This is a genomic window from Halobacterium litoreum (assembly GCF_021233415.1).
Lineage (GTDB): Archaea > Halobacteriota > Halobacteria > Halobacteriales > Halobacteriaceae > Halobacterium > Halobacterium litoreum.
This window is the reverse complement of record NZ_CP089466.1, coordinates 980,968-1,033,951: the sequence shown is the minus strand read 5'-3', so window position 1 is coordinate 1,033,951 and position 52,984 is coordinate 980,968. Positions and strand designations below refer to the sequence as shown.

Below are 52,984 nucleotides of genomic sequence, written 5' to 3'. Positions count from 1 at the left end.
ACAGTCGCGGCCGACTCGCTGCCGGACGGCTGGCGAGACGCGGTCGGTGGGGCCTACCTCCCCGACCGCTTGCTGTCGGTTCGCCCGCCGACCACGGAGGGACTGGACGCGTGGCTCGCAGACCTCGAACTCCCGGAGGCACCGCCGATTTGGGCGGGCCGCGAGAGCGACGGCGAACCCACCGCGTACGTCTGCCGGCGCGCGTGCTCGCCGCCCCTGACGACCGCCGGAGAAATCGAGTCGTGGCTCGCGGAGTTCAGTCGCTGAGTTCGTCCGCGAGGTAGACCGCCGCCTCACGGGTCTCGCGCTCCTCGAAGCGCGCGAGTTCCTCGCCGTCGCGCTCCACGACGACCGTCGGAATCAGCGTCACGTCGTACTCCGCTACCTTCTCGCCGACCTTCTCGCCGTCCTCTCGGTCCACGGGATACTGTTCGACGTTCTCCACGCCCGCCGCGTCCATCGCCGCCGCGAAGTCCGGCAGTTGGGAGCGGCAGTCGCCACACCAATCGCCGCCCCACACGCGCACGACGGCGTCGTCGCCGAGATTTCCGAACGTCTCCACGACCTCCGGGTAGGAGTCCGCGTCCCACGCCGGGTTCGGTTCCATCGTCTTCAGACTCATTGCCGGTGTTTGGCGCGTCCCCGGCAAAAGGCTCGCGCTCGCCGCGGCGGTTGCCACGGGAGAGACCCGGCAGTGCCTGCCACCGCCCGGCATATGTTTACTCCCCCAGTGCGTACACCCGCGCAATGAAGGACAGCATCCTGGACGCCATCGGGACGCCGCTCGTGCGAGTACCGGCGCCCGAGGGCGCCACCGTCGCGGCCAAACTCGAGGGGTTCAACCCCGGCGGGTCCGCGAAGGACCGGCCCGCCCGCGAGATGGTGCTGGCCGCCGAGCGCGACGGCGAAATCGCGCCGGGCGACCGCCTCGTCGAGGCGACCAGCGGCAACACCGGTATCGGGCTCGCGGTCGTCGCGGCGGCCCGCGACTACGACCTCACCATCGTGATGCCCGCGGCCATGTCCGAGGAACGCAAGCAACTGCTCCGGGCGTACGGCGCCGACCTCGAACTCGTGGACGGCGGCATGGAGACCGCCAACGAGCGCGCCGACCGCATCGCCGACGAGGACGGCGGCTTCCGGGTCTCCCAGTTCGAGAACCCCGCGAACCCGCGGGCGCACTACCGGACGACCGCCGAGGAGATTCTCGAACAAGTCGAGGGCCGCGAAATCGACGCGTTCGTCGCGGGCGTCGGCACCGGCGGCACCATCACCGGAACCGCCACGCGACTCAAGGAGGAGTTCCCGGAGATGGATGTCGTCGCGGTCGAACCCGAGGACAACGCCGTCCTCTCGACCGGCGAACCCGGCGACGACGACTTCCAGGGGATGGGCCCGGGCTTCGTCAGCGACCTGCTCGACCGAGACCTCGTCGACAGCGTCGAGACGGTCGCAGTCGGCGACGCGGAGCGTACGGTCAGAGAACTCGCGCGCGAAGAGGGCATCCTCGTCGGGCAGTCCAGCGGCGCCGCGTACCTCGCCGCTCGGCGCGTCGCCGAACGCATCGCCGAACCGGAGTTGAACTGCCCGGAGGTCTCCTTCGACGCCGACGACCTCGCGGACGCAGGGCTCGACGAGGACGCGCTCGCGGACGGCGGCGACACCTACGACGACTGCCCGCTCGTCGTCACCGTCTTCCCCGACTCCGGGGAGCGGTATCTCTCCGCGGGCGTCTTCGACTAGTTCTGGAACTCCGACTCGGTGACGCGCACGACGAACGTGTCGTCGACGTCCCGGAGGTCGTACTCGGGGCGCTCGCCCTGCACGCGCGTGACGTACATCGGCTCGACCAGTTCGCCGCCCTCGACGCCGTACACCTTCAGGCGGGCGTCCGTCTCGTTCGCGCGCTCGTCGCCGTCCCTGACCTCGGCGGCGAGGTCGCGAGACAGCCACTCGGTCTCGGAGACCGACGGTTCGCGCACGAACGCGGCGTCCGCGAGGCGGACGAGATACCAGTTCAGGTCGTTCAACAGGGAGACGGCGGCGCCGAGGCTCACCGTGTCGACGGCGACCGTGTTCTCGTAGGGCGACTCCACGTCGTAGGTCGCGAGCGCACGGCGGGCCGTCTCGTACCCGAATAGGTCGATGCGGAGGTCAACGTCGTCGCTCCCGAGGATGCAGACGCGCGTCACGCGACCACCTCCGGGCTCTCGACGTCCTCGGCGACCTCGCGGGCCCACTCGTAGAGCGCGTCGGGTTCGTCCTTCCGCACGCTCTCGATGGGCGCCGCGGTCAGCGGCTGGCTCGGCGCGAGGCGGTTGCAGCCGACCTCGATGGTCGAATCGCGGTAGGTGTCGATGTCGCGGGCGCGCCGGATTATCTCCTGTTTGTCGAGCGCGAACAGCGGCCGGTGAATCGGGAGGTCGGTCGCGCGGTCGACGACGGCGAAGTTCGCGGCGGTCTGACTCGACTTCTGGCCGAGCGCCTCTCCGGAGACGATGCCCGCGGCGCCGACCGACTCGGCGACGTGCTCGGCGACGCGGTACATGAACCGCCGGTAGGACAGCATGCGCGTCCGGCCGGTGTTCGCGGCGAGTCGTTCGACTGCGTCGCCCGCCGGCGCGACCAAAAGCGAGAGGTCTTCACCGGGCGCGTATCTGGCGAGTGCCCGGACCGTCTCCTCCGCTCGCGCGACGTGGTCGGGGCCGCCGTACTCGCCGAGGTCGAGGTACAGCGGCACTATCGGTGACCCGCGTTTCATCGCCTCCCACGCCGCCACGGGCGAGTCGATGCCGCCGGAGACGAGCGCAATCAAGGGGTCTTGGGTTCCGAGTGGCATCCCGCCGGGGCCGTCGCGGTGTTCGAGGAAGACGAACGCCTCCTCCTGTCGGACCTCGACGGAGAACGTCAGGTCGGGGTAGTCGAGGTCCACTTCGGGGTCGAAGTCGTCTTCGACGGCGTCCCAGACGGCGTCGCCGCCCGCGCGGTTCACGTCGTGGCTGTCGAAGTCGTGGTCGCCGGCGCGCCGGGCGTCCACCGCGAACGCGCCGCCGTCGTACTGTTCGCGCGCCGCGTCGGCGAGCGCGTCGCAGATGGCGTCTAGGTCCGGCGGGACGGAGACGGCGGGGCTGGCGGACACGACGCCGAAGGTGTCGGCGGCGGCGTCGGCCGCCCGGTCGGGGTCGGTGGTGCGAACGAGCAGTCGACCCCACTCGCGGTCGACCGTCCCCGGAACGTCGCGGTCGGCGAGCATCGCGTCGAGGTTCTCGCGGAGCGTTCGCTCCATGTTCGCCTGCACCGAACTCGACTTCACGCCCACGTCGCCGTGCCGGACGACCACGGAGTCCGCACCGGGCGGTAGCATACCCGATGCGAGAGGACGCGACAGTAAACACCTATCGCTCGCGCTCGGAACACTCGAAGAGCGGGGTGTGCGGACTGGTGGCAGTCGCCGTCGCGAGTCGGGTGCCACGCTGGCGCCTCGCCCGAACTCGCGCGAACCGTCAGGTCACGCGCAGGGTTGGTCCCGGTCTGGTACTTGAGATCGAGCATCCGCGAGCGCCGCGAGGCGGCGAAGCCGCCTCGGAATGCGCGAGCGGTTCACTGCGCGAGCGTAGCGAGCGCAGGCGGCGAACCCCACCGGAGGTGGGGTGACGCCGCTTTTTCCCCAAGTTTTTGCCGAGTCGGGGTGCGCTCTGCGCACCCCGACGCAGAGCAAAAAGTGGGTTCTAGAACGTCGTGAGTTCGCCGTCGATGACGCGCTGGGTGATGGCGGTGACGTCGGCGAGTTCCTCGTCGACGATGGCCTGAATCTCGGGTTCGACGTCGGGGATGGTGACACCGTCGTCGGTGACGACGTGGACGTCTGCGACGTGCGGTTCGTCGATGGGGCGACCGATTTGGGAGAGCAGGCGGACGCGGAGGTCGCGGATGCCCTCGACTTCGGCGACGACGCTCTCGGCGATTTGGGTGGAGAGGAGGTTGTAGATTTTCCCGATGTGGTTGACCGGGTTCTTCCCGGAGGTGGCTTCCATGCTCATCGAGCGGTTCGGCGTGATGAGGCCGTTCGCGCGGTTGCCGCGGCCGACGGAGCCGTCGTCGCCCTGTTCGGCGCTGGTGCCGGTGGTGGTGAGGTAGATGGAGCCGTCCTCGTAGTCGTCGGCGGTGTTGACGTGGACGGTGACGTCGCGGTCGGTGTACTCGTCGGCGAGGTCGTGGACGTGCTCGCGGATGGACTCGATTTCGGCCTCGTAGGCGTCCATGTTCGGGACGTAGGTGTCGACGAGCGCGGCGGCGACGGTGACGTCGATGTGGTCGCCCTCGCGTTTGCCCATGACTTTGACGTCCTCGCCGACGGCGGGGTTGTCCTCGCCGTAGGGGCCGTTGAGGGAGCGTTCGGTCTCCCGAACGAGGCGTTCGGTCTCCGTGAGGGGGGCGTGGCCGACGCCGAAGGAGGTGTCGTTGGCCATCGGGACGGCGGGGCCGTCGTCGCTGAAGACCTCCTGGAGGTCGCCGGAGCCTTCGCCGAGTTTCACGTCGACGATGACGTCGGTTTCGAGGTCGAGGTTCGGGAGCGTCTCGCGGAGGTAGTCGCGGGCGGCTTCGAGCGCGATGGCGTCGACGGGGATGTCGTACTCGGTGCCGTCGTCGTCGACGTAGTGGCTGGTGGCGCGGCCGACGACGAGAATGTAGATGGGTTCGATGACTTCGCCGCCGCCGAACGCGGGCGCGGCGGTGCCGGCGACGAGTTGGGTCTCGTCGGTGTTGAAGTGGAGGACTTTGCCGACGCGGTCGAGGTACTCGCGGGCGAGGGCTTCACAGACGTGCTCGGCGATGCCGTCGCAGATGGAGTCGGGGTGGCCGAGGCCTTTTCGTTCGACGATTTCGACGGTTTCGTCCTCGACCGCGCCCCGGTCGAGAGACTGCACCTGAATGTTCCGCTCGGTCATTGGCCGAATCTACCGCGTCTCGCTTTCTATAACTTGCGAAAAAGGATACCGACCGAAGTATGCGCGCTACGCATCTTCGAGGCGGAGGCCGAGGTACGAGGTCCGAATCTGGTCCGCGGGGTCGAGACCGAGGTCGCGGAGAACCGCGTACGCCGCCTCGCGCGCCGCCTCGACGTCGCCTTCCGTCTCGACCTCGGTCTCGATTTCGACGTACTCGCCGACGCCCTCGACGGCGTCCAGCAGAACCGTGAAGCCGTCGAGCCGGTAGCGTTCGCGGACCTTCCGGACGACGGCGGCCGGTTCGAACCCGAGGCGTTCCAGAATCTCGCGCATCTCGTCGCCGCCCTCGACGCCCGTCTCGAACTCCTCGCGGGTCTTCGACGCGGCCTCCACGAGCGGCCCCTTGTACGTCACTCGGGACTCGGCGTCGTGTCCGACGTCACCGTCCAGAATCGCGTCCACGAGGGCGGAGACGTCACCCGCGTCCCGGTCGAGGGCGTCAGTCGCCGTCGCCACGCGACGCACGCGCAACGCCTCGTCGGTCTCCGCGAACGTCCGATGTGGCGCGTCGAAGTACGTGTCCGATTGGGCCACCGTCCCGTCCGGCGTCGCACCCGCGTCCGCGAGCGCTTCGCGCACCGCGTCGTGGCTCGCCGGCACCTTGACCTCCACTTCGTACATGGGCGAGGCGACGAGACGCCCCGAGAAAAGGCCGGCGCTTCCCCGCGCTCTATAGTCCTACGTTCGCCTCTTAGCAGCCGTTAAACACCCGAGTACCCTCTACCCAGGTAGGATGTCAGCCGACTCCCGCCGCAGTTCCGGAGACGCCGACGACCCCGCTGACCAGCCCGCGCTGTCCGCGACCGTCGTCCCGTACACCGACGCCCCAGACCGCTGTACGGTCAGTCCGGCGGACGCAGACGACAGGCGGCGGCTGACAGAGTGGCTGTCCGTCGACGCGGACGCGGTCGTCCCGCTTTCCGACGCGCGCTGACGGCGGCGCCGACGGGCGAGAAACGTGATTCTTAAGGGTGAAACGAGAGTCCATAGGGGTATGAGCGACGAATCCGAGGCCGACACGGCCGATGAATCCGACGCACAACAGGGACTTCAGGAGGGCGACTTCGTCGAAATCGCCTACACCGCGTACACCGTCGACAGCGGCGAACTCGTCGACACCACCGACAAGGAAGTCGCCGAGGAGGAAGGCGTCGAGACCGAGGACCGTGACTTCTCCCCGCGCACCATCGTGCTCGGTGAGGGCCACCTCTTCGAGGCCGTCGAGGACGACATCGTCGGCAAGGAGGTCGGCGACTCCGGCACCGTCGTCGTCGAGCAGGCGTTCGGCGAGTACGACGACGACGAGGTCCGCACGGTGAGCGCGCAGAAGCTCCCCGAGGACGACCGGTACCCCGGCGCCCATGTCGACATCGACGGCGAGCACGGCCACGTCGAAGCCGTCATCGGCGGCCGCGCACGCGTCGACTTCAACCACCCGCTCGCCGGCGAGGACGTCGAGTACGAGTACGAGATCGTCGGTGAGGTCGAGGACCGCGTCGAGCAGGCGAAGGGCCTCCTCCAGATGTACTTCGACGTCGAACTCGACATGGACATCGAGACCGACGAGGTCGAGGAGGAAGTCGAGAACGACGAGGGCGAGACCGAGACGGAGACCGTCGAGAAGGAGACGCTGTACATCGAGCAGTCGCCCCAGCTCCAGTTCAACCAGCAGTGGATGATGGGCAAACAGCAGATTCTCAATCAGGTCATCGACATGCTCGACCTCGACCGCGTCATCGTCCAGGAGGTCATCGACGGCCAGCCGGCCGGCATGGGCGGCATGGGCGGCATGATGGGCGGCATGGGCGGCGGCGAGGACCTCGGCGACGTCGAGGAAGCCCTCGAAGACGCCGACGTGGACGCCGACGAAATCGTCGACGAACTCGACGAAGAGCTCGACGAAGAGTAACGACCCACCAGTCTTCTCCGTTTTTCCCGTCGAGAAGTGGCGACGCTACCGCGGTGGCGAGAGGGGTAGGTGATGCCTCGACTGGAACGGTCAGGCGATGTCGCGGCTGGTGTCGACCTGCACGCGCTCGCGGAGATTGAGTTTGATGGGGGAGTCGAGAGAGGCGCCGCCGCGGAACTTCGGCACCGAGAGTTTGGACTCGATTTCGCCGCCGGCCTCCTCGACTTCGAGGCGGAACACCACGTCGACCATGTGCTGGGTGGTGCCCCGGAGGTCGGTGGTGTGGTCGGTGTCGAGACAGTGGAGGACGGCGACGCCGCCGACGTTGCGCATGTGGTTGCCGAGTTCGTTGAGGAAGTTCTCGTAGCGGCTGCGGTCGGCGCGCTCCAGGGAGTCCACGGGGTCGATGACGACGGTGGACTCCTCGGGGACGCTCCGGAACGCGCGCCGGGCGTTCTCCAGGGAGTCCGCGCCGGGGATGTAACCGACCTGCGGGTCGCCGGTAGGGGCGGTGGTCTCCTCGAAGGCGTCGCGGACCGCCTGCTCGGTGCGGTCCGTGGTGAGATAGAGCGTGGGGCGGGGGCGCGTGAGTTCGTAGAGCAGTAGCTCTCCTTGGCTCGCCGGTGGCGCCTCGTAGGCCACCACCGTCCCGGCGGGTACCCCGCCGCCGAGCTCTCGGTCGAGCACGTCGATGCCCGTGGAGAGCCGCCCTGCCATGACTTACCGGTAGTGGCCCGCGGCACGTTAACTGTTTGGCCGCGCGGCGTCGGCGAGCGCGCGGTAGGCCGACCGGGCGGTCGCCGCTCTGAGCGGCGCGTCGGCGGCCGGGACGGGGACGACGCGAGGGGCGTCGAGGGCGTCGCCGAGGCCGCGGGGGACGGCTGGTTCGCGGGAGACGGCGACAGCGCGGACGGGCGTACCGACGGCGCGCGCCATCGCGGCGGTCTTCACGGCGTCCTCGACGCTCTCGCGACCGCGCGTGGCGACGACGAGACAGCCGTCGGCGGCACGCAGGGGGCGGGCGGCGGCCTCGCTCGCGCCGGCGGGACAGTCCAAGACGACAGGCCGGTCGTCAGAGAGCGAAGCGATGGCAGCCGCGAGCGCGTCGCCGTCCGCGTCGCCCGCGGGGAGAACGTCCACGCCGGGAACGGCGGGCGACTCGTGAGCGAGCGCCGCGGGGTCGCCAGCGGCGTCGATACCAGCGTCGCTGACGGTACCCACGCCGGGGTCGCGGGGCACGTCGGCGCGCAGGTGGAGGTTCGGCGCGTCCAAGTCACAATCCACGACGAGTGGCCGGCGCCGCCGCTCGGCGAGGGCGCTGGCGACGCCGAGTGCCGTGGTCGTCTTCCCGCTCCCGCCCTTGCCGCCGGCGACTGCGAGCACGCCGCGAGGTGGTGGCGGTCTGGTACTTGAACCTCGGGGTGGGTCGTCGGCGCTCCGGGAGATTTACACCGACCGAGCGCGCCGAGTCGAACGATGCGTCACGACCACCTCCTGACCGCCAAACAACTCTCGCGAGAGGACGTAGAGACCGTCCTCGATCGGGCCGCGGAGTTCGATCGGGACCCCTCGGCGGCGCGCGAGCGACACGCGGGCGAACTGCTCGGGTTGTGTTTCTTCGAGCCGAGCACGCGCACGAAGATGAGTTTCGAGACTGCCGCCAAGCGCCTCGGCGCGGACGTCGTGGACATGGGGTCCGTGGAGTCCTCGTCCGTGAAAAAGGGCGAGTCCCTCGCGGACACGGTGCGGGTCGTCGAGGGGTACGCGGACGCGCTCGTGCTCCGACACCCGAAGCAGGGCGCCGCGAAGATGGCCAGCGAGTACGTCGACGTGCCCGTGGTGAACGCGGGCGACGGCGCCGGCCACCACCCGAGTCAGACCCTCCTCGACCTCTACACGATTCGGGAGCACGCGGGCCTGGACGACATCTCGGTCGGCATCATGGGGGACCTGAAGTACGGGCGGACGGTCCACTCGCTGGCCCACGCGCTCACGAACTTCGACGTGCGCCAGCACTTCGTCAGCCCCGAGAGCCTGCGTCTGCCTCGGTCGGTTCGCTACGACCTCCACGAGTCGGGCGCGCAGGTCCGCGAGCACGAGGACCTCGAAGACGTGCTGCCGAACCTCGACGTGCTGTACGTCACGCGCATTCAGCGCGAGCGCTTCCCGGACGAGGACGAGTACGAGGCCGTGGCGGGCGAGTACTCGATTACGCCCGACGTCCTGGAGCGCGCGAAAGACGACCTGTCGGTGATGCATCCGCTGCCGCGCGTGGACGAGATCGCGCCCGAGGTGGACGACACCGACTACGCGACGTACTTCGAACAGGCACACAACGGCGTCCCGGTACGGATGGCTCTGCTGGACCTCCTGCTATGACAGACACCGAACTCCGCGTCTCGAAGATTCAGAGCGGCACCGTCATCGACCACGTCACCGCGGGCGAAGCGCTGCACGTCCTCACGCTGCTGGGCATCGACGGCTCCGGCGGCGAGACGGTGAGCCTCGGCATGAACGTCCCCTCCGAGCGCCTCGGAAAGAAAGACGTGGTGAAAGTCGAGGGCCGCGAGCTGAGCGAGTCCGAGTTGGAGGTGCTGTCACTCATCGCGCCGGAGGCCACCATCAACATCGTGCGGGAGTACGACGTGGTGGACAAGCGCCGCGTCGAACCGCCCGAGGAAGTCTCTGGCGTGTTGACGTGTCCGAACCGCGACTGCATCACGAACGCGGGCGAACCCGTGGCGACGCGGTTCGCGGTGCTGGACGACGGCCTGCGCTGTGAGTACTGCGGCGACATCGTGCGAGACGACATCACGGCCCACCTCGCGGACTGACCCCGCAAAGCGTTTACCCCCGGCGCGAGTAGTGTCAGGCATGGCACGGAAACTGGTGAAGGTCGCCGTCGCGTTGCTCCTGATTGCGCTCGTCTGGAAGGTCGTCCTCGGCGGCGACGAGGCCGACCACGAGGAAATCGACCGCATCGACTGACGTCCCCCAGTGCGGTACCGAGAGCGAACGACTTAGGCCGCCCCGCGGTCAACCCCTTCTCATGTACGGCGTCGTCACGCGTAACGCCGAGGAACTCGACTGGCCGGAGTTCGACCGCGCGTTCTACGAGGTCAAGGACGTCACCGGCCGCCACACCGACCCCGTGGAGAACGCCGTCAACATGGTGTCGTGTTTCGGGGACAACGCCACCGCCGGCACCGACCCCGAACTCGTCCCCGTCGACGACGAGGGCAACAAGGCGACGCGGGACCGCCCGTACTTCGACTGGGCGTACGTCTGTCCGAACGCCGAGGACTACCGGAACGGCGTGCTGACGGTCGTGGAGACCTGCGCCGAACTGAACGAGGACGTGCGCCTCGACGACGTGGGGTTCCCGCGCGCCGAGTACTGCCACTGCGAGCGCTGCGAGACGGCGTTCGCCGAATCGGAGTACGACGACTGGCAGGACTGGCGCGCGAGCGTCGTCACGGAGTTCGTCGCCGACGCCGTCGACCGCATCCCGGGGAAGACGTACCTCACGCTCTACCCCGACCCCTACCCGGGCCACCTCTACGAGCGCGCCGGCCTCGACTTGGACGCGCTCTCGGAGTTGGTCGACGAGTTCGTCGTCCCCCTCTACGACACCGCGTACGGGACGACGTACTGGCTGGAGACCATCGCGTCGGGCTTCGAGGACGCGCTCGACGCGCCGTTCAGCGTCGAACTGTACGCCGTCGACGTGGACGTGGAGAACCTCGTCCACGCCGCGGAGGTCGCCGACGAGTACGCCGAGGACGTGTTCTTCGGCTACCAGGCGAGCAACGCGCGCGCCGCGCTCCGCCGGATGGACGCCGAGGAGCGCGACGGAAAGTCCTTCGGCCCTGAGTAGTCGTCGCGCGCCACGGAACGGCGCCGGGCGGGCGTGCTCCGCGTTCCGGTGCGTGTCCCGCGCGCTGCGGACGCGGAATCGGGGTGTTTTTGGGCGGGCCGGCGGTACGCCGTGGTATGAGCTTCGAGGAAGACGACGAAGTCGTCCTGCACGACAAGCACAGCGAGTTCGACGGCGAGACCGGGACGGTCACGCAGGTCGTCGAGACGATGTTCGGCGAACCGAACTACACCGTGAGTTTCGAGGACGGACAGGAGGCCGGCGTCCCCGCCGACAACCTCGAAGCCGCCGAGGGCGACGCGGACGACGAAGCCGACGAGGAGTAACGACCGACAGTAGCGGTCCTTTTACGCGCCGAGCGACTACGCAGTCCCAATGAGCGAGGTTCCGTTCCACTACGTCGACCTCCGGACGTTCTGTTACGACACGGAGGACGAGAACCGCGTCGCGGACGCGCTCCGGCACTTCCTCCCCGAGGACGTCGAACTGGAGCGCGCAGAGTCCACGGGGCATCTCGGCGACCGCATCGTCGTGTTGTCCGCGCGCGTCGAGCGCGCCGACGAGATGCGTCACGTCCTCTCCGTGCTCCGGGACGGCGCGGACATCGAGAAGATTCGCACCGAACTCGGCGAGCGCGTCGACGACAACTGCTCGTTTTTCGTCCACCTCGACAAGCAGGCCGCGTTCCAGGGCGACGCCGAACTCGGCGGCGGCATCTCCTTGCGCGCGAAGGTCGAAGCGTACCCCGCGAAGAAGGACGCCGCGGTGGAGAACGCACGCGACGCGCTATCCTAACCACTCCGGCCCGACGTCGCCCGCGACGTTCTCCCGCCACTCCTCGAAGCGGCGGCGACACGCGGGGTTCTCCTCGACGTGTTCGATGAACCCGGCGCCGCCGTCGCGGAGCGACGCGCCACAAAAGGGGCAGGCGTCCGGGTCGTCCCAGTCCACGTCCTCCGGGTCGCGCTCGTAGTCGCCCATACGTAGAGTATCGCCGGCCATCGACCTAAATCGGTCGTCGGGAACGCACGCGTTTTTACCGACGGCCGAGTTACGTGGGGTCGTGTACGAGGCCGTTTTCGCCCACCCGGACGGCGACAGCACCGTCGCGCGGTTCGCCGCGACGGCCGCGAGCGACGGCTACGACGGCGTCGTGGTGCGGAGCCGGCACGGCTCGCGGCCGGACGTCGACTACGCCGCGGTCGCCGAGGAGTACGACATCGACGTCGTGGAGGGCGTCGAGGTGGTCGCCGAGGACCGGTCGCAGGCCAGCGGTACCGTCGGGAGCATTCGCGAATCGGTGCCCCTGCTCGCGGTGCGCGGCGGCACCCCGGACATGAACCGGTTCGTCGCCGAGTCGCCGAAAGTGGACGTGCTCGCCGCCCCGATGCAGGGCCGGGGTGACGTGAACCACGTAATCGTGAAGGCCGCAAAGCGCAACGGCGTGCGACTGGAGTTCGACCTCTCGGGCGTCCTGCGGAAGGACGGCGGCGCGCGAGTCCAAGCCCTGCGCGGCCTCCGGAAACTCCGCGAGCTCGTGGCGTACTACGACGCGCCGTTCGTCGTGAGCGCGCGCGCCGCGTCCCACCTCGAACTTCGCGCGCCCCGCGAACTGCTAGCGGTCGGCGAGACAATCGGGTTCGACCGCGGCCAGATTCGCTCGGGCCTCGAAGAGTGGGGCGCGTTGGCAGCCCGCAACCGCGAGTTGTTGTCCGGGGAGTTCATTGCGCCGGGCGTCGAAACCGGCGAGCATGAAGAAGACGCTTGACGAGCACGCCGCTCGCTTCGACGACGTGGCCGCGGAGTACGACGACGACCAGACGCCGGAGTACAACGAGTGCGTCGCGCTCGTGCTCGAACACGCCAGCCCTGACGGCGGGGACACCGTCCTCGACTTGGGGTGTGGCACGGGCGCCATCGCGCTCGCGCTCGCCGAGGACGCCGGCCGCGTCGTCGGCCGCGACATCAGTGACGGGATGATGGAACAGGCCCGCGAGAAGGCCGACGAGCGCGGCCTCGACAACGTCGAATTCGGCGAGGGGCGGTTCCGCGAGCCCAACTTCGACGGCGACGTGGATGTCGTGACCTCGAACTTCGCGATGCACCACCTCAGCGACGCCGAGAAGCGCGACGCGATTGCGACCATCGCGGACCTCGCGCCCGACAGAATCGTGCTCGGGGACGTGATGTTCTTCGGCGAGCCGAACCCCGAGGAGCCGTTCTACAGCCCCGAGGTCGACGACCCCGCGACAGTCGGCGTGCTCGCGGACGCGTTCACTGACGCCGGGTACGCGCTGACCGCCGTCGAGATGGTCCACGAACAGGTCGGCGTGCTGGTGGCCGAGCGAGCGTGAAACACCTCCCGAAGCACCTCCGGCCGCGGTGGCGCTACCTCGCCGTGGAACTGGAGGCGTGGCCCGACGCGGACGTGAGCAGGGACGACTTCCAGCGGAGTCTCTGGTTCGCCGCGCAGAACCTCCTCGGGGACGTGGGGAGCGCGGACGCCGACCTGCGCGTCGTCGACTTCTCGTTCGCGGACGGCGCCGGCGAGGTCATCGTGCGCGTCCGCCGCGGCGAAGTCGAGCGCGGTCGGGCGGCGCTCGCGTGCGTGAGCGCGGTGCGCGACGACCCGGTTCGCGTGTCGGTCCGCGGCGTCTCGGGGACGATGCGGGCGGCCGAAGAAAAGTATTTAGGACGGACGGCTGAAGTTTCAGCGGACGAACGAGTCGCGTTCGGCGGCGACTCCCGACCGGCGTTCGCGCGCGGCGACCGCGTCGACGTGGACGTCGAGGGGTCGTTCGTCGGAGCAACCCGACTCGACTGCGAGTAACCATGCAGGGCCAGAACCAACAGCAGGCGTACGACCGGGGTATCACCATCTTCTCCCCGGACGGTCGCCTCTATCAGGTCGAGTACGCGCGAGAAGCGGTCAAGCGAGGCACGCCGAGCATCGGCGTTCGCACCGAGGGCGGCGTCGTCCTCCTCGTCGACAAGCGCATCAACTCGCCGCTGATGGAGGAGTCCTCCGTCGAGAAGATTCACAAGGCAGACGACCACGTCGGCATCGCGAGCGCGGGCCACGTCGCGGACGCCCGCCAACTCATCGACTACGCGCGACGGGACGCCCAAATCAACCGCGTGCGCTACGACGAACCCATCGCGGTGGAGACGCTGACGAAGGACATCACCGACCACATCCAGCAGTACACGCAGGTCGGCGGCGCGCGCCCGTTCGGCGTTGCGCTCCTCATCGGCGGCGTCGACGACGGCGAACCCCGCCTCTTCGAGACCGACCCCTCGGGGACGCCCTACGAGTGGAAGGCCATCGCCATCGGCGAGAAGCGCGCGGACGTCCAGGACTACCTCGAAGAGCACTACCGCGAGGACCTCACGCTCGACGAGGGCGTGGAGCTGGCGCTGCGCGCGCTCGGCGAGATTCGGGACGAACTCACGCCGGCGGGCGTCGGCGTCGGCACCATCGACGCGGAGACGGGGACGTTCCTCGAACTGTCCGACGACGAGATTCGCGAGTACCTCGGCGAGCACGAACTCCTCCCCGAGGCGGACGAAGGCGAGGAAAGCGACGAGACGAGTGCGGAGGACGAGGAGACCGAGGAGTAGCCGACGGCCCGACAGCGGCGGCGCGCGGGAAAAGGGCTTTTTAGCGGACCACCCAATGGTGGGGTATGATTTCACTCGACGAGGCCGTGACGGCGCGCCTCGAGACACACGGCGAGCGCTTCGAGGTGCTCGTGGACCCGGACGCGGCACTCGAAATCAAACGCGGCGAGTTCGAGGGCGAACTGGAGGACGTCATCGCCGCCCGCGACGTGTTCGAGAACGCGTCGCGGGGCGACCGACCCGCCGAGGAGGACCTAGAGGAGGTGTTCGGGACGACCGACCCGATGGAGATCATTCCGGAGGTCATCGAGCGCGGGGAGATTCAGATTACGGCCGAGCAACGCGAGGAGATGCAAGAGCGCAAGAAGCGCAAACTCATCAACACCATCTCGCGGAACGCCATCAACCCCCAGATGGACGACGCGCCCCACCCGCCCGAGCGCATCGAGAGCGCGCTCGAGGAGGCCGGCTTCACGGTCGACCCGATGGAGCCCGCCGAACAGCAGGTCGACGACGCGCTCGACGCGCTCCGGCCCGTGATTCCGATTCGCTTCGAGGAGGTCACCGTCGCCGTCTCGCTGCCGGCGGACTACGCGGGCAGCGGACAGGCGAAACTCCGCGAGTTCGGCGAGTTAGAGCGCGAGGAGTGGCAGGCCGACGGCTCGTGGGTGGGCGTGTTGACGTTCCCCGCGGGGATGCAAAACGACTTCTACGAGCGCGTGAACGAGGTGTCCTCCGGCGAGGGCGAGACGCAGATAATCAAGGACAAGGACGACCTGAAGACGCGCTAACTATCCGCGCCGGAAGCCGAGCAGGAACCCGCCCGTGAAGCCGGCGCTCACGGAGAGCGTCGAGAGGAGCGTGTTCACCCACGACGGCGGTGCGCCGTTCGCGCCCATCTGAGTGGCGTCGACCATCCCGGCGGTGAGTCGCTCCCAGTCGACGGTGATGATGCCCCGGGATTCGAGGAACTTGAACAGCGCGAGCTCGAGGCCGACCAGCACCGCGATGAGTTTCGCGACCTTCTTCGCCGCGAACCCGATGATGGCTCCGATGCCGGCGCCACCACCGAACTCGAGGCCGAGAGAGGTCAGATTGACGTCTACCATAGCTACCACTCCGCAACCAACTGGTAAGTCTCTTTTGCCCGTCGACGGGTGACTGCGCGGCGGTCGCGGGCCGCCGTGGGATTAAGTAGCGCCGGACCGTATCACCGGACAAGTGACGGGAACAGCCACGGAGACGGCGGTCGTCGCGAAGCGCGTGGACGACGGCACACCGGAGACCGAGGAGATTCGCGACCTCGTGCGAGCGGCGGGCTACGAGGTCGCCGCGGAGGTGACCCAATCGCGGACGGCGGACCCCGCGCTCCAACTCGGCGAGGGAAAGGTCGAGGAACTCGCGGTCGTCGTCGACGAGACGGACGCGGACCGCGTGGTGTTCGACAACCGACTCGGGCCGTACCAGACGTACAACCTCGGCCAGAACCTCCCCGAGGACACGGAGGTCGTCGACCGGTTCCGGCTGATTCTGGACATCTTCGGGCAGCGAGCGCACACGCGGAAGGCACAACTGCAGGTCGAACTCGCCGAACTCCGGTACGAACTGCCGCGCGCGGAGGCGAAGACGAGCCTCGCGCAGCGCGACGAGCGCCCCGGGTTCATGGGACTCGGGGAGTACGACGAGAGCCGGGAGCAGGACATCAAGGCCCGCATCTCCCGGATTCGGGACGAACTGGAGAACATCGAGAAGACCGAACAGCAGCGCCGCGAGACGCGCCGCGAGTCCGGCTTCGACCTGGTGGCGCTGGCGGGCTACACGAACGCCGGGAAGTCGACGCTCCTGCGCCGCCTCGCCGAGGACGTGGACGTCGACGAGAACGAAGACCTCCACCCGGACCTCGACACGACGGCGGAGTCCCAGGACAAACTGTTCACGACACTCGGGACGACGACGCGCCGACTGGAGATGGAGCGCCGGAACGTCCTGCTGACGGACACGGTGGGATTCATCAGCGACCTCCCGCACTGGCTCGTGGAGTCGTTCAAGTCCACGCTGGAGTCCGTCTATCAGGCCGACCTCGTGCTCCTCGTGGTGGACGCCAGCGAGTCCATCGACGAGATCCGGGAGAAACTGACGACGTGTCACGACACCCTCTACGAGCGCAACGAGGCGCCCATCGTCACCGTGTTCAACAAGCGCGATGCGGTCGACGACGACGAACTCGACGAGAAGATGGCGGCGCTGTCCGCCCTCGCGCCGAACCCCGTCGCGGTGAGCGGACTGGAGGCCATCAACCTCGACGAACTCGTCGAGCGCATCGACGCCCGCCTCCCGGAGCGCGAGCGCGAGCGCCTCGTCCTCCCGATGACCGACGACACGATGAGCGTCGTGTCGTGGGTCCACGACCACGCCTACGTGCGGGACGTGAACTACGGCGACGAGGAGGTCGTCATCGACTTCGAGGCGCGCCCGACGATTGTCGAGCGCTCCCACGCGAAAGCGAGTGAACTGGTCGCGGAAGCGTAGCCGCGAACGCAGCCCCGGTCGCGTGTCCGAGTCCTCTCGAAGTTACGGCAGTTCGACGGTCACGGACGCGTCCTCGGTCAGGATGACCTCGAACGGCGTGTCTGCGGGCGCATCGTCGGGCGACGCGTATCCGACCGCCCACGCGGTGTAGGCTTCTTCGTCGTCTAGCGAGACGTCCACGGTCGCGACCACGGGCCCGTCGGCGTTCGGGGTGTCCGCGCGGATCTCGACCTCGTAGTCGCCGGCGGGCACCGTCACGTACGCCGAGGCGTTCCCGAAGCTGACGTTCTCGGCGAGCACCACGTCGCCGTCCTCGGCGGTCACGTCGACCGTGGGGGCGTCGGGCGAGAGGTGGGCGACGCGGACGGCCGCGTAGTCGTTGTCTGGCGTCAGCGCGTCGTTCGGGAAGACACGCGGCGCGAACGCGGTCGTGCCGTTCTCGCTCACCTCGCCGGCGGCCGCGACGGTGGTGGCGGTGCCGCGTTCGAGCGTCAGGTTCCCCTCGAAGACGACTGCGCTGCGGTCGTCGGCGACGGTGATGGCGACGGTGTGCGCACCGGCGTCCAGTTCGAGGTAGTCGCTGACGTCGCCGAACGCGAAGTCCTCGAGTGCGGTCTCGTTGTCGACGTACACGTCGACGGCCGGTGCGTCGGGCGACGCGTGCGCGACGTTGAGGTAGGCTACGTTCTGTGGGTTTTCGGCGGTTTCGGCGGCGCTCGCGGCGAGCGCTCCCGTCGTGGCGACTGCTCCCGCGACGAGTGCGGCGAGTAGCACCGCCGTTAGTGTCCGTGACAGTTCGAGTTGCATACGAATCGACAGACGACGCCTGTGCTCTTCGTTATTTGTTGTAGAATAGACTGGTCGGTTGGCTTACCACGGGGCGCGAATCAGTAAGGGCGGGCACGCTTCCCGGAACGGTGAGCGTACCGGACTCCCGTCGTGGGGCGCGTCGCGCCACGGCCGGGAAAGACGACCCTTCGAGCAGCAGTCTGGCGATTCGCGACGCGGGCCCGACCGAGCGCGGCTCAGTCCAGTCGGCGCTTCTCCTTCGCCACGACCTCGACGCCCTCGATTCGCGTCCCCGGGTACTGCCCCTCGTCGTCTTTCTCCGCCGCCTTCACCATGTCCCAGACGACGTTCAGCCCAGTAGTGACGCCCTCTAAGGCCTCCATCTCGCAGCCGGTCTTCCCGGTCGTCTCGACGGCGACCTCCAGCACCACGCGGTCCTCGCGCACGTCGAAGTCAGTCGCGACGTTCGTGATTGGAATCTGGTGGCACATCGGAATCGTCTCCCACGTGTGCTTGACGGCCTGCACCGCGCCGACGCGCGCCGTCGCGAGCACGTCGCCCTTCCCGATTTCGTCGCCGCGAATCGCGTCCACGGTCGGCTCGGCGAGGTGAATCTCGCCCCGTGCGACCGCCCGGCGGGCCGTGTCGGGCTTGTCGCCCACGTCCACCATCTGCACGTCGCCGTCGTCGGTCGTGTGCGTGAGGTCGTCGGCCGCACCCGACTCGCCGTCAGTCACTTTCCTCACCCCACAGCGCCCGCGGGAGCGCGTCCAGCAGGTCCGTCGCGAGCAGGCCGTACCTCTGTTCGTCGACCACGCGGTCGCCCGCCGCGCCGTTCGCGTAGGCGCCGACGCCCGCCGCGTCCACCGCGTCGAGCGTCGAGAACAGCGCGCCCGTCGCGCCGGCGAGCACGTCGCCGGTGCCGCCGACCGTCATTCCGGGGTTCCCCGTTCGGTTCGCGCGCGTCGTCTCGCCGTCCGAAACCACGTCGTACGCGCCCTTCACGAGCAAGGTGTGGCCGAGTTCGGCGGCGAACGATTCGACGGCGTCGGCGCGCTCCTCCCAATCGTCGGCCTTCGGGCCGCCCATGTCCGCGAGTTCGCCCTGGTGGGGCGTGCAGACGAGGTCGGCGTCCGTCTCCACGCCGGGGACGACCTGCAGGGCGTCGGCGTCCACGACCGCCTTCCCGTCGTAGTCGGCGAGGAACTCGCGGACCGCGGTGAGCGTGCCGTCGGCGTCGCCGAGACCCGGGCCGAGCACGACAACGTCAACGTCCTCGGCGCGCGCGAGCAGTTCCGGGACGTGCTCGGGGACGAGTCTAGTGCCGACCAGCGAGTCCACGATGAGGTTCTCGCTGTACCCGCGAATCGGGTCGGCGACCTCGTCGGGCACCGCGAGGTACGCGAGGTCGGCGCCCGCCCGGAGCGCGGCCTGCGCAGAGAGCGCTGGGGCGCCGGTGTAGGGGCCGCCGCCGACCACGAGCACGCGCCCGAAGTCGCCCTTGTGGGCGTGCGGGTCGCGCTCCAACTGGAGCAGGTCGCCGGGGCCGACGAACAGTTCGGCGGCCTCGGGGATGCCGATGTCCGCGACGGTCACGTCGTCGCGGTCGGCGAGCGCGGGCTTGGTGTCGTGGAACGTCACGACGCGGTCGGCGTCCACCGCGACGCCCGGCGTCTCGCCGGTGTCGGCGTCCATCCCGGAGGGCACGTCGACGGCGACGACCGCCGCGTCCGCGTCGTTGACGGCCTCGATTGCCGTCGCCTCGGGTTCCCGGGGCGCGCCCGAGACGCCCGTGCCGAGCACGGCGTCCACGATGACGTCCGGGTCGCCGAGGTCGAGGCTCTGTGAATCCGTTACAGCGCGCGCGTCGTACTCGCCGGCTTCGAGCGCGTCCCAGTTCTCGCGGCTGATGTCGGTCGCGATGGACTCGGGGCGCCCGAGCAGGTGGACGGTCGCGTCGTAGTCGTCGAGGAAGCGCGCGGCGACGAACGCGTCCCCGCCGTTGTTCCCGCGCCCGGCGACGATTGCGACGCTCGCGCCAGCGTCCGCCACCTCGCGCACCTCGCGGGCGACGGCGTTCCCGCTGGACTCCATCAACTGCTTCCGGGGGACGCCGACCGCCTCGGCGTTCCGGTCGACGGCGGCCATCCGGTCGCTCGTAATCATGCCCGGACGTTCGACGCCGCCCACCCTAAATCCGTGGGCGACTCACCGCCGAACCTCGAAGCCCTCGACGCCCTCCGGGTCGCCGTACTCCACGTCGACGCCCTCGACGCGCGCCGCAGGACTGCCCTCGTGGCACCACTCCACCATCGACTCGACGGCGTCCTCGGCCCCCTCGAAGACGGCCTCGACGCGGCCGTCCCGGAGATTCCGAACCCACCCCTCGACGCCGTGCTCTTCGGCGGCGTCGCGGGTGTTCGCGCGGTAATAGACGCCCTGGACCTTCCCGGAAACGAAGACGTGAGCGCGCGTGTCGTCGGCCATGCGAGGCGCTACGGCGGACACCGCGAAAAAACTACGGCGCGCTCGCTACTCGCCGCCCGACCGGAGGTAGTGGAAGAGGTAGGTTTGTGTATAGCCGGCGTACGGCCCCAGTCGCTCGCGGAACGCCCGCGAGGTGTCGGCGTAGTTCCCGCGGTCGCAGTCCGGGTAGTGGTCCTCGATGGCGGTCTGCATCCACGTGTCGAGGGGGACGGCTTCGAGGTAGCCCAGCGAGAACAGGAGCACGCAGTCCGCGACTTTGTCGCCGACGCCGACGAACCCCGTGAGTTTCTCGCGCGCGAGTTCGTACGCTCGACCCCGGACGTCCTCCTCGGTGAGTTCGCCCGACGCGACCATCTCGGCGGTGCGCTGGACGTAGGGCGCGCGGTAGCCGAGTTTCAGGTCGCGGAGGTCGTCCTCGGTGGCCTCGGCGAGCGTCTCCGGTCGCGGGAAGCCGTAGACCGTCTCGCCGTCGAAGTCGATGGGGTCGCCGTACTCGGCGCGCAGGGACTCCTGCATCGCGAAGATGCGTTCGACGCGCATCTGGGCCGAGCAGATGAACGAAATCAGGCAACCGAAGAAGGGGTCGCGGACGATTCGGAGGCCGTCGTAGGCGTCCCACGCGGCCTGCGCGAGGTCGTCCTCGGTGGCGGCGCGCCGAATCTCGCGGAGGTCGTCGCGGAGGCCGAGCAGGTCGCGAACGAGGTCGGCGGCGTCCGTCGTGGCACGCCACTCGATTGCGTCCTCGGTCTGTCGGGCTTCGACCACGTCGTCGCCGACGACGGTGCGGTACCAGGCGTCGCCGCCGTACGCGCCGTCGGTCTCGTAGGTGGCGCCGTCGGGCCGCCACCAGAGGTACGTCTGGCCGCTCTCCAGCGTGGACTGGAGGTCGACCGCGCCCGGCACGTCGTCGACGGGAATCGCGCCGCGTTCCATCGAGACGAGGTTCGTCGCCGGCGGGGAAGTCGGCGTCGGTTCCGGGCCAAATTTCTTCTACGTTGCCTGCGAACACGTCACGTAGTCATGGATTGTCGGGTGGTCGTCGAGGCTGCAGTCCCCGTGTACGACGTGCAGTCCGCAGACGAGGCCGTTCGCATCGCCATCTCGAAGACCGGGGAGATGTTGAACCCGGACCTGAACTACGTCGAGATAGACATGGGCGAGCGGTCCTGCCCGCACTGCGGCGACGACCTCCAGCCGGCGTTCGTCGCGGCCGACGAGAGTCTGGTCGCGCTCGAACTGGAGATGACGGTGTTCAACGTCGAGCGCGAGGAACACGCCTCGCGCATCGCGCGAAAGGAGATCGGGAAGCGACTGGAGAACATCCCACTGGAGGTGCTGTCGGTCGAGGTCGTCGAGGAGGAGTCGGGAGGAGACGAGGACGGCGAGGCGGTCGGGGACGGCGGTTTCGACGACGGCGCGTCCGCGTGACGGCGCCGCCGCTGGGCGGTGTTGTGTCGTGAGGGGTCGTCGCGTCGGACTGCTTAGTCGGCGGAGGCGGGGACGGCGTCTTCCGTCTCTTCGCCGTGCATCGTAGAGGTGATGCCGCCTGCCAGTGCGAACACTGCTGCTTTGTGGTCGGTCTTGGATTTGTGGATGGATGTCGGGCGTACGCCGAGTTCCTCGTACTCGTCGAGCGGGATGTCCTCGTTCTCTCGCTGTTCGTAGTAGTTCCCGACCTCCGCGAGAAGGCCGTGAAGATGGATGAGCTCCTGCTTCTTCATGACACCCGATTCTAACGGGCACGGGGTTATAGTATTATCCTGAGAACCGTTGACACGGCCGTTCGTAAACCCTAGGGAGGTTGTAACGCGTATCCGACGCTGGCGATGAAAGGCTTTTGTGCGGGCCGCTACTCCGCTCGGGTATGGACTACGAAGAGCAACTCGACCGCGCGATGGACCAGAAGCCGGACATCGCGGGCAGCGAGAGCCGATTCGAGGTACCGGAGCCGAACGTCCGCAAGGAGGGGAACGTCACGGTGTACGAGAACTTCCAGTCGACGCTCGACCGCCTCGGGCGCGAACAGGACCACGTCCTGAAGTTCATCCAGAACGAACTCGGGACGAGCGCGCAGATCGACGAGAGCGGGCGCGCCCGCCTCACCGGCGAGTTCGACGGGGACCGCGTCGAGGCGGTGCTCGACGAGTACGTCGAAACGTACGTCACGTGTCCCGAGTGCGGGCTCCCGGACACGAACCTCGTCACCGAGGACGACACCGAACGCCTCCACTGCGAGGCGTGTGGCGCGCGGTCGGCGGTCTGATTACTGGAGGTTCTTGAGGTTCTCGAGGTCGCGGTCCGTCCGCATGAACTCCGCCGTGCGGCGGGTCGCGTGACAGTTCGGACAGGAGAAGTTCTGGTCGTGTTTCGGGAGGTCGCTGGGCGTACTCTCCCAGTGTTTCTGGCATTCCGGACAGGTGAGTTGCACGTACGCCTCGTGAGCCATACGTAGCGCGTCGTCGGGCGGTCAGAAAAACTTTGTCGCCCCTCGAACCCGCGGCGGTCACTCGCCGTCGTCGAGGTACGCCATCGCGTCGGCGTCCGAGACCTGTGAGAAGTCCCGGTAGGCCTGCCCGACGGCGCCGAACCACCCCGGCGTCTCGACGCAGACCACGCTGTCGGCGACGCCGGCGAGTTCGTCGAGCGTGTCCTGGGGACCGACGGGTACACCGAGCACGACGCGGGCGGCGCCCATCGCGCGCACCGACTCGATGCAGGCCCGGGTCGTCGCGCCGGTCGCCACGCCGTCGTCCACGACGGCGACCGTCAGGCCGACGAGGTCGAGCGGCGGACGGTCGGCGCGGTACGCGTCGACCTTCTCGCGGGCGGTTTCGGCGGCTCGCTCGCGTTCGGCCGCGAGGTAGTCGCTGTCGACGCCGAGGCGCGCGACGAGGTCGTCGTTCACCCAGACGGTGCCGTCGCTGGCGGCGGCGCCGATGGCGAGTTCGGGGTTGCCGGGCGCGCCGAGTTTCTTCGCCGCGACCACGTCGAGCGGGACGTCGAAGCGGTCGGCGACCATCCGCCCGACCGGCAGGCCGCCCCGGGGCACGGCGAGCACGACGTCTGGGGCGACGCCGCGCTCGGCGAGCAGGGCGGCGAGTTCGCGGCCGGCGGCTTCGCGGTCGTCGAACACGCGTCGGTGTACGGGGCCGGCGGAAAAGAAGGGGTGCGATAGTTCGCGGGTCGAAACGCGGGTAGTCGGTGCTTACTCGCGGAGCGCGAGCAGCGCCGCGCCGAGGACTGCGACGAGCGCGACGGCGACGCCGAAGCCGGGCGTGTCGCCGCCGGATTCGTCGTCGTCAGCCGTCGTCTCGTCCATCATCTCGGTGGTCTCCGTCATCTCGGTGGTGTCCATCGAGCCGACCGAGACGGTGCCGGCGTCGACGACGGCGCTCCCGTCCATCGTGTACGGACCGTCGGCGTCCGGGAACTCGTAGGTCCGGTCGCCGTCGGAGTCGACGTGCGCCATCGCGATGAGTTCGGTCTCGCCGGAAATCTCGCTCATCAGTTGGATGTCGAGGTCCTCGTGCGTGCCCGCTTCGAGGTAGGCGGTGTGCCCGAGGACTTCGCCGGGCGCGCCGTCGTCGCTGGCGTGGATGACGACGAAGCCGCCCTCGCTGAGCGTGGCTTCCTGCACGGTGACGCGGTCACTCATCGACGACTGGTCGTCGAAGGTCACGGACGCGGTGGCGGGCAGGTCGAGCATCGCGGTGGTGACGACCGGGCTGCCGGCGGCCGTGTACGGGCCGTCGTCGGCGCCGTCACTGCTCACGAAGTCGTAGGTCTGGTCGCCGTCGGTGTCCATGTGGGCCATCGGGACGACCGTCGCGTCGCCGCTCAGCGCGCTGTCGAGTTCGATGGTGACGTTCTCGTGCGTGCCGGGCGCGAGGTAGTCGCTCGTGCCGCGCACGCTCTCGAAGACTTCGCCCTCCGTCACGCTCGCGTCGTGAATCGTGACGAAGCCGCCGTCCGCGAGCGTCACCGAGTCGACGGTGACCGTCGTGCCGTCGCTGTCCTGATTCGACGCGACGACGTTCGCGGTGACGATGGTGTTGCCGGCGTCGACGACGGCGCCGCCGTTCGCGGTGAACGGCCCGTCGGCGCCGCCCTCGCTCTCGACGAACGTGTAGTTGCCGTCGCCGTCAGTGTCCATGTGCGGCATCGCGACGAGCGTCTGGGACTCGTTCGCTGCCTCGTCGAGCGTCACGGTCACGTCGGTGTGGACGCCCGCTTCGAGGTACGCGCTGTGCCCGAGCACGCTGTCGAACACCTCGCCGGCGCCGACGCTCGGGTCGTGAATCGCGACGAAGCCGGGTTCGGAGAGGTCGACGCGGTCGATGGTGACGGTGTTGCCGTCGGACTCCTGCGTGTCGTAGGCGACCGACGCGGAGACGGTCACCTCGCCGCTGTCGACGACCGCGCCGCCGTCAGCCGTGTACGGGCCGTCGTCGCCGCCTTCGCTACTCACGAAGTCGTAGGTCTGGTCGCCGTCAGTGTCCATGTGGGGCATCGCGACGAGCGCGCCGGTCTCGTTGAGAGGGCTGTCGAGGCGCACCACGACGTTCCGGTGGAGGCCGGGTTCGAGGTAGTCGCTCGTGCCGCGGACGCTGTCGAAGACGGCGCCCTCGGTGACGGTGGCGTCGTGCATCGTGACGAACCCGCCTTCCGGCACGAACACGGAGTCCACGACGACCGCGTTCCCGCCGCTGGTCTGGGCGTCGAACGTCGCGGACGCCTCCTGTGCGGCGGTCACGGACGCGGTGGTGACGACGGCGTCACCGGCCATGTTCGTGAACGGTCCGTCGTTCGCGCCGTCGCTCTCCACGAACGAGTACGACTGGTCGTCGTTCGTGTCCATGTGCGACATCGGAATCAGCGTCTCGTTGCCGACTTCCTCGTCGAGCGTGACGCGGACGTTCTCGTGGACGCCCGCTTCGAGGTACTCGCTGTGGCCGACGACGCTGTCGAAGACGGCGCCGTCGAGCACCGTCGAGTCGTGGACGGCGACGAACCCGGATTCGGAGAGTTCGACGCGGTCGAGGACGATGGTGTTGCCGTCAGTCGGCTGGTCGCTCATCGAGACGGACGCCGAGACGGTGACGTCCGCCGTGTCCACGACGGCGCTCCCGTCGGCGGTGTACGGGCCGTCCGCGCCGCCGCTGGTGGAGACGAACTCGTAGACGCGGTCGCCGTCGGTGTCCTTGTGAGGCATCGCGACGAGCGTCGCGTCCTCGCTCACGGGCTGGTCGAGGCGCACGGTGACGTTCTCGTGCGTGCCCGCTTCGAGGTAGTCGGAGGACCCGACGACGCTCGCGAGTACGTCGCCCTCAGTGACGGAGGCGTCGTGTATCGTGACGAAACCGCCGTCTTCGAGTGTCACCGAGTCGACGGTGACGGTGTAGCCGCCGCTCGTCTGCGCGTCGAACGTCACCGACGCGTGATTCGATGTCGCGGCCCCGTCGGCCGCCGCGGTCGTCGGCCCCACCGCGAACGCGGAGGCCACGACCACGAGTGCTAACGCCAGTGCCTGGATGCGTTGCCGCATACTCCCCACGACGGAGACCCATTTAAAGACGATTTTCCGAACTGACACCCAATTTCCCCCGGAAACTGTTCGGAATGCGCCCCACACGACTTCTATCGGCAATATCCGCTACTAGATACGTCGGCGAGCCACGGCCGTCGACAGGCAGTGTCGACGGGTGCGGGAGAAGGCGGCGGCGAAGAGTCGGCGGGCTCAGTCCCAGGTGACCCAGACGAGGAACGCGATGGCGACGGTTTCGAGGAGGCGCAGCGCCAGCAGTGCCGTCGCCGCGAGCTGCGGGAGGCCGCCGAACCAGCCCGCGAGCGTGTCGTGCATCATGAAGTAGTAGAGGCCGAGGGCGTTCTCCCCGAGTAACAGCAGGCCGAACAGGAACAGTCCGAGCGTGTGCTTGGAGCCGAACTGCCGGTAGTTCCGGAACCAGATGGTACACAGTACCGCGAGCAAGACGACGTTCACCCCCATCGCGACCCGCGACACGTCAGCCCAGACTGTCATCTACACCACCGTTGGCAACTCCGACAGTTATACGCTTTCCCAAATTCGGCCGTGTTTCGCCCAGAGTGCGTCATTAGTCGACCTCCTCGATGATGTCTTCGACCGTCTCCCAGTGCGTGCGCGCCCTGTCGGTCGGCAGGTAGACCGCCCCGTAGTCGTCGCCACTCGACTCCACGATGTCGTTGTCCACGAGCACCTCTAGGTGGTGACGAACCGTCTTGTAGTCGAGGTCTAAGTCCTCTGCGAGCTGGTTCGCGTTTCGCGGCCGCTCGTTCACGGCACGCAGGAGACGCACCCGGTTGGGTCCGCCTCGCGTCCCGGTCAACACGTACCAGAGCGCGGCCTCCATTGCCCGCCACGTCGCGGCGGAGTAACGTAAAACCACCCTACTCGCGTCCTGCGCTCGGCGCCGACGCGCGCCTCAGACGGTGAACAGGTGGCCGGACTCGGGCACGTCGAACAGGCCGATGCGCGCGCCGGCGTCCAGCCACGCGTGCCCGTAGGAGAACGCGGCGAGCGCGTTCACGGGGTCGTCGTGTTCCTTGAAGTGCCGCCCGTCGTCGAGGTAGGAGCGCGCCATCTCCTCGTACTCGGCTGCGGCGTCGTCCAGCGGCGTCCCCTCGGGGGCGACCGGTTCGGCCTCGGCGAGCGCCTCGGCGAGCAGTCCCTCGTAGCGGTCCATCTTCTCGTGGAGGTCGGCGGGCATAGTCTGCGTTCGGGCGACGACGGCGGTAAGTGCTTGGGTTCGAGCGGTCGTGCGCGCTCCGCGCACAACTACCGGCGGCGTCGTCGGTCAGCGGAATCTACAAACGGCCCGACCGTCGAAGTAGAGACATGAGCGAGACGCCGCGCGTAGAGATTTACACGAAGACGAACTGCACGTACTGCGAGAAGGCCAAAGACCTCTTCGACGCGAAGGGCGTCGACTACGAGACGTACAACGTCACCGGTGACGAGGAACTGTTCGCGGAGATGAAAGAGCGCGCGAACGGCCGCGAGACCGCGCCCGAGGTGTTCATCGACGACGAATTCATCGGCGGGTGGGACGACACCCACGAACTCGACCAGACCGGCGAACTCGACGAGAAACTCGGCCTCGTCACGGACGGCGGCGAACCCGACGACGTGGTCGAACACCGCGAACTCGTCGTCGTCGGGACTGGTATCGCGGCGCTCACGGCGGGCATCTACGCGGCGCGCTCGAACAACGACCCGCTGCTGTTCGAGGGCGACGAACCCGGCGGCCAACTCACGCTCACGACGGAAGTCGAGAACTACCCCGGTTTCCCCGAGGGACTCTCCGGCCCCGAACTCATCAACAACATGAAAGAGCAGGCCAAGCGCTTCGGCGCCGAGGTCGAACACGGCGTCGTCGAGCACGTCGACGAGTCCCAGCGACCGTTCCGCGTCGAACTCGCGAACGGCGACGTGTACACCGCGGACGCCGTCATCGCGGCGTCGGGCGCGAGCGCTCGCACGCTCGGCATCCCCGGCGAGGACGAACTGATGGGGTACGGCGTGTCGACGTGTGCGACCTGCGACGGCGCGTTCTTCCGCGGCGAGGACATGGTCGTCGTCGGCGGCGGCGACGCGGCCGCCGAGGAGGCCGACTTCCTCACGAAGTTCGCGGACACCGTCTACCTCGTCCACCGCCGCGACGAACTCCGCGCGGAGGACTACTGGGCCGACCGCATCCAGCAGAAGGTCGAGGACGGCGACATCGAGGTGCTGTGGAACACGGAAGCCACCGAGGTCCACGGCACCGCCGAGGACGGCGTCGACCACGTCTCGCTGGTCCGCCACCCCGAAGGCCACCCGACCGCGAAACTGGACGACGAGGACACCGAGGAGTTCACGCTCGACGTCGGCGCGTTCTTCGTCGCCATCGGCCACACCCCGAACACGGGCTACCTCGAAGACACGGGCGTCGAACTCGACGACGACGGCTACATCATCACTCACGGCGGGCGTGGCGGCGACCAGACCGCGACCGACGTGGAGGGCATCTTCGGCGCGGGCGACGTGGTGGACTATCACTACCAGCAGGCCGTCACCGCCGCCGGCATGGGCTCGAAGGCCGCCATCGACGCCGACGAGTACCTCGGCAGCGAGGCCGCGACGGCCGCCGACGAGGGCGGCGAGACGGCCGCCGCGGACGACTGACCGCCCCAAGGTTCTTTCGCGCAACTCTGATACACCGGTTCGTGAACAGACAGGTCCTCGCCGCGGCGGTCGCCCTCCTCGCGGTCGGGTCGGGGTGTCTCGGCGTCGCCGCCCCGAACCCCGTCGACGACCCGACCGTCGTCACGAACGTCGAGCGCGGCGACTGGGACGCGGTCTACGATGCACACCGGCGCGCGCTCTCGGACGGCCAATCGGTTCGCGTGTACCACGAGAGTCGCGTGAACGGGTCGGTCGTTCGAACCACTGAGTTCGTCGCGAACCGCACACAGCGCCGGGCGCGCTCCCACGAGTGGAACACGCGCGCCGGCAACGACGACGAACTGACGCGGTTCGTCGGCCCGAACGCCACCTACGTCAGGCAGACCGATATCGGTGGCGGCGACGCGTCCCTCCGAGTCGGGCGTGGCGAGGCGTTCCAGCGGGAGCGCTCGTGGATACAACACGTCGAACTCCCGACCCGCCGATTCCTCTCGGCCTACGACTTCGAGTTCGCGGGGCGCACCGACGACGGGTACGCGTTCCGAGCGAGCGAACTCAGCGAGTCGGCGCCCTACAACTTCGCGTCGGTCGGCGGGCGGTTGGTCGTCGACGACAGCGGATACATTCGGTCGCTCCGCTTGGAGCACGCGACCCGTGACGACGGGCGAGTGACGGCGGCGACGTACACCTACCGCGTCACCGGCGTGAACCACGCGACGGTGGCGGTGCCCGCGTGGGCGAACCGCACCCCGTGAAGCGGCGGCTTCGACTTCGGCGTGCGACGCGAGTCTCGCGCGCCGAATCACTACGCCTTTGCACGTGCCGTCGAACAGTATCGCGTGAACAGACGATTTCTCGCTGTGGCGGTCGCCTTCCTCACCGTCCTCGCCGGCTGTAGCGGTGCGTTGTCCGGCAGTCCCGGCGACGGCGGCGCCGACAGTCCCGAGTTGGCCGAGCAGTCCTGGAGCGACGGCGAGTCCGTCGACTTCGACGCGCTGATAACGGAACACCGCGCCGTCGTGTCGAACGCGACGTCGGTGGAGCGACACGCGGTCGTCTCCTCGGGCGGGCAGGGCGAGACGACGGTGTCGTTCGCGGCGAACCGCGACACCGAGCGCGCGTTCCTGAGCATCTCCTCGTCGGTCCGGAACCGAACCCAGATCCAGGAGACGTTCGTCGCCGACGGCCAGTTGTACGCGAAGTCGGGCACCGCCGAGAACCCCCAGTACGCGAACCAGTCCTTCGACCAGAACTTCTCGCGGTTCGTCGACCAGCAGACCGTGCTGACGGTCAACGGCACCATCATCGAACAGTGGGACTTCGCGTACCAGGGCTACGAGGACGGCGCGTTCGTCTTCGAGGCCGACAGCGTGACGCCCGACCCCGACGCCCCCGAGGGAGGTCTCGACGTGGCGAACGTCACCGAGACGAGCGCGACGCTCCGCGTGACCGAACGCGGCGTCGTCCGCGAACTGTCCGTGAGCGCGACGCTCGAGCGGAACGGCGAGACGACGGAGATTCTGTCGGTCGCCGAGTACGGCGGCCTGAACGAGACGACCGTGGAGACGCCGGACTGGGTCGACGAGGCGTAGGCGCGGTCGAACCACCAAGCACTTTCCGGTGACGGTCGGAGTCGACTCGCATGAACAGACGAGTCCTCGCGATAGCGGTCGCCGTCCTCGTCGCGCTCGCCGGCTGTTCGGCCGGTCCGCTCGGCGGCGGGTCGAGCGCGCCCGACGTGAGCGAGCAGTCGTGGACGGACGGCGAGGAAGTGAACGTGACGGCGGTGTTCGAGGCGCACGCCGACGCCGCCGCGGACCTCTCGTCGTTCGAGTACGAGTCCGCGACGACCGTCGCGAGCGGCGGCGAGCGAGCCGTCACCCTCGCGTTGAACAACGAGAGCGAGCGAGCGCTGAAGACGACTGAACCCGCCGGCGAGAACGCCGACGTGCGCCGGTCGTTCTTCGCGAACGACACCGTGTACGTGAACGCCGGTGACGGCGAATCGCGGGCCTACACCGAGGACACGAACTTCACGCGGTTCGTCGACCGCGGCGCGGCACTGCCGGCGGCGCCCGAAATCCTCGCGCAGTGGGACTTCGAGTACGAGGGCTTCGAGGACGGCGCGTTCGTCTTCGAGGCCGACAGCGCCACCGCGGACGAGGACGCCCCCGGCATCGACGTGACGAACGTCGTGTCGACGAACGCGACGCTCGTCGTCGAGGAGAGCGGTCTCGTCCGGTCGATGCAGGTCTCGGCAACCGTCGAGCGGGACGGCGAACGGGAGACGCTGACGACGAGCGCCGAGTACGACAGCCTGAACGAGACGACCGTCGAGACGCCGGACTGGGTCGACGAGGCGTAGGCTCGTACCCACACCCCTTTTAGGCGCCACCGTCTCGGTGGTGGTATGGACGAAACGACGTTCACCATCGAGGACGCGGACGGTAACACCGACGAACTCACGCTCCCCAGCGGGCTCGTGGACCTGTTCTCCGAGGAGGACGACGAGTCGGAGGCGCAGGTCGTCGCCGACATCGCGCTGATGGCGTTCTCGCAACGCGCGCACATGCTCGTCGCGCACGGCGAGGGCGAGCCGAGCGAGGAACTCAAGGAGATCGAGGAGGCGACCCTCGACCAGTTCGAGGAGCGCTTCGGGCAGACGTTCGGCGAAGCCACCGGCCACCAGCACTGAGCCGGTAGCCGGCTCTTACTCGCAGTCGTATTCGAGGAGGACGCCGTCGTCGATTCGCTCGACGCCGGCGAGTTCGAGGTCCGGGAAGTCACCGACGAAGCCGTCGCCGTCGGCGAGCGTCGGGGCGTCCCGGCCGCCGATGATTTTGGGCGCGACGAACACCGACAGTTCGTCCACGAGGCCGGCGTCGAACAGCGAGAAGATGAGTTCGCCGCCGCCCTCGACCATCAGGCGCTCGACGCCGTGGGACGCGAGTTCGTCGAGGGCCTCGGGGAGCGCGACGCGGTTCTCGCCCGCGACGACGACGGTGGCGCCCGCCTCTTCGAGGGTCTCGCGGTGTTCGATGGGTTCCTCCTCCGCGACGAGGACGAACGTCTCGGCGGTGCCGTCGAGGAGTTTCGCGTCCGGCGGCGTGCGGGCGTGGGAGTCAGCGACGACGCGGGCGGGGTGCGGTGACTCGCCGGCGTCCTCGCGTTCGCGGACCAGCGCCGGGTCGTCCAGCGTGAGCGAGGGGTTGTCCGCGAGGACGGTGCCGACGCCGACCATCACGGCGTCCACGTCCGCGCGCAGAGCGTCGACGCGGTCGAAGTCCTCGGGACCGCTGATGGCGACCTGCTCGCGGCGGCGCGTGGAGAGTTTGCCGTCCGCGCTCATCGCGGCGTTCACGACGACGTGCATACCGGGGGTAGGCGGCCCGCCGCGGAAACCGGTTTCGTTGCGTGCGCCGTCGCGCGCCCGCTCGCGGGAACGCTTTTACGCCCCGGTCACGCACTTTCACGTGCATGAACATCGACGATCACGCCGAGGAGCTCGCCTCCGACCTCGGTGTAGACAAAGCGGAGGTCAAAGAGAACTTGCAGAACCTCGTGGAGTACAGCGTGCCCGTGGAGGAGGCAAAGCGGAGCCTCCGGCGGAAGTACGGCGACGAGGGCGGGAGTTCCTCGGGCGGCCCGACCGCCGTCGACATCGCGGACATCGGCCCCGACTCGGGGAACGTCACCGTCACCGCGAAGGTCCTGACGGCGGGCCAGCGCTCGATTCGCTATCAGGGCGACGACCACGTCATCCGAGAGGGCGAACTCGCCGACGAGACCGGGACTATCTCCTACACGGCGTGGGAGGACTTCGGCCTCGAAGCCGGCGACACCGCCACCATCGGGAACGCGAGCGTCCGCGAGTGGGAGGGGAACCCCGAACTGAACTTCGGGGAGTCCTCGACCGTGAGCAAGGCCGAGGACTTCGACGTGCCCTACGAGGTGGGCGGCGACCGCGCGCTCGCCGACCTGTCGCCGGGCGACCGCGGGCGGAACGTCGAGGCGAAAGTCACGGAAGTCGAGGAGCGCACCATCGACGGCCGGGACGGCGAGACCGAGATTCTCTCGGGCGTGCTCGGCGACGAGTCCGCGCGCCTGCCGTTCACGGACTGGGACCCGCACGCGGAAATCACCGAGGGCGCGTCGATTCGCGCCGAGGACGTCTACGTCCGGGAGTTCCGGGGCGTGCCGTCGGTGAACGTCTCGGAGTTCTCGACCGTCACCGAACTCGACCGCGAGGTCGAGGTCGGCGGTCCCACCCGGCTCTCGATTCGGGAGGCCGTCGAGCGCGGCGGCGCGTACGACGTCGAACTCGTCGGGAACGTCATCGAGGTGCGGGACGGCTCCGGGCTCATCCAGCGCTGCCCCGAGTGCGGGCGCGTCGTCCAGAAGGGTCAGTGCCGCCAGCACGGCGACGTGGACGGCGAGGACGACCTGCGCGTGAAGGCGATTCTGGACGACGGCACCGACACCGTCACCGCCGTCCTCGACCGCGACCTCACGGAAGAAGTGTACGGCGGCGGCATCGAGGACGCGCGCCAGCAGGCCCGCGACGCGATGGACCAAGAGGTCGTCGCCGACACCATCAGCGAGAAACTGGTGGGTAGCGAGTACCGCGTGCGCGGCCACCTGTCCGTCGACGAGTACGGCGCGAACCTCGAGACCATCGAGTTCGCGGCGAGCGACGACGACCCCGCCGAGCGTGCGCGGGCCTTCCTCCAGGAGGTGGAAGCATGAGTGAATCCGAGGAGGTCAACCGACGCGAGGTCGCTTACCGACTGTTCGCGGCGGAGTTCGACGACGCCGACTTCTCGTACGCCGAGTCTGACGAGGAGCGCGCGCCGAACTACGTGGTGACGCCGACCGGCGCGCGCGTCAACCGCGTGTTCGTGGTGGGCGTCCTGACCGAAGTCGAGCAGGTCAACGAGGACGTGGTGCGCGCCCGCATCGTCGACCCGACGGGCGCGTTCGTCGTCTACGCGGGCCAGTACCAGCCGGAAGCGCTCGCGGCGCTCGAATCCGCGGACACGCCGTCGTTCGTCGCGGTGACCGGGAAGGCCCGAACCTTCGAACCGGACGACGCCGACGTGGTCTACACGTCGATTCGCCCGGAGTCCGTCAGCGAAGTCGACGCCGAGACCCGCGACCGCTGGGTGGTCTCGACGGCCGAGCAGACGGTCGACCGCGTCGCGACGATGGCGGTCGCCCACGAGCGCGTGGAGCGCGGCGACAGCCTCCGCGACGTGCTCGATTCGGCGGGCGTCGAACACGGCCTCGCGGCGGGCATCCCGCTCGCGCTCGACCACTACGGCACGACGCCGGCGTACCTCGCCGCGGTCCGTGACCTCGCGCTCGACGCCGCGCGCGTCGTCGCGGGCGACGTGGACGCTGCAGGCGAACTCGACCTCGCACCCGGCGAGGGCGGCGACGAACCCCTGTCGTTCGCAGCCGACCTCGACGCCGACGCGGACGCTGTCGGGACCGAGTCGGACGCGGAAGCGGACGCCGAAGCGGGCGAAGCCACCGAGACGACGGCGGACGCAGATTCGGACGAGTCCGGGTCGGCGTCCGAGGCCGAGGTCGCCGACGAGGCGGGCGAATCGGACGAGACTGAATCCGAAGCCGAACCGGAATCCGAGGAGAGCGAACCGGCAGACGTCTCGCCAGAGCCGTCGGCGGAGACGCCGTCGCCGGACGAAGTGGCGGCGGAAGCGGCGCCCGACGCGGACGGCGAGTCCGACGACGACGGCGAAGCGGACAGCGAACCGGACGAGACCGAGGACGACGCGGCGCCCGCGGAGCAGGCCGACGCCGCGGACGACGGCGAGATGTACGAACTCTCCGAGGAGGAACGCCAGGAGGTCGAGGAGAACTTCGACGTCGGGTTCTCGTCGGGCGACGAGATTCCGGACGCCGGCGAGGCCGACATCGACGCGCCCGACCCCGAGGACGGCGCCGAGGCCGAGGCAGAGGCGTCGGACGGCGACGCCGAACCCGCGGAGGAGGAGGTGGCCGCGGACGGCGACGACCTCGGTGACTTCGACGACGGCGACGACGAGGACGACCTCGACGACTTCACCGAGTCCGAATACGACGAACCCGACTCCGAGGCCGAGGACGACGAGTCACCGCCACCGGACCTCGACCTCGAGGACTACGTCGTCGACCTGATGGAGCAACTGGACGACGGCGACGGCGCGCCCCGCGACGAGGTCGTGACGACGGCAGCCGACGACCTTGACGCCGACGAGGGCGAAATCGAGGACGCGATTCAGGCGGCGCTGATGGGCGGACGCTGTTACGAGTCCGGCGACGACCACCTGAAAGCCATCTGATGGCGCTCGTCGAACCGGTCCCCGGCGCGCCCGCGGCAGTCGCGCACGTCGGGAGCAGTACGGACGACCGGGCGCTGGTGGTCGCGGACTACCACGCGGGCATCGAGCGCTCGCTCCGCCGCGAGGGCGTCGAGGTGCGGAGTCGCGCGACCCAGCGCCGCGAGCGCCTCTGTCGCCTCGCCGAGGAGAACCGCGTCGACCGCGTGGTGTTCCTCGGCGACCTCGGGCACGCCATCGGGACGCCCGAAGGCCGAGAGCGCGAGGAGATTGCGGACCTCTTGGACGCACTCGACGTGCCGGTGACGCTCGTCGTCGGGAACCACGACGGCGGCATCGCCGGCGAGTTCGACGTGGACGTGACGCCGCCCGAGGGAACGCGAATCGGCGACGTGGGGTTCGCGCACGGCCACACGTGGCCGAGCAGGGACGTCCTCGAAGCCGAGACGGTCTGCGTCGGGCACGAGCATCCCGCAGTGCGACTGGAGGACGACGTGGGCGGCACGCGCGTCGAGCGCGCGTGGCTCCGCGGCCCCCTGAACCCGACTCCCTTCGAGGAACACTACGGCGAACCCGTGGACGCGCGCGGCGACCTCGCTGTCTTCCCGGCGTTCAACGACCTCTCCGGCGGGACGTGGGTGAACGTCGACGGGCAGGAATTCCTCGCGCCGTTCCTCCCCGACGGGTGGTCGCGCGCCGACCTGTTCCTGCTGGACGGCACGCGACTCGGGCGGTACGACCGCGTCTGAAGCGGTCGGTTCCGCGACGGGCAACGTCCTTATTCTGGTCGCGCCCCAAATCGAGCGAGTATGAGCGAGTCGCGGGGGATGGACGCGTTCTCGCATCTCGGAAGCGACGTGCGCGCGGCGCTCTCGGAGCGCGGCTTCTCGACGCCGACGGAGCCACAGCGGCGCGCGATTCCGGCGCTCGCTGACGGGCAAAACGGCCTCGTCGTCGCGCCGACGGGCACCGGGAAGACCGAGACGGCGATGCTCCCCGTGTTGAACAGTATCGTCGAGGAGGGAGCGCCGGAGGGGTTCGCGGCGCTGTACGTGACGCCGCTCCGGGCGCTGAACCGCGACATGCGCGAGCGACTCGACTGGTGGGGGGAGACGCTGGGCGTGGACGTGGACGTGCGCCACGGCGACACGACGGACTATCAGCGCCAGAAGCAGGCCAACGACCCGCCCGACGTGCTGGTGACGACGCCGGAGACCCTGCAGGCGATGCTCTCCGGGGAGAAACTCCGGGAGGGGCTCGAAGACGTGCGCCACGTCGTCGTGGACGAGGTACACGAACTCGCGGGCGCGAAACGCGGCGCGCAGTTGTCGATAGGACTGGAGCGACTCGTGGAGTTGGCGGGAAACTTCCAGCGCATCGGGCTGTCGGCGACGGTCGGCGACCCCGAGGAAGTCGGGAAGTTCCTCACCGGCGACCGCGGGTGTGAAATCGTGGAAGTGGACGTGGCGTCGAAAGTCGAGTTCTCGGTGCGCCAGCCCGAGGTGACACGACAGGACGAGCGCGTCGGCAACGAACTGATGACGAGCCCGGAGATGGCGAGTCACGTGCGCGCCATCCGGGAAATCGTGGACGACCACGACTCGGTGCTGATTTTCGTGAACACCCGGCAGACGGCCGAAGCGCTCGGGTCGCGGTTCAAGGAACTGGGCGCGAACATCGGCGTCCACCACGGCAGTCTCTCGAAAGACGCGCGAATCGAGGTCGAAGACCAGTTCAAGGCCGGCGAACTGGACGGGCTGCTCTGTACGTCCTCGATGGAACTCGGCATCGACGTGGGGCGCATCGACCACGTCGTGCAGTACTCGTCGCCCCGCGAAGTCGCGCGCCTCCTCCAGCGCGTCGGGCGCGCCGGCCACCGCAGAGACGAGGTGAGCGAGGGCACGGTCATCACGGGAAATCCCGACGACGCGTTCGAGGCGCTCGCCATCGCGCGCCGGGCGAAGGCCGGCGAGGTGGAGACCACCCAGATTCACCACGGGAGCCTCGACACGGTGGCGAACCAAATCGTGGGGCTGGCGATGGACTTCGGCGACGTGTCGGCGCGGCGCGCGTACGACATCGTCACCCGAGCCTATCCGTTCGCGGACCTCGACGAGACGGCGTTCCGGGAGGTGGCGATGGAACTCCACGGGAACCGCGTCGTCTACGTCGACGAGGACGCCGACACCATCTCCAAATCGGGCGGGACGTGGCAGTACTACTACGCGAACCTCTCGATGATTCCCGACGAGGAGACCTACGACGTGTACGACATGGCGGCGGGCCGGCAGGTCGGCACGCTCGACGAGCGCTTCGTCGTGAACTTCGTGGAACCGGGCGCGACGTTCGTCCAGCGCGGCGAGATGTGGCGCATCACGAACATCGACGAGGAGGAACAGGAGGTCAACGTCTCGCCAATCGAGGACCCGGCGGGCGAGGTGCCGTCGTGGACCGGCCAGGAGATTCCCGTCCCCTACGACGTGGCCCAAGAGGTCGGCGAGATGCGCGACGTCGCGAGCGACCAGTTCGCCGACGGCGGGACGAGGGAGGGGGTCGCTCGGGAGTTCACGACGCGGTATCCGACCGACGACTACACCGCGGGCGAGGCCCTCGAACAGGTCGACCGGCACGTCGACGCCGGCGCGCCCGTGCCGAGCGACGACCGCATCGTCGTCGAGCAGGCCGCCCAGACCATCGTCGTGAACGCGTGTCTCGGCCACGAGGCCAACGAGACGCTCGGGCGCCTGCTGTCCGCGCTCCTCGGCCAGCGTACCGGCTCCTCGGTGGGGCTGGACGTGGGCCCGTACCGCATCGAGTTGGAGGTGCCGGCGCGCGTCAGCGCGAACGACGTGGTCGACCTGCTCCGGGAGACGGACCCAGACCACGTCGAACCCCTGCTCGAACTCAGCCTCAAGCAGTCCGAGACGCTGAAGTTCACGCTCGCGCAGGTCGCCGCGAAGTTCGGCGCGCTCAAGCGCTGGAAGGGCCGAGACGGCGTCGGCCTCTCCCGCCTGCTCGGCGCGCTCGAAGACACGCCTGTCTACGACGAAGCGATTCGCGAGGTGTTCCACACCGACCTGGACGTAGCGCGCGCGAGCGCCGTCCTCGAAGCCATCCAATCGGGCGACCTCGAAGTCGAAATCGTCGGCGAGCGCACCGCCGTTGGCTCGGGCGGCCGGTCGTCGGGGCAGGAACTCCTGACGCCCGAGAACGCCGACGCGAGCGTCGTGCAGGCCGTCGGCGACCGCATTCGCGAGGACCGCGTGAACCTGTTCTGCGTCCACTGCCGGGACTGGGAACACGAGACGAAAGTCCGGCGCGTCTCAGACCAGCCGGAGTGCCCGCGCTGCGGGTCGACCCGAATCGCCGCCCTGTCGCCGTGGGCCGACGACGTGGTGAAAGCGGTGCGCGCCGACGACAAGGACGAGGAACAGGAGAAGCAGACCGAGCGCGCGTTCCGGAACGCGAGCATCGTCCAGAGCCACGGGAAGCGCGCCGTCGTCGCGCTGTCGGCGCGCGGCGTCGGACCCCAGAACGCCGCTCGCGTCATCAACCGCCACCGCGAGGACGAGGCGGACTTCTACCGGGACATCCTCGAACGCGAACGCGAGTACGCCCGCACCAAGGCGTTCTGGTAGTCGACCGCAACCGCTTCGACCCCGCGCCGCCAATCCGGCGTATGGACGATTCGCTCGTCGCGATGTGGCCCCGCGGCCTGCGCCCGCCGACGGTGGCGATGCCCGAGGGCTACGCGCTGCGCACGACCGATATCGCGGGGGACGACGAGGACGCCGTCGCGTCGCTCGTCGGCGAGGGGACGGTCGCCGACTACCGGAACCGCGCGCTCCCGAACGGGTGGTTCGTCGCCGTCGAACGCGCGACGAACCGCATCGTCGGCACCTGCGCCGCGCTCCACGACCCGGACGGCGAGGACCCCCGCTTTCCGTTCGGCGGTCGGGTCGCCGCGCTCGCCGTCGATTCGGCGCACCGAGAGCGGGGCGTCGGACGCGCGCTCGCGGCGGCCGCGACGCGACGCCTGCTCGACGCCGGCTACGACAGCGTTCGGGTACGCGCACCGGCGTCGGCGACGCCAGCGCTCCACGTCGCGGTCACGGCAGGCTACGCGCCCTGCGTCGTCGCGGACGGCGACGTCGGCCGGTGGCGGGCGGCGTTCGACGCCATCGGACTGCCGTTCGACCCCTCGCAGTGTGTGAGACACGACGGGGATTCGGGTGCGTGAGACTCACACGCGAAGAAACAGGTCCAAAACTATTCAAACCCAAGTTACAAATAGGGGTTCATGGCACACAGTCCTCGCTTGCGAAGTAGACGAGCCCTGCTCGCGGTCGCGGTCGTCGCGATGGTGGCGACTGCCGGCTGCACCGGCGGCGTCCTGAACGCCGGCGGTGGCGGGTCGGGCAGCGGGAGCGCCCAACTCGACAGCGTCCCCGCGAGCGCGGAGTTCGTCGGGTACGCGGACGTCGACGGCATGGTGTCCGACGACAACCTCCGCGCGCTGATGAACACCGCACTGGAGACGCAGGCCGAACAGTCCGAGTACTACGACGGCCCGACCAGCGTCGAGGAGATGCTGAACGAGGCCGAGTCCACCTCCGACCTCTCCCCGAGCAAGTTCGAGGACGTGACGTTCTTCGGCGCGCCCGGCGAGCAGACCGCCACGAACGCCGAGCAGGCCGGCATGATAGTGACGACCGACTTCACCGAGGACGAACTCGTCGCCACGCTGGAAGAGAACGGCGAAGACCTCTCCGAGAGCACGTACGCCGATACCACCCTCTACACGTACGGCTTCCAGGGACAGAACGCGATGGCGCCCCTCGGTGACGGCACGTTCGCCCTCGGCGACGAGGCCGCCGTCAAGAGCGTCCTCGACGTCGAAGCCGGCAACGAGGAAGCGCTCGGCGGCGACCTCCGGACTGCCTACTCGAACACCGACGACGGCTACGTCAAGTTCGCGATGGCCGTCCCGCAGGACCAGGTTCCCGCCGACCAACTGGACTCCCAGTCGCCGATGAACGTCTCCGCGTTCAACTCCGTCGAGTTCGTCTCCGGGTCGTTCTCCACGTCCGGGAGTGACGTGTCGATGGACATGAACATGGTGACGGACTCGCAGGCGAACGGTGACCGCATGTACGACCTCGTCGACGGCGCCCTCCAGTTGTACTCCGGCGTGGGCGGCGAGGAAGTGCAGGAAGCGCTCGACAAACTCTCCGTCGAGCAGAGCGGCGCGACGGTGTCGGTGACGTTCACCGACAGCGTCTCGAACCTCGAGGAGTACATCGAGGAGATGTACAGCACGTCGGCGTCCGGGAGCGCGTCCAGTAGCACGGGCTCGGCCGGTTCGATGACGGCGACGGCATAGATGGACCTCTCGTCCCTGCTCGGCAAGGAGCTGACGTGGGGACGACACAAACTGCTCGCGCTCGGAACCATTCTCGTGGTGTTGCCCGCGGCGTTCGCGTACGCGACGTTCGGCTTCCAGAGCGTGCTGCCGACGGACGCCCCGGTCGCCATCGCGCCGCAGACGGCCGCGGTGGCGACCGGCGACCTCTCGATCGCGCGCGCCGCCATCACCATCTTCAGCGACCCGCAGACGTTCGACTCGCAGGCGGCGGCGATGCGCGCGCTCAACCGCGAACAGGTGTACGCCGTCGTGTCGGTGCCGCCGAACCTCACGGACGAGTCACTCGGCGCGGCGGAGTTCACGGTGTACGTCGAGGGGAGCGTCGTCCCCTACCACAAGCCCTCGCAGGCATTGACGAGCATCGTCTCGTACAGCCTCGACAGCACGCTCCCGCGGGGCGCGGTCGCGAACCGGGCGGTCGTCGGGGAACAGTACCGGCTGTCGACGTACCTCGTGCCGACGTTCGTCGTGACGCTCGTGTCGCTGGTGGCGCTCGCGTACCTGCCGTACACGTTCGACAACGAGGCCGCGGTCCTCGACCGACTCCGCGTCGAGTCGTCGCTGTACGCCGTGGTCGCGAGCAAACTGACGTTCTTCTCCGCGCTGATGGTCGTCCCGCTGCTGACCTTCGACGCGATGAGCGTGATTTCGGGCGCGAACGTCCGCGTGCTCGGCCCCGGAACCCTACTCGTGACGGTGTTGCTGTTCGTGTTGCTCGGTCTCGTCGGCGCGACCGTGATGTTCCTGCTCGGGTTCGGCGCGTGGGCGCGCATCGCCAACCTCGTCGTGATGCTGTTCGTGCTCGGGTTCTCGGGGGTGGCGTACCCGGTGGGCTTTTTCTCGCCGGCGCGCCGGTGGCTCGTCCGCCACGTCCCGACGCACTACGCGGCCATCGCGACCCGCGGGTTCGTCCTGCGCGACGACCCGATAGCGCTGTACGCCGACTGGCTCCTCGGTCTCGTCGGCGCCATCGCCGTCGCCGCGCTGGCGTTCGTCGGGTCCGTGAAACTGTACGAGAGGCGAACCTGATGCTGGAAGCCAACGGCGTCACGAAGACGTACGACGGCACGACCGCCCTCGACGACGTGAGCGTCTCGTTCGGCGAGGGATTGCACTGCGTGGCCGGCCCGAACGGCTCCGGGAAGACGACGCTGATGCGCGTGTTCGCGGGGCTCACGCGGCCCGACACGGGAACCGTTTCGACGCCCGAATCGTTCGGGTACGCGTTCCAGGTGCCGAACGTCTACCCCGACCTCACGGTCGACGAGAACCTGGACGTGTTCGCCTCGCTCGTCGGCGCCGACGACGCGTGGCGCGAACGCCTCGTCGAGCGCCTGCGCCTCGGCCCGGAGCGCGACCGGACCGCCACCGACCTCTCCGGGGGCTACCGGAAGAAACTCGACCTCGCGCTCGCGCTCCTCAAGCGCCCGGACGCGCTCGTGTTGGACGAACCGCTCGCGGACTTAGACCCCGCGACGAGTCGCCGTCTCGTCGCCGTCGCCACCGCGTACGCCGAGGACCACTGCGTGCTCGCGTGTACGCACAATCTCGACGCGTTCGCCGACGCCTACGAGACGCTGACCGTGCTCGTGGACGGCGCGGTGCGCGGCGAGTGGGCGCGCGAAGAACTCTCTGACGGCCCGGCGTCGGCCTACGACGGGCTGCTCGCGGACGTGCAACCGAACTGGGGTAACGGTTTTTAGTTCAGCCGACGGACCACTCTGTATGGTCGAGGAGACAGAGCGGGACGGCATGGTTTGGTACCGCTGCGAGGAGTGCGGGCTGATGTTCGACGACGAGGGCGACGCTCGCCAACACGAGTCGAACTGCGACGCGGAAGAGCCCTCGTACCTGCAGTAGGCCGTCGTCTGCCGTTCTCCCCGTCGCGACTCGTCGTCGACCGCCGGCCGCCGTCGGGCGCTACTCGTCGTCGGCGAACAGTTCGTAAGCGTACTCGCCGAGTTCGTCCTCCTCGAAGACGAAGACGCGGCCCCGCGCCTCCTCGGGGTCGGCCTCGACTTCCACGGCGTAGCCGTCGGCACGCACCTCGACGCCGGGGAACAACTCCTCTTCCTCGCCGGGGTCGAGCAGCACGCGCCCGACGCCGGTCGATTCGAGGATGTCGTCGTGGGTCTTCAGGTCGTTCACGTAGACGAGCACGCCCTCCGTCTCCGTCGGGTCGGTGACGAGGACGTGGACGTCCTTCCCGGGGTTCGTGCGGACGGTGCCGGTGACCTTCTCGGGGACGCCGTTGTAGAACGCGCGGCGCCCGTCGGTGTACTCGACGTAGACTCCCTCCTCAGCGAGTTCGACGCCGAGCGTGCTCGGTGCGATGTCGTTCCGGGCGCTCATGGGACCGACTTCCCCTCGCTCCCGCAAAAGCCCGCCGTTTGCGTTCCGCGGCGCGCCAGGGGGTCGTTTGCCCGAAGCGCCAACCCCAAGTACGGGCCGTGGCAGGTTTCCACATGGACGGTCGCGCAGTCGCGCCAGCCGCCGGCACCGTGTTGAACGCGCTGGCGAACGGCCTCGGCTCGGCGTTCGCGCTCGACTTCGACGTGGAGGCGTCGGTCACCCTCGGCGCCAGCGGCGGCGACGTGACCGGCGACGTCGCCGGCCACCCGGACGCCGACACCGCGCTCGTCGAGCGCTGTGTCGCGCTGACGACCGACCGGTACGGCGATGGCGAGGGCGGGCGCGTCGAGACGGACAGCGAGATTCCGCTCGCCTCCGGCCTGAAGAGTTCGAGCGCGGCGGCCAACGCCACCGTGCTCGCGACCCTCGACGCGCTCGGCCGCGCCGACGACGTGGCTCGCGTGGACGCGGCGCGACTCGGCGTGCAGGCCGCCCGCGACGTCGGCGTCACCGTCACCGGCGCGTTCGACGACGCGACGGCGAGCATGCTCGGCGGCCTCACGCTCACCGACAACCGCGAGGACGAACTCGTCTTCCGGGACGAAGTCGACTGGGACGCCGTCGTGTGGACGCCGCCCGAGCAGTCGTTCTCGGCGGACGCCGACGTCGCGCGCTGCGAGCGCGTCGCCCCCATCGCGGACCACGTCGCCGCCCTCGCCGAGCGCGGCGACTACGGCACCGCGATGACGCTAAACGGCTTCGCCTTCTGCGCGGCGCTCGACCATCCCGCCGACCCCATCGTGGACGCGCTCCCGAACGCCGACGGCGCGTCCCTCTCGGGCACCGGCCCGAGTTACGTCGCGGTCGGCGGCGCGGACGCACTCACGGAGGTACACGAACAATGGAAGACACACCCCGGGACGGTCCGACTGACGACGACGCAGACGACCGGCGCCCGGACGACATGAGCCTCGAGGAACTGCGCGACGAAATCAGAGAGATAGACCGCGAAATCGTCGACCTCATCGCGCGACGCACGTACGTCGCCGAGACCATCGCCGACGTGAAAGCCGACCGCGGGATGGCGACCACCGACGAATCCCAGGAGGAAGCCGTGATGGAGCGCGCCGGCGAGAACGCCGAAGCGTTCGACGTCGAACCGAACCTCGTGAAAGCCATCTTCCGACTGCTCATCGAACTGAACAAAGTGGAGCAGCGCGAGAGTCGGTAGGCGAAAACGCCGTCGTCGGAGCCGGTTCTATCGAGACGTGCTCTACAGTCGGCTCTCAGCAGAGATACCATCGTTCGCCGAAACGATTATCGGTAAGACAAGCGTATTACGTTAGTATGTCTGGAGCAGCCACGGGAAACAACGGCGACGACGAGATAGTCACGGTGAACTTCAAAGTCACCCAGTCGTTCCTCGACGAGATAGACGACACGTGGCAGGGGCGCGGCTTCAACAGTCGGAGCGAGTTCATCCGGTACACGCTGCGCGACGCGACCGAATTCCCGACGTTCGACCGCGACGAGCTCGTCGCGCTCCTCCAAGCAGAAGAGGACATCCGTGAGGAGCGAACGATGAGTGCGGAGGAGGCCCGCGAGCAGTTCGGAACCGACGGCGATGAGTAACGACGGGTGGTCGTGGGAACTGACACCGACAGCGCAAGACGACCTTGCCGCGCTCGACCCTCACGAACAAGACCGCATTCTCGACAAACTCGACGAAATCGTCGACTCGCCGTGGCGTGACCCACCCGACTATGGCGAACCTCTGCAGAACAGTCCACGCAAGAAAGTGCGTGTCGGGGAGTTCCGTCTCGCCGTGACGTTCCGCCAGAACGAACAACGCATCGTCGTTGCCCGAATCAAGCGTCGTGGTGGTGCGTACACCGCCGACGATGACTGATTACACTTCGAGAAAGGCGACGATTTCGACGAACGGTGTGACAACAGTTTGAGACCTAAACAAAGTTGAGCAGCGGGAGTCGCGCTGACCGCGTCGCGACTCGTCAGTACGTCCAGAGGCGGTGGACGCGCTCGGCGATGTCCGAGTGCTCGTCGCGGAGCGTCTCGGGGTCACGTTCGCCGTTCGCGTTGATTACGTGGACTTCGCCGCGTTTGCCGCCGTAGACGTCCTGGAAGTCGTAGACGACGCCGAAGACGTCGACGTCCGCGGGGACGTCGTCGCTGTCGCGGAGGAACTCGACCTGCCGGTCGACGTTGTACTCGACGAGGCGGTTGATGGCGCCGTCGCGGTCCGCGTCTTCGGGGAGCGCTTCGACGCCGGGTTCGAGGTGGGGCGCGAGCAGGTCGATGCAGTGGGTGATGCCCGGCGGTTCCTCGCCCGCGTCGCCGGTGAGGGCGTCGTAGGTCGCGGTGACGGCGCCACAGCCGGTGTGCCCGACGACGACGGCGGTCTCGGTGCCGGTGTGCGCGATGGGGTAGAGCACGTCTCCGGAGACCACTTCGTCGCCGTCCGCGCGCTGGAGGACGCGGTTCCCGATGTTGCTCGCGGTGAACACGTGGCCGGGGTCGTCGTTCCCCCACATCTCGTCCTGGAGGACGCGGGAGTCCGAACAGCAGACCGTGACGGCGTCCGGATGCTGGGCGTCCTGTACGTCGTCGAAGCGGTCGTCGAAGGCGTCGGCGTGCGCGGCGTTACCGTCGAGGAGGTCGGCGAGTACGGTCATCTCGGTCGGTCGTGACTCCGTCCGACGCCTTCGGTTTATCGGGTTCGGGTCGCGAGTCGGCGCGCTCGCTCGCCTCGCCGCCGCGCCACAGCAGGGCGGCGCCGACCGCGCCAGCGAGCAGTCTCGCTGGCGCCCGCGCGTATCCGGGGAGGAAGGACAGCGAGCCGGTGTCGCGGCGCTCGGTGGCGACGGTCCTGAGCCGGTAGTAGTCGCCGTCGTGTTGGAAGTAGCGCCGGTACTCGGGAACCTCCTCCGTGGACGTGAACGTCCCGCCTTCGATTGCGCGGTGGAGGTCCTCGTTCGGTTCGGTGATGTTGACCGCGGCCGCCGCCATCGCGCGCTCGGTAGGGACGCGTTCGAGTCCGAGGACGAGCGTGCCGTTCCGGTACGTCGTCGTCGGCCGGTAGAAGCCGTCGCGGAGGTCGACGTAGTCGTACCGCCACTCGTTTGCGAGCACGGTCTCCGAGATTGCGGTCTCGTTGTCGAGGCGAATCTCGTTGCCGTTTCCGAGGTAGCGCGCGACCGCACAGTCGCGGGACTGGAGCGGACGCCAGTCGCAGTCGGCGACGTTCACTTGGAGGTGGCCGCTCGGTTCGCCGGCTTCGACGGCGCCGTACTCGTAGACCGTCTCGTGACCGGACCCGGAGACCGTGGCGCCCCCGACGAGCAGGAGGACGCCGAGGACGCCGAGGAGGAGGGCGCGGCGGCGGGACACGACATCGGATTCAGCCAGCGACGGCAAGTGCTTGTCGGTAGTGTGTCAGAACCGGGCGGCGAGCGCGTCGAGTTCGTCGTGGTGTTCGGTGGTGTGGGGCGCGGTGAGCGGGGAGACAGAGACGTGGCCGTCGACGACGGCCCTGCGGTCGGTGCCCTCGGGGTCGGGAATCTCGCCGGCGTCCATCAGGTCCCACATGCGGTCGTGGAGGGTCACCGTCTCGCCGTTGCGCTCGGCGCCCATGTCGTAGCCGTGAGAGGGGCGCGTGACGACCATCTCGCCGGACGCGTCGGCGCCGGGGTGGGGCGCGTTCACGTTCAGGTAGTCGGCGTGCTCGAAGACGCCGGCGTCGAGGGCGTGCTCGACGAGGTAGCAGGTCGCGTCGACTGCTGTCTCGTAGTCTTCTGGGTGGGTCGGTTCGCCGAAGTCCTCGCTGGTGAGGAACAGCGAGGACGCGATTGCGGGCACGCCGAAGAACGCGGCTTCGACGGCGGCGCTGACGGTGCCCGAGCGCCCGAGCACGTACATCCCGAGGTTCGCGCCCTCGTTGACGCCGGCGACGACCACGTCGGGGTAGGGGCCGAGCGCTTCGAGGCCGGCGACCACGCAGTCCGAGGGCGTCCCCTCGATTGCGTACCCGAGTTCGTGGTCCTCGACGCGCACCTCGCGGGACATCGCGCGGCCGGTCGCGCTCTTGTCGTCGGCGGGCGCGACGACGGTGACGTTCCCGACGTCCGCGAGGCCGTCCGCGAGCGCGCGGATGCCGGGCGCGTCGATACCGTCGTCGTTGGTGACGAGAATCTCGGGCGCGTCTGTCATCGAGTGGGACTCACCGCGACGGCGAAAAAGCGTGTCGCTCCCGGCGGGCGAGCGCAACGAATCCCCCGTCGCCCGAGGGCGGAGCGGGCGCGGGAGCCAGTCAGAACACGAGGCGTTCGGCGACGCGACGCACCAGCCCGGGCCGCCGGCTCTCCCTCGGATAGACCGTCACCTCGGTGCAGTCGACGGCGGTCGGGGTGTAGGCGTCGCGGCCGCCGCGGACGCGACTCAGCGTACCGGTGCGGACGACGAGGTCGGGGTCGACCGCGTCGGGGTCGCCACCGTCGGCGCGCGGGACGTGCGTTCGGACCGGCGCGGACAGCACGCCCGCGAGTTCGTCCTGGTAGGCGCGGATGGTCTCGCGGCGCTTCTCGGGCTGGTCGCCCGAGAGCGGGAACTGAAGGGTGACGTGGCCGTCCGACTCGCCGGCGATGGTGTCGGCGAGCGCGACCGTCGACGGGTCGTAGGGGCCGCCGTCGCTCTCGAGGACGACGTGTTGCGGTTCGTCGTAGCCGCGGTTCTCCACGAGCAGGACGTCACAGCCGGCGTGGCGCACCACCCAGTCGATGGGGTCGCCGAGCAGCCGCGACCGGAGGCGCAGGCGCTCGTGTTCGGCGACGACGGCATCGACGCCGCGGTGTTCGGCGTAGTTCACGATGGCGTGTTTGGTGTCGTGGCTGACGATTTCGCCGTACTCGACTGGGACGTCGAACTCGGCGGCGAGTTCCGCGGTCTGGTCCTCGAACCGGACGTCGGCGGGGGACTGAACCTCCGCTGCGTGGTCGAGTGGGGTCTGGTCGGGGACTTCGTCGAACCGCACGACGACGACGTGGCCGTCGGCCGGTCGGACGGTGTCCGCGGCGAGCGCGAGCAGGTCGCGTTCCTCGTCCTCGTCGGCGTCCCGCGTGAGCGCGACGAGGACCGCGGTTTCTTCGTCGGGTCGCGAGCGCGCGTCGGCGGCGGCGACGGCGTCCTCGGTCTCGGAGAGCACGTCGCGCCCGAGGCGGCGGCGGAGCACGTCCGTCGCGGCGCCCTCCCGGCGGATTCGCGGTCGGGCGTACAGGAAGTACCACGCGATGCTCCCGAGCGTGATGAGCGCGGCGCCGGCGACAGCCACGACGCCCATCTGCGTGAGGAGCGCGACGCCGGAGAGCGCGCCGAACGCCTGCACCCACGGGTAGAGCGGCGACTCGAACTCGGGGTCGTAGTCGGCGGCGCCGTTCCGGAACGCGACGACCGCGAGGTTCACGAGCACGAACACGAGAATCTGGAACGCGCTCGCGAGTTTCGCGATTTCGAGGATGGGGAGGAAGGCGATGAGCACGAGGACGACGGCGCCGGTGAGCGTGATGGCCGTCGTCGGGGTGCCAAAGCGGTCGTGGACGTCGGCGAACGTCGGCGGCGCGAGTTTGTCCCGACTCATCGCGAACGGGTACCGCGACGAGGAGAGGATGCCGGCGTTCGCGGTGGAGACGAGCGCGAGGAGCGCCGCGGCGACGACGGCGTACCGCCCCCAGTCGCCGAGTGTCGCTTCGGCGGCGACGGCGACGGGCGTGGCGGACCCGGCGATGGCGCCGGCTTCCGTCACGCCGACCATGACCGCGACGATGCCGACGTAGAGGAGCGTGGTGAACGCGAGCGACCCGAGGATGCCCAGCGGGATGTTCGTCCCCGGTTCTTCGACCTCCTCGGCGACGCTGGCGACCTTCGTGACGCCCGCGTAGGAGACGAACACGACGCCGGTCGCGGCGAGCAGTCCCTCCCAGCCGCCGGCGAAGAACTGCTGGTAGTTCGCGGGCTGGACTTGGGGCGCGCTGCCGGCGACGAACCACCCGAGGGCGGCGAGCATCGCGACGACGATGACGGTCTGGAGTCGCCCGGTCTGTTTCGCGCCGACGAGATTGACGAGGACGAGGAACGCCGCGAGCGCGAGCGCGACGGGTTTGACCGGGAGGTCGAACAGCAACACGAGGTAGGGGACGCCGCCGACGAGCGCGAGCGCGCTCTTGAACGACAGCGAGAACCACGTGCCGATGCCGGCGATGGTGCCGAGGACGGGCCCCATGCCGCGTTCGATGTAGATGTAAGTGCCGCCGGCTTCCGGCATCGCGGTCGCCATCTCGGACTTCGAGAGCGCGGCGGGGACGACGAGCAGGCCGGCGAGCAGGTACGCGAAGATGACTGACGGTCCCGCCATCTTCAGGGCGAGCGCGGGGAGGATGAAGATGCCGCTCCCGATCATCGCGCCGACGCTGATGGCGAACACCGCGCCGAGACCGAGGTCGCGTTCGAGTTCCTTCACGGCGGGACGCCTCCGTTCTCGGAGCCTGCGCTGTCGCTGGTGGGTGCGTCGGTCACGGCTACGTCACCACCGGTCTGCGACGGCGCGACCGAGTGCGGACGCGGCGTCGACTGTTTCGACGTCGAGGGCGTCGAACGCGCAGCGCCGCTCGGGGTCGGTGACGAGCGCGAGGACGCGGTCGACGCCGGCGATGCGGGCGTGCTGGGCGACGAGGAGTGTGCTGGCGTCGTCGGCGCCGAGCGCGACCACGGCGTTCGCGTCGCCGAGGCGGAGACCGCGGACGTCGGCCGCGTCGAGGGAGTCGACGGTGCGGACGTCGTAGCCGGGTGGCGGGTCGGTCGGCGGCGCGCGGTCGACGTGCGTGACGGTTTCGCCGGCGGTCGCGAGGCGCGCGGCGGCGTCTCGGCCGGCGGGGCCGCCGCCGACGACGAGCGTCGGGGCGTCCGTGGGCGTCGCGGTGCTGTCGGTCTGGTTCGCGTTGGTCGGCGTCATGGTGGTTCGGTGAGGTCGTCGAGGCGCCCCACCAGATACCCGAACGTACTGGACGGAACCGCATAAAGTGACTGTATTTTCTGCGCCTTCGCTAGAATAAGGAGAATATAATCAACTTTCGTCCGGTCGGTCGACGTCGAAGCCGTGGAACGGGCCGCTGTGGACGCTCCGAATGAGGTCCTCGTCGACGACCTCCAGACCGAGTTCGTCGAGGTCCCGCCCGATGCGACTGAGGTCGTCGCTGTCCCGCCCGACGACGAACACGTGGACGTTCTCCGCGCCGGTCATCACCTCCTCGACGCGCACGACGCCGGGCACCTCCAGGGCCGCCGCCGCCAACTCCTCGCGCCGCGGCACCGGCGCCGTACAGACGACGAGCGTGTACAACTGGTAGCCCGCCCGCTCGTAGTCGACGTCCGCGTGATACCCGCGAACGACGCCGCTCTCTTCGAGTCGCTGAATCCGGTTCCGGACCGTGCTCGCGGACACGCCCGCCGCGTCCGCGATGGTCTGCGAGGACGCGCCCCTGGCGTCCTGCTGGAGCGCGTGGATGATTCGCCGGTCCAACTCGTCGAGGCCTTCCAGCGTCATGGTTCTCACTGACCGACGAACCCGCAAAAGTACTCGCCTTGCCGGCGCGCGCCCGGACCGGCTACACGCGGTCGACGACCGTCTCCTCGTCGACGACCAGATTGTAGGCTCCCTCGTCGTCGTTCCAGAGCACGAGCGCCGACTCCACGGAGAGCAGGTCGCCGTAGTCGGCGGTTTCGAGGTCGCGGTTCAGACTCGTCGGCCGGACGAGCACGGCGTAACAGTCCTCGGTCTCGCTGCCGTCGCTGACCTTGAACAGGGGGTTGGCGTCGCCGTCCGCGAGGTTCCGGGAGAGTTTCGCGAACACGGCGTCGGCGCGCTTGCCCACCCAGTCGTCGGCGTCGGCGAGGCGGAGCAGGCGGTCGCCGGAGAGTTCCACGTCGTGGCTTCGCTCGCCGTCGGTGCGGAGCATCGCGTACGAGAACCGCACCTCGGTGTGCAGGAACTCCGAGGGCCGCTCGCTGACTTCGGCGAGGCGGCGCTGGAACGCGGGCGCCTCGATTTCCGGGCGCTCGTCGAACGACCACCCGGCGTCTGTCGGGCGGTCGCCCGGCCAGAGACGCGGCGTCGGCCCGTAGACGGTCGCGCCCCGAGACTCGACCTCGCGTTCGACCTCGCGGAGCGCCGTGCTCGTGTTCTTGTCGGCCGGCGCGAGCGCGAGGAAGGTGCCACTATCGGCGAGCGAGTCGAGGTAGCGGTCCACGACCGACACCGGGTCGTCGAGTTCGCTCAGCACCGAACACGCCATCACGAGGTCGTACTCGCCGTCTGGTTCGAAGTCCTCGGCGGTCTCGCGGTGAATCTCGGCGTGGACGTTCGCGGGCGCCTCCTCCAGCAGGCGGTCGAAGACGTCCGCCGCCTCGCTCGGTTCGACGGCGTGGTACTCCACGAGCGCGTCCTCGGGCAGGAAGTCGAAGAGCCCGAGGGCCGGCCCGCCGACGCCAGCGCCGAGGTCGAGCACGCGCAGATTGCCCGAGATGCGGCCGTCGCGAGCGAGGTCCGCGAGCGCGTACTGAATCGCGGCGTAGTAGCCCGCGAGGTGGTAGACCGCGTACCCGAGCGCCACGTCCCGGTCGTACGCCACGGGGTTGCGCCGGTAGTAGTCGTCCTTGAACCGCCGAATCGTCTCGCGGAGGTGGTCGCCGGAGTCGCCGCGATGCCAGTTCGCGCCCCACTCCCGCACCAGCAGGTCCTCCACGGCGTGCTCGTAGCGCTCCGGGAGCGCGTCCACGCCGTCGAAACTCGGGTAGACCGGGTCGTCGCTCGCGGGCACGAACGTGCCGTCGTCGCGCTCCACGATGCCGAGTTCGGCGGCGTGCTCGCGGAGCACCTGGCGGACGACCGCCGCCCGCGGCTGGCTGGCGACGTACTCCCGGAGTTCCGCGGGGTCCAGCGGGCGCACGCCCCGGAGGTACTTCGCGCTGTCCAGAATCGCGTCCCTATCGACCGGCATCCTCGTACACCTCCGCGAACGCCTCGTTCTCGTCGGCGAGTCGCTTCGCCGCTCGGGCCACGTCGTCCGCGCCGTCGAACGCGTCCTGGATGTCGGCGTAGACGCGCGAGTTCCCGCCGGTCACGCGGTCGGCGAGCGCGCGCAAGTCCTCGTACACCGGCGTCGCGAGTTCGTCGGGCACGTCGTCGGCGGCGAGCGCGAACGCCAGCACGGCGGCGTGCGCGCGCCCCTGAATCGTCGCCATCGCGTCGTCGTGTTCGCCCGGCTCGACGTCCACGAGTTCGTTGCCGGCCGCCTCCAGCCACTCGCGGACGTGGTCGGTGCCGGGGCCGGGCGCGCCCGAACTCACCGCGACCCGTCCGGGCGCGTGCTCCGGCGCGAACAGCGGGTGGAAACTCACGCGCTCGCGTGCCGGCGCCGCTTTCGCCATCGCCGCCAGCGGCCCCCGCATCTCCCCCGTGAAGTCCACGACGGCGCGCTGGGCCTTCGACGCGTGGCGCTCGATGGCGTCGCCCGCGACCCCCATCGGCACCGCCACCGCGACCAGTCCGAAGGACTCGTCGCTGTCCACGTCCACCGCGCGAGCGCGCCCGTCGTAGTCCTCGGCGGCGCGCTGTGCCCGGTCGGCGTCCACGTCCGCGAACGCCACGGGCGCGTCCGCCACGTCGGCGAACCAGCGACCGACGGCGCCCGCGCCCACCACGAGTACGTCCATCGACAGACGGTAGCGCCCCGGCCGGCAAAAGGCGTTCGCTACCCCGTGAACGGACGCGTGGATTTTTGTCCCCCCGTGGCGACACCGGAACTATGTCTCGGGCGGCAGACAGGCTCGCCGACGCCGGTGGCGCTCGCGCGTGGCTAGTGCCGGCGCTCGGCGTCCTCCTCCTCGGCGCGGCCGTCGCGCACTTCCTCGGGCACGCCGGCCCGCGGGCGGACGTCGCGGCGGCGACCCTGCTGCCGGCCGTCGCGTTGCTCGGGTACGGCGGCTGGTTCTGGGCGCGCCGGCCGCGGGGTGCCCGCGGCGACGCCGTGTTCGCGTGGGCCATCGGCGGCGCCGGCCTCGTGCTCGCGCTCGACCTGTGGGCGATACTCGTCGACGCGTACGGCGCGACGGCGGCGGTCGACCACATTTTCATCCAGCACACCACGGTCGGCGCGCTCGGCGGCGCCATCGCCGGAACGTACAGCCAGCGCGACCGGTGGCGGGCGCGCTCACACGTCCGCCTGCGGCGCGCGCTCGACGCCGCGATGGACGGCATCGCCGTGGTCGACGACGACGGTACCGTCTCGTACGCGAACGACGCGTTCGCCGACGCCCGCGGCGCCGACGGCCCCGGCGCGCTCGTCGGCGAGCAGTGGCAGGCGGCGTACCCCGAC

The 52,984-nt window shown here is 69.1% G+C and carries 67 protein-coding genes (2 of these 67 running past the window's edge); 36 read left to right on the top strand and 31 right to left on the bottom strand.

From position 1 onward, the window contains the following. Positions 1–267 carry the 3' end of a thioredoxin domain-containing protein gene (locus LT972_RS05735; protein WP_232572239.1) on the top strand. The gene continues 1,875 nt to the left of window position 1, outside the view, so only the last 267 of its 2,142 coding nucleotides appear in the window; the start codon falls outside the window, past its left edge; the stop codon is at positions 265–267. Here LT972_RS05735 and LT972_RS05730 read toward each other — a convergent pair. Beyond that, positions 257–622 carry a thioredoxin family protein gene (locus LT972_RS05730; protein WP_232572238.1) on the bottom strand — a complete coding sequence of 122 codons (366 nt, stop codon included), beginning with the start codon at positions 620–622 and terminating at the stop codon, positions 257–259. The two genes, LT972_RS05735 and LT972_RS05730, sit on opposite strands and share 11 nt — an antisense overlap. A 125-nt stretch (positions 623–747) precedes the next feature. On the opposite strand from LT972_RS05730, the gene LT972_RS05725 reads away from it, so the two are divergent. Continuing rightward, complete coding sequence (locus tag LT972_RS05725) at positions 748–1,743, top strand: PLP-dependent cysteine synthase family protein (RefSeq protein ID WP_232572237.1); 996 nt, start codon at positions 748–750, stop codon at positions 1,741–1,743. Here LT972_RS05725 and LT972_RS05720 read toward each other — a convergent pair. From LT972_RS05720 to cyaB, 4 genes are all read right to left on the bottom strand, one after another. Then, positions 1,740–2,192, bottom strand: coding sequence for a DUF5804 family protein (locus LT972_RS05720; protein WP_232572236.1), 453 nt, complete (start codon positions 2,190–2,192; stop codon positions 1,740–1,742). The two genes, LT972_RS05725 and LT972_RS05720, sit on opposite strands and share 4 nt — an antisense overlap. Next, the gene (locus LT972_RS05715; RefSeq protein WP_232572235.1) at positions 2,189–3,364 is read right to left on the bottom strand and encodes a tRNA sulfurtransferase; all 1,176 of its coding nucleotides are present in this window, start codon (positions 3,362–3,364) and stop codon (positions 2,189–2,191) included. The genes LT972_RS05720 and LT972_RS05715 overlap by 4 nt, the downstream gene beginning before the upstream one ends. Before the next feature lie 364 nt (positions 3,365–3,728). Next, the gene (locus LT972_RS05710; RefSeq protein WP_232572234.1) at positions 3,729–4,949 is read right to left on the bottom strand and encodes a methionine adenosyltransferase; all 1,221 of its coding nucleotides are present in this window, start codon (positions 4,947–4,949) and stop codon (positions 3,729–3,731) included. Positions 4,950–5,015: 66 nt separating this feature from the next. Beyond that, entirely contained in the window at positions 5,016–5,630 is a 615-nt protein-coding gene (cyaB, locus tag LT972_RS05705; protein ID WP_232572233.1) for a class IV adenylate cyclase, read from the bottom strand. A gap of 112 nt (positions 5,631–5,742) precedes the next feature. Between cyaB and LT972_RS05700 the strand changes: the two genes are divergently transcribed. Further along, complete coding sequence (locus tag LT972_RS05700) at positions 5,743–5,943, top strand: DUF7511 domain-containing protein (RefSeq protein WP_232572232.1); 201 nt, start codon at positions 5,743–5,745, stop codon at positions 5,941–5,943. A gap of 60 nt (positions 5,944–6,003) precedes the next feature. Further along, a complete protein-coding gene (locus LT972_RS05695) occupies positions 6,004–6,918 on the top strand; it encodes an FKBP-type peptidyl-prolyl cis-trans isomerase (RefSeq protein WP_232572231.1) in 915 nt (304 codons plus the stop codon). A 90-nt stretch (positions 6,919–7,008) separates the two neighbouring features. On the opposite strand, the gene LT972_RS05690 is transcribed toward LT972_RS05695, so the two are convergent. Both LT972_RS05690 and LT972_RS05685 read right to left on the bottom strand, forming a co-directional pair. Further along, positions 7,009–7,635 (bottom strand): RAD55 family ATPase, encoded by a 627-nt coding sequence (locus LT972_RS05690; RefSeq protein ID WP_232572230.1) that lies wholly within the window; start codon positions 7,633–7,635, stop codon positions 7,009–7,011. A 27-nt stretch (positions 7,636–7,662) separates the two neighbouring features. After that, on the bottom strand, positions 7,663–8,301 hold the full coding sequence (locus LT972_RS05685) for a MinD/ParA family ATP-binding protein (RefSeq protein WP_232572229.1): 639 nt from the start codon (positions 8,299–8,301) through the stop codon (positions 7,663–7,665). Positions 8,302–8,394: 93 nt separating this feature from the next. On the opposite strand from LT972_RS05685, the gene pyrB reads away from it, so the two are divergent. From pyrB to LT972_RS05660, 5 genes are all read left to right on the top strand, one after another. Further along, on the top strand, positions 8,395–9,297 hold the full coding sequence (pyrB, locus tag LT972_RS05680; RefSeq protein WP_232572228.1) for an aspartate carbamoyltransferase: 903 nt from the start codon (positions 8,395–8,397) through the stop codon (positions 9,295–9,297). Beyond that, a complete protein-coding gene (gene pyrI / locus LT972_RS05675) occupies positions 9,294–9,752 on the top strand; it encodes an aspartate carbamoyltransferase regulatory subunit (RefSeq protein ID WP_232572227.1) in 459 nt (152 codons plus the stop codon). The genes pyrB and pyrI overlap by 4 nt, the downstream gene beginning before the upstream one ends. Positions 9,753–9,967: 215 nt before the next feature. Then, entirely contained in the window at positions 9,968–10,795 is an 828-nt protein-coding gene (locus LT972_RS05670; RefSeq protein ID WP_232572226.1) for a hypothetical protein, read from the top strand. 116 nt (positions 10,796–10,911) lie between these two features. After that, positions 10,912–11,121: a DUF1918 domain-containing protein gene (locus LT972_RS05665; RefSeq protein ID WP_232572225.1), complete on the top strand. Its 210-nt coding sequence runs from the start codon at positions 10,912–10,914 to the stop codon at positions 11,119–11,121. Between the two features lie 49 nt (positions 11,122–11,170). Then, complete coding sequence (locus LT972_RS05660; protein WP_232572224.1) at positions 11,171–11,590, top strand: RNA-binding protein; 420 nt, start codon at positions 11,171–11,173, stop codon at positions 11,588–11,590. On the opposite strand, the gene LT972_RS05655 is transcribed toward LT972_RS05660, so the two are convergent. After that, a complete protein-coding gene (locus LT972_RS05655; protein ID WP_232572223.1) occupies positions 11,582–11,776 on the bottom strand; it encodes a DUF7501 family protein in 195 nt (64 codons plus the stop codon). The two genes, LT972_RS05660 and LT972_RS05655, sit on opposite strands and share 9 nt — an antisense overlap. Positions 11,777–11,858: 82 nt before the next feature. Between LT972_RS05655 and LT972_RS05650 the strand changes: the two genes are divergently transcribed. From LT972_RS05650 to LT972_RS05630, 5 genes are all read left to right on the top strand, one after another. Beyond that, positions 11,859–12,563, top strand: a complete 705-nt coding sequence (locus LT972_RS05650) for an RNase P subunit p30 family protein (RefSeq protein WP_232572222.1) — start codon at positions 11,859–11,861, stop codon at positions 12,561–12,563. Then, entirely contained in the window at positions 12,547–13,149 is a 603-nt protein-coding gene (locus tag LT972_RS05645; RefSeq protein ID WP_232572221.1) for a class I SAM-dependent methyltransferase, read from the top strand. The genes LT972_RS05650 and LT972_RS05645 overlap by 17 nt, the downstream gene beginning before the upstream one ends. Further along, positions 13,146–13,625, top strand: coding sequence for an Rpp14/Pop5 family protein (locus LT972_RS05640; RefSeq protein WP_232572220.1), 480 nt, complete (start codon positions 13,146–13,148; stop codon positions 13,623–13,625). Before LT972_RS05645 ends, LT972_RS05640 begins: the two co-directional genes overlap by 4 nt. 2 nt (positions 13,626–13,627) lie before the next feature. Further along, a complete protein-coding gene (gene psmA / locus LT972_RS05635; protein WP_232572219.1) occupies positions 13,628–14,416 on the top strand; it encodes an archaeal proteasome endopeptidase complex subunit alpha in 789 nt (262 codons plus the stop codon). Positions 14,417–14,481: 65 nt separating this feature from the next. After that, complete coding sequence (locus tag LT972_RS05630) at positions 14,482–15,207, top strand: ribosome assembly factor SBDS (RefSeq protein ID WP_232572218.1); 726 nt, start codon at positions 14,482–14,484, stop codon at positions 15,205–15,207. Here LT972_RS05630 and LT972_RS05625 read toward each other — a convergent pair whose 3' ends face one another. Further along, a complete protein-coding gene (locus LT972_RS05625; protein WP_232572217.1) occupies positions 15,208–15,525 on the bottom strand; it encodes an FUN14 domain-containing protein in 318 nt (105 codons plus the stop codon). It lies immediately after the preceding gene. A gap of 112 nt (positions 15,526–15,637) precedes the next feature. Between LT972_RS05625 and hflX the strand changes: the two genes are divergently transcribed. Beyond that, on the top strand, positions 15,638–16,945 hold the full coding sequence (gene hflX, locus LT972_RS05620; protein ID WP_232572216.1) for a GTPase HflX: 1,308 nt from the start codon (positions 15,638–15,640) through the stop codon (positions 16,943–16,945). A gap of 42 nt (positions 16,946–16,987) precedes the next feature. Here hflX and LT972_RS05615 read toward each other — a convergent pair whose 3' ends face one another. From LT972_RS05615 to LT972_RS05595, 5 genes are all read right to left on the bottom strand, one after another. Then, on the bottom strand, positions 16,988–17,752 hold the full coding sequence (locus tag LT972_RS05615) for a DUF4397 domain-containing protein (protein WP_232572215.1): 765 nt from the start codon (positions 17,750–17,752) through the stop codon (positions 16,988–16,990). A gap of 218 nt (positions 17,753–17,970) precedes the next feature. Continuing rightward, positions 17,971–18,471, bottom strand: a complete 501-nt coding sequence (moaC, locus tag LT972_RS05610) for a cyclic pyranopterin monophosphate synthase MoaC (RefSeq protein ID WP_269780548.1) — start codon at positions 18,469–18,471, stop codon at positions 17,971–17,973. Then, on the bottom strand, positions 18,464–19,900 hold the full coding sequence (locus LT972_RS05605) for an NAD(P)H-hydrate dehydratase (RefSeq protein ID WP_232572214.1): 1,437 nt from the start codon (positions 19,898–19,900) through the stop codon (positions 18,464–18,466). The genes moaC and LT972_RS05605 overlap by 8 nt, the downstream gene beginning before the upstream one ends. 42 nt (positions 19,901–19,942) lie before the next feature. Next, positions 19,943–20,221: an acylphosphatase gene (locus tag LT972_RS05600; RefSeq protein WP_232572213.1), complete on the bottom strand. Its 279-nt coding sequence runs from the start codon at positions 20,219–20,221 to the stop codon at positions 19,943–19,945. Positions 20,222–20,266: 45 nt separating this feature from the next. Next, positions 20,267–21,154, bottom strand: coding sequence for a DNA-3-methyladenine glycosylase family protein (locus LT972_RS05595; protein WP_232572212.1), 888 nt, complete (start codon positions 21,152–21,154; stop codon positions 20,267–20,269). Between the two features lie 87 nt (positions 21,155–21,241). Here LT972_RS05595 and LT972_RS05590 point away from each other — a divergent pair, with 87 nt between their 5' ends. Further along, positions 21,242–21,649 carry a DUF555 domain-containing protein gene (locus tag LT972_RS05590; RefSeq protein WP_232572211.1) on the top strand — a complete coding sequence of 136 codons (408 nt, stop codon included), beginning with the start codon at positions 21,242–21,244 and terminating at the stop codon, positions 21,647–21,649. Between the two features lie 53 nt (positions 21,650–21,702). Here the strand turns inward: LT972_RS05590 and LT972_RS05585 are convergent, their stop codons facing one another. Next, a complete protein-coding gene (locus LT972_RS05585) occupies positions 21,703–21,942 on the bottom strand; it encodes a UPF0058 family protein (RefSeq protein WP_232572210.1) in 240 nt (79 codons plus the stop codon). Positions 21,943–22,085: 143 nt separating this feature from the next. Here LT972_RS05585 and LT972_RS05580 point away from each other — a divergent pair, with 143 nt between their 5' ends. Then, on the top strand, positions 22,086–22,484 hold the full coding sequence (locus tag LT972_RS05580) for a translation initiation factor IF-2 subunit beta (RefSeq protein ID WP_232572209.1): 399 nt from the start codon (positions 22,086–22,088) through the stop codon (positions 22,482–22,484). Here LT972_RS05580 and LT972_RS05575 read toward each other — a convergent pair whose 3' ends face one another. The 6 genes from LT972_RS05575 to LT972_RS05550 form a co-directional block, all read right to left on the bottom strand. Then, positions 22,485–22,667, bottom strand: coding sequence for a DUF7836 family putative zinc-binding protein (locus LT972_RS05575; RefSeq protein ID WP_232572208.1), 183 nt, complete (start codon positions 22,665–22,667; stop codon positions 22,485–22,487). 57 nt (positions 22,668–22,724) lie between these two features. Beyond that, positions 22,725–23,354 (bottom strand): phosphoribosyltransferase, encoded by a 630-nt coding sequence (locus tag LT972_RS05570; protein ID WP_232572207.1) that lies wholly within the window; start codon positions 23,352–23,354, stop codon positions 22,725–22,727. Positions 23,355–23,426: 72 nt separating this feature from the next. Further along, a complete protein-coding gene (locus tag LT972_RS05565) occupies positions 23,427–25,766 on the bottom strand; it encodes a DUF7282 domain-containing protein (protein ID WP_232572206.1) in 2,340 nt (779 codons plus the stop codon). Positions 25,767–25,958: 192 nt separating this feature from the next. Then, entirely contained in the window at positions 25,959–26,261 is a 303-nt protein-coding gene (locus LT972_RS05560; RefSeq protein ID WP_232572205.1) for a hypothetical protein, read from the bottom strand. A 73-nt stretch (positions 26,262–26,334) separates the two neighbouring features. Next, positions 26,335–26,610, bottom strand: a complete 276-nt coding sequence (locus LT972_RS05555; protein WP_232572204.1) for an ArsR/SmtB family transcription factor — start codon at positions 26,608–26,610, stop codon at positions 26,335–26,337. A 72-nt stretch (positions 26,611–26,682) separates the two neighbouring features. Continuing rightward, positions 26,683–26,967, bottom strand: coding sequence for a DUF357 domain-containing protein (locus tag LT972_RS05550; protein ID WP_232572203.1), 285 nt, complete (start codon positions 26,965–26,967; stop codon positions 26,683–26,685). 128 nt (positions 26,968–27,095) lie between these two features. On the opposite strand from LT972_RS05550, the gene LT972_RS05545 reads away from it, so the two are divergent. From LT972_RS05545 to LT972_RS05525, 5 genes are all read left to right on the top strand, one after another. Continuing rightward, a complete protein-coding gene (locus LT972_RS05545) occupies positions 27,096–28,424 on the top strand; it encodes an FAD-dependent oxidoreductase (protein WP_232572202.1) in 1,329 nt (442 codons plus the stop codon). Positions 28,425–28,465: 41 nt separating this feature from the next. Beyond that, on the top strand, positions 28,466–29,179 hold the full coding sequence (locus tag LT972_RS05540; RefSeq protein WP_232572201.1) for a hypothetical protein: 714 nt from the start codon (positions 28,466–28,468) through the stop codon (positions 29,177–29,179). Between the two features lie 84 nt (positions 29,180–29,263). Then, entirely contained in the window at positions 29,264–30,016 is a 753-nt protein-coding gene (locus tag LT972_RS05535) for a DUF7537 family lipoprotein (RefSeq protein WP_232572200.1), read from the top strand. A gap of 50 nt (positions 30,017–30,066) precedes the next feature. Then, on the top strand, positions 30,067–30,789 hold the full coding sequence (locus LT972_RS05530) for a DUF7537 family lipoprotein (protein WP_232572199.1): 723 nt from the start codon (positions 30,067–30,069) through the stop codon (positions 30,787–30,789). Between the two features lie 45 nt (positions 30,790–30,834). Beyond that, complete coding sequence (locus LT972_RS05525; RefSeq protein ID WP_232572198.1) at positions 30,835–31,119, top strand: DUF7545 family protein; 285 nt, start codon at positions 30,835–30,837, stop codon at positions 31,117–31,119. 15 nt (positions 31,120–31,134) lie between these two features. Here LT972_RS05525 and LT972_RS05520 read toward each other — a convergent pair whose 3' ends face one another. Continuing rightward, a complete protein-coding gene (locus tag LT972_RS05520) occupies positions 31,135–31,797 on the bottom strand; it encodes a 2,5-diamino-6-(ribosylamino)-4(3H)-pyrimidinone 5'-phosphate reductase (protein ID WP_232572197.1) in 663 nt (220 codons plus the stop codon). Positions 31,798–31,901: 104 nt separating this feature from the next. Between LT972_RS05520 and LT972_RS05515 the strand changes: the two genes are divergently transcribed. The 9 genes from LT972_RS05515 to LT972_RS14860 all read left to right on the top strand — a co-directional run bounded on the left by LT972_RS05515 (position 31,902) and on the right by LT972_RS14860 (position 42,050). After that, entirely contained in the window at positions 31,902–33,170 is a 1,269-nt protein-coding gene (locus LT972_RS05515) for a Single-stranded DNA binding protein (protein WP_232572196.1), read from the top strand. Next, positions 33,167–34,768: an RPA family protein gene (locus tag LT972_RS05510; protein WP_232572195.1), complete on the top strand. Its 1,602-nt coding sequence runs from the start codon at positions 33,167–33,169 to the stop codon at positions 34,766–34,768. The genes LT972_RS05515 and LT972_RS05510 overlap by 4 nt, the downstream gene beginning before the upstream one ends. Then, the gene (locus LT972_RS05505) at positions 34,768–35,514 is read left to right on the top strand and encodes a metallophosphoesterase (protein ID WP_232572194.1); all 747 of its coding nucleotides are present in this window, start codon (positions 34,768–34,770) and stop codon (positions 35,512–35,514) included. The genes LT972_RS05510 and LT972_RS05505 overlap by 1 nt, the downstream gene beginning before the upstream one ends. Before the next feature lie 60 nt (positions 35,515–35,574). Next, entirely contained in the window at positions 35,575–38,403 is a 2,829-nt protein-coding gene (locus LT972_RS05500) for a DEAD/DEAH box helicase (protein ID WP_232572193.1), read from the top strand. A 41-nt stretch (positions 38,404–38,444) separates the two neighbouring features. Next, complete coding sequence (locus tag LT972_RS05495; protein ID WP_232572192.1) at positions 38,445–39,005, top strand: GNAT family N-acetyltransferase; 561 nt, start codon at positions 38,445–38,447, stop codon at positions 39,003–39,005. 78 nt (positions 39,006–39,083) lie between these two features. Continuing rightward, on the top strand, positions 39,084–40,148 hold the full coding sequence (locus LT972_RS05490; RefSeq protein ID WP_232572191.1) for a hypothetical protein: 1,065 nt from the start codon (positions 39,084–39,086) through the stop codon (positions 40,146–40,148). Next, entirely contained in the window at positions 40,149–41,219 is a 1,071-nt protein-coding gene (locus LT972_RS05485) for an ABC transporter permease (RefSeq protein ID WP_232572190.1), read from the top strand. After that, the gene (locus LT972_RS05480) at positions 41,219–41,893 is read left to right on the top strand and encodes an ATP-binding cassette domain-containing protein (RefSeq protein ID WP_232572189.1); all 675 of its coding nucleotides are present in this window, start codon (positions 41,219–41,221) and stop codon (positions 41,891–41,893) included. The genes LT972_RS05485 and LT972_RS05480 overlap by 1 nt, the downstream gene beginning before the upstream one ends. Positions 41,894–41,915: 22 nt before the next feature. Then, on the top strand, positions 41,916–42,050 hold the full coding sequence (locus LT972_RS14860) for a DUF7128 family protein (protein WP_269780547.1): 135 nt from the start codon (positions 41,916–41,918) through the stop codon (positions 42,048–42,050). Positions 42,051–42,110: 60 nt separating this feature from the next. Here LT972_RS14860 and LT972_RS05475 read toward each other — a convergent pair whose 3' ends face one another. Continuing rightward, positions 42,111–42,542: a DUF5796 family protein gene (locus LT972_RS05475; RefSeq protein ID WP_232572188.1), complete on the bottom strand. Its 432-nt coding sequence runs from the start codon at positions 42,540–42,542 to the stop codon at positions 42,111–42,113. Between the two features lie 113 nt (positions 42,543–42,655). Here LT972_RS05475 and LT972_RS05470 point away from each other — a divergent pair, with 113 nt between their 5' ends. From LT972_RS05470 to LT972_RS05455, 4 genes are all read left to right on the top strand, one after another. After that, positions 42,656–43,510 (top strand): shikimate kinase, encoded by an 855-nt coding sequence (locus LT972_RS05470; RefSeq protein WP_232572187.1) that lies wholly within the window; start codon positions 42,656–42,658, stop codon positions 43,508–43,510. Next, positions 43,444–43,773 (top strand): chorismate mutase, encoded by a 330-nt coding sequence (locus tag LT972_RS05465; protein WP_390226272.1) that lies wholly within the window; start codon positions 43,444–43,446, stop codon positions 43,771–43,773. Before LT972_RS05470 ends, LT972_RS05465 begins: the two co-directional genes overlap by 67 nt. A gap of 116 nt (positions 43,774–43,889) precedes the next feature. Beyond that, the gene (locus tag LT972_RS05460; RefSeq protein ID WP_232572186.1) at positions 43,890–44,174 is read left to right on the top strand and encodes a ribbon-helix-helix domain-containing protein; all 285 of its coding nucleotides are present in this window, start codon (positions 43,890–43,892) and stop codon (positions 44,172–44,174) included. After that, positions 44,167–44,451 (top strand): type II toxin-antitoxin system RelE family toxin, encoded by a 285-nt coding sequence (locus LT972_RS05455; protein ID WP_232572185.1) that lies wholly within the window; start codon positions 44,167–44,169, stop codon positions 44,449–44,451. Before LT972_RS05460 ends, LT972_RS05455 begins: the two co-directional genes overlap by 8 nt. Positions 44,452–44,554: 103 nt before the next feature. On the opposite strand, the gene LT972_RS05450 is transcribed toward LT972_RS05455, so the two are convergent. The 8 genes from LT972_RS05450 to LT972_RS05415 all read right to left on the bottom strand — a co-directional run bounded on the left by LT972_RS05450 (position 44,555) and on the right by LT972_RS05415 (position 52,322). Beyond that, positions 44,555–45,235, bottom strand: coding sequence for a carbonic anhydrase (locus LT972_RS05450; RefSeq protein WP_232572184.1), 681 nt, complete (start codon positions 45,233–45,235; stop codon positions 44,555–44,557). Further along, positions 45,204–45,950, bottom strand: a complete 747-nt coding sequence (locus LT972_RS05445) for a hypothetical protein (RefSeq protein ID WP_232572183.1) — start codon at positions 45,948–45,950, stop codon at positions 45,204–45,206. The genes LT972_RS05450 and LT972_RS05445 overlap by 32 nt, the downstream gene beginning before the upstream one ends. Positions 45,951–45,995: 45 nt before the next feature. After that, positions 45,996–46,769, bottom strand: a complete 774-nt coding sequence (surE, locus tag LT972_RS05440) for a 5'/3'-nucleotidase SurE (protein ID WP_232572182.1) — start codon at positions 46,767–46,769, stop codon at positions 45,996–45,998. Between the two features lie 100 nt (positions 46,770–46,869). Next, a complete protein-coding gene (locus LT972_RS05435) occupies positions 46,870–49,071 on the bottom strand; it encodes an amino acid permease (protein WP_232572181.1) in 2,202 nt (733 codons plus the stop codon). A 63-nt stretch (positions 49,072–49,134) separates the two neighbouring features. Then, on the bottom strand, positions 49,135–49,563 hold the full coding sequence (locus LT972_RS05430) for an NAD-binding protein (RefSeq protein WP_232572180.1): 429 nt from the start codon (positions 49,561–49,563) through the stop codon (positions 49,135–49,137). A gap of 111 nt (positions 49,564–49,674) precedes the next feature. Continuing rightward, positions 49,675–50,154, bottom strand: coding sequence for an Lrp/AsnC family transcriptional regulator (locus tag LT972_RS05425; protein ID WP_232572179.1), 480 nt, complete (start codon positions 50,152–50,154; stop codon positions 49,675–49,677). 61 nt (positions 50,155–50,215) lie between these two features. Continuing rightward, positions 50,216–51,607, bottom strand: a complete 1,392-nt coding sequence (locus LT972_RS05420; protein ID WP_232572178.1) for a small ribosomal subunit Rsm22 family protein — start codon at positions 51,605–51,607, stop codon at positions 50,216–50,218. Further along, positions 51,594–52,322: a prephenate dehydrogenase/arogenate dehydrogenase family protein gene (locus LT972_RS05415; protein ID WP_232572177.1), complete on the bottom strand. Its 729-nt coding sequence runs from the start codon at positions 52,320–52,322 to the stop codon at positions 51,594–51,596. Before LT972_RS05415 ends, LT972_RS05420 begins: the two co-directional genes overlap by 14 nt. Before the next feature lie 92 nt (positions 52,323–52,414). On the opposite strand from LT972_RS05415, the gene LT972_RS05410 reads away from it, so the two are divergent. Then, positions 52,415–52,984, top strand: the 5' end (the start) of a protein-coding gene (locus tag LT972_RS05410; protein WP_232572176.1) for a PAS domain-containing protein. Its footprint extends 801 nt past the window's final position; only the first 570 of its 1,371 coding nucleotides appear in the window; it begins with the start codon at positions 52,415–52,417; its stop codon lies beyond the right edge, outside the window.

What these genes read in the sequence shown, in the direction of transcription:
- LT972_RS05415 (WP_232572177.1), bottom strand. Translation starts at nt 52,322, where the DNA reads ATGGACGTACTCGTGGTGGGCGCGGGCGCCGTCGGTCGCTGGTTCGCC.
- LT972_RS05700 (WP_232572232.1), top strand. Translation starts at nt 5,743, where the DNA reads ATGTCAGCCGACTCCCGCCGCAGTTCCGGAGACGCCGACGACCCCGCT.
- LT972_RS05430 (WP_232572180.1), bottom strand. Translation starts at nt 49,563, where the DNA reads ATGACGCCGACCAACGCGAACCAGACCGACAGCACCGCGACGCCCACG.
- LT972_RS05630 (WP_232572218.1), top strand. Translation starts at nt 14,482, where the DNA reads ATGATTTCACTCGACGAGGCCGTGACGGCGCGCCTCGAGACACACGGC.
- LT972_RS05460 (WP_232572186.1), top strand. Translation starts at nt 43,890, where the DNA reads ATGTCTGGAGCAGCCACGGGAAACAACGGCGACGACGAGATAGTCACG.
- LT972_RS05715 (WP_232572235.1), bottom strand. Translation starts at nt 3,364, where the DNA reads ATGCTACCGCCCGGTGCGGACTCCGTGGTCGTCCGGCACGGCGACGTG.
- LT972_RS05600 (WP_232572213.1), bottom strand. Translation starts at nt 20,221, where the DNA reads ATGGCCGACGACACGCGCGCTCACGTCTTCGTTTCCGGGAAGGTCCAG.
- LT972_RS05465 (WP_390226272.1), top strand. Translation starts at nt 43,444, where the DNA reads ATGGAAGACACACCCCGGGACGGTCCGACTGACGACGACGCAGACGAC.
- LT972_RS05670 (WP_232572226.1), top strand. Translation starts at nt 9,968, where the DNA reads ATGTACGGCGTCGTCACGCGTAACGCCGAGGAACTCGACTGGCCGGAG.
- LT972_RS05590 (WP_232572211.1), top strand. Translation starts at nt 21,242, where the DNA reads ATGGATTGTCGGGTGGTCGTCGAGGCTGCAGTCCCCGTGTACGACGTG.
- LT972_RS05520 (WP_232572197.1), bottom strand. Translation starts at nt 31,797, where the DNA reads ATGCACGTCGTCGTGAACGCCGCGATGAGCGCGGACGGCAAACTCTCC.
- LT972_RS05730 (WP_232572238.1), bottom strand. Translation starts at nt 622, where the DNA reads ATGAGTCTGAAGACGATGGAACCGAACCCGGCGTGGGACGCGGACTCC.
- psmA (WP_232572219.1), top strand. Translation starts at nt 13,628, where the DNA reads ATGCAGGGCCAGAACCAACAGCAGGCGTACGACCGGGGTATCACCATC.
- LT972_RS05505 (WP_232572194.1), top strand. Translation starts at nt 34,768, where the DNA reads ATGGCGCTCGTCGAACCGGTCCCCGGCGCGCCCGCGGCAGTCGCGCAC.
- LT972_RS05625 (WP_232572217.1), bottom strand. Translation starts at nt 15,525, where the DNA reads ATGGTAGACGTCAATCTGACCTCTCTCGGCCTCGAGTTCGGTGGTGGC.
- LT972_RS05475 (WP_232572188.1), bottom strand. Translation starts at nt 42,542, where the DNA reads ATGAGCGCCCGGAACGACATCGCACCGAGCACGCTCGGCGTCGAACTC.
- LT972_RS05595 (WP_232572212.1), bottom strand. Translation starts at nt 21,154, where the DNA reads ATGGAACGCGGCGCGATTCCCGTCGACGACGTGCCGGGCGCGGTCGAC.
- LT972_RS05500 (WP_232572193.1), top strand. Translation starts at nt 35,575, where the DNA reads ATGAGCGAGTCGCGGGGGATGGACGCGTTCTCGCATCTCGGAAGCGAC.
- LT972_RS05690 (WP_232572230.1), bottom strand. Translation starts at nt 7,635, where the DNA reads ATGGCAGGGCGGCTCTCCACGGGCATCGACGTGCTCGACCGAGAGCTC.
- LT972_RS05605 (WP_232572214.1), bottom strand. Translation starts at nt 19,900, where the DNA reads ATGATTACGAGCGACCGGATGGCCGCCGTCGACCGGAACGCCGAGGCG.
- LT972_RS05560 (WP_232572205.1), bottom strand. Translation starts at nt 26,261, where the DNA reads ATGACAGTCTGGGCTGACGTGTCGCGGGTCGCGATGGGGGTGAACGTC.
- LT972_RS05645 (WP_232572221.1), top strand. Translation starts at nt 12,547, where the DNA reads ATGAAGAAGACGCTTGACGAGCACGCCGCTCGCTTCGACGACGTGGCC.
- LT972_RS05545 (WP_232572202.1), top strand. Translation starts at nt 27,096, where the DNA reads ATGAGCGAGACGCCGCGCGTAGAGATTTACACGAAGACGAACTGCACG.
- LT972_RS05615 (WP_232572215.1), bottom strand. Translation starts at nt 17,752, where the DNA reads ATGCAACTCGAACTGTCACGGACACTAACGGCGGTGCTACTCGCCGCA.
- LT972_RS05495 (WP_232572192.1), top strand. Translation starts at nt 38,445, where the DNA reads ATGGACGATTCGCTCGTCGCGATGTGGCCCCGCGGCCTGCGCCCGCCG.
- LT972_RS05655 (WP_232572223.1), bottom strand. Translation starts at nt 11,776, where the DNA reads ATGGGCGACTACGAGCGCGACCCGGAGGACGTGGACTGGGACGACCCG.
- LT972_RS05660 (WP_232572224.1), top strand. Translation starts at nt 11,171, where the DNA reads ATGAGCGAGGTTCCGTTCCACTACGTCGACCTCCGGACGTTCTGTTAC.
- pyrI (WP_232572227.1), top strand. Translation starts at nt 9,294, where the DNA reads ATGACAGACACCGAACTCCGCGTCTCGAAGATTCAGAGCGGCACCGTC.
- LT972_RS05510 (WP_232572195.1), top strand. Translation starts at nt 33,167, where the DNA reads ATGAGTGAATCCGAGGAGGTCAACCGACGCGAGGTCGCTTACCGACTG.
- LT972_RS05585 (WP_232572210.1), bottom strand. Translation starts at nt 21,942, where the DNA reads ATGAAGAAGCAGGAGCTCATCCATCTTCACGGCCTTCTCGCGGAGGTC.
- LT972_RS14860 (WP_269780547.1), top strand. Translation starts at nt 41,916, where the DNA reads ATGGTCGAGGAGACAGAGCGGGACGGCATGGTTTGGTACCGCTGCGAG.
- LT972_RS05455 (WP_232572185.1), top strand. Translation starts at nt 44,167, where the DNA reads ATGAGTAACGACGGGTGGTCGTGGGAACTGACACCGACAGCGCAAGAC.
- LT972_RS05515 (WP_232572196.1), top strand. Translation starts at nt 31,902, where the DNA reads ATGAACATCGACGATCACGCCGAGGAGCTCGCCTCCGACCTCGGTGTA.
- cyaB (WP_232572233.1), bottom strand. Translation starts at nt 5,630, where the DNA reads ATGTACGAAGTGGAGGTCAAGGTGCCGGCGAGCCACGACGCGGTGCGC.
- LT972_RS05580 (WP_232572209.1), top strand. Translation starts at nt 22,086, where the DNA reads ATGGACTACGAAGAGCAACTCGACCGCGCGATGGACCAGAAGCCGGAC.
- pyrB (WP_232572228.1), top strand. Translation starts at nt 8,395, where the DNA reads ATGCGTCACGACCACCTCCTGACCGCCAAACAACTCTCGCGAGAGGAC.
- LT972_RS05420 (WP_232572178.1), bottom strand. Translation starts at nt 51,607, where the DNA reads ATGCCGGTCGATAGGGACGCGATTCTGGACAGCGCGAAGTACCTCCGG.
- LT972_RS05665 (WP_232572225.1), top strand. Translation starts at nt 10,912, where the DNA reads ATGAGCTTCGAGGAAGACGACGAAGTCGTCCTGCACGACAAGCACAGC.
- LT972_RS05710 (WP_232572234.1), bottom strand. Translation starts at nt 4,949, where the DNA reads ATGACCGAGCGGAACATTCAGGTGCAGTCTCTCGACCGGGGCGCGGTC.
- LT972_RS05485 (WP_232572190.1), top strand. Translation starts at nt 40,149, where the DNA reads ATGGACCTCTCGTCCCTGCTCGGCAAGGAGCTGACGTGGGGACGACAC.
- LT972_RS05470 (WP_232572187.1), top strand. Translation starts at nt 42,656, where the DNA reads ATGGACGGTCGCGCAGTCGCGCCAGCCGCCGGCACCGTGTTGAACGCG.
- LT972_RS05425 (WP_232572179.1), bottom strand. Translation starts at nt 50,154, where the DNA reads ATGACGCTGGAAGGCCTCGACGAGTTGGACCGGCGAATCATCCACGCG.
- LT972_RS05575 (WP_232572208.1), bottom strand. Translation starts at nt 22,667, where the DNA reads ATGGCTCACGAGGCGTACGTGCAACTCACCTGTCCGGAATGCCAGAAA.
- LT972_RS05450 (WP_232572184.1), bottom strand. Translation starts at nt 45,235, where the DNA reads ATGACCGTACTCGCCGACCTCCTCGACGGTAACGCCGCGCACGCCGAC.
- LT972_RS05525 (WP_232572198.1), top strand. Translation starts at nt 30,835, where the DNA reads ATGGACGAAACGACGTTCACCATCGAGGACGCGGACGGTAACACCGAC.
- LT972_RS05725 (WP_232572237.1), top strand. Translation starts at nt 748, where the DNA reads ATGAAGGACAGCATCCTGGACGCCATCGGGACGCCGCTCGTGCGAGTA.
- LT972_RS05555 (WP_232572204.1), bottom strand. Translation starts at nt 26,610, where the DNA reads ATGGAGGCCGCGCTCTGGTACGTGTTGACCGGGACGCGAGGCGGACCC.
- surE (WP_232572182.1), bottom strand. Translation starts at nt 46,769, where the DNA reads ATGACAGACGCGCCCGAGATTCTCGTCACCAACGACGACGGTATCGAC.
- LT972_RS05480 (WP_232572189.1), top strand. Translation starts at nt 41,219, where the DNA reads ATGCTGGAAGCCAACGGCGTCACGAAGACGTACGACGGCACGACCGCC.
- LT972_RS05565 (WP_232572206.1), bottom strand. Translation starts at nt 25,766, where the DNA reads ATGCGGCAACGCATCCAGGCACTGGCGTTAGCACTCGTGGTCGTGGCC.
- LT972_RS05550 (WP_232572203.1), bottom strand. Translation starts at nt 26,967, where the DNA reads ATGCCCGCCGACCTCCACGAGAAGATGGACCGCTACGAGGGACTGCTC.
- LT972_RS05695 (WP_232572231.1), top strand. Translation starts at nt 6,004, where the DNA reads ATGAGCGACGAATCCGAGGCCGACACGGCCGATGAATCCGACGCACAA.
- LT972_RS05530 (WP_232572199.1), top strand. Translation starts at nt 30,067, where the DNA reads ATGAACAGACGAGTCCTCGCGATAGCGGTCGCCGTCCTCGTCGCGCTC.